Annotated in this window: 46 protein-coding genes (2 of these 46 running past the window's edge); 14 read left to right on the forward strand and 32 right to left on the reverse strand. The window is 63.5% G+C overall.

What is annotated here, in order from left to right; genetic code table 11:
- The 13 genes in view from DM374_RS13955 to DM374_RS14015 are tightly spaced (at most 9 nt apart) and all read right to left on the reverse strand, a layout consistent with a single transcriptional unit that may run on beyond the window.
- Window positions 1-830 carry the 5' portion of a cation:proton antiporter gene (locus tag DM374_RS13955; RefSeq protein WP_110970361.1) on the reverse strand. The gene continues 331 nt to the left of window position 1, outside the view, so 830 of the gene's 1,161 nt are visible here — the first part of the coding sequence; it begins with the start codon at window positions 828-830; its stop codon lies off the left edge, out of view.
- Window positions 827-3,145 (reverse strand): MMPL family transporter, encoded by a 2,319-nt coding sequence (locus DM374_RS13960; protein ID WP_110970362.1) that lies wholly within the window; start codon window positions 3,143-3,145, stop codon window positions 827-829. The genes DM374_RS13955 and DM374_RS13960 overlap by 4 nt, the downstream gene beginning before the upstream one ends.
- The gene (locus tag DM374_RS13965) at window positions 3,135-3,734 is read right to left on the reverse strand and encodes an outer membrane lipoprotein carrier protein LolA (protein WP_110970363.1); all 600 of its coding nucleotides are present in this window, start codon (window positions 3,732-3,734) and stop codon (window positions 3,135-3,137) included. Before DM374_RS13965 ends, DM374_RS13960 begins: the two co-directional genes overlap by 11 nt.
- Complete coding sequence (locus DM374_RS13970) at window positions 3,731-4,156, reverse strand: acyl-CoA thioesterase (RefSeq protein ID WP_110970364.1); 426 nt, start codon at window positions 4,154-4,156, stop codon at window positions 3,731-3,733. Before DM374_RS13970 ends, DM374_RS13965 begins: the two co-directional genes overlap by 4 nt.
- Complete coding sequence (locus DM374_RS13975; protein ID WP_110970365.1) at window positions 4,149-5,693, reverse strand: HAL/PAL/TAL family ammonia-lyase; 1,545 nt, start codon at window positions 5,691-5,693, stop codon at window positions 4,149-4,151. Before DM374_RS13975 ends, DM374_RS13970 begins: the two co-directional genes overlap by 8 nt.
- Window positions 5,674-6,606 (reverse strand): LpxL/LpxP family acyltransferase, encoded by a 933-nt coding sequence (locus tag DM374_RS13980; protein ID WP_110970366.1) that lies wholly within the window; start codon window positions 6,604-6,606, stop codon window positions 5,674-5,676. Before DM374_RS13980 ends, DM374_RS13975 begins: the two co-directional genes overlap by 20 nt.
- Window positions 6,603-7,337, reverse strand: coding sequence for a glycosyltransferase family 2 protein (locus DM374_RS13985; RefSeq protein ID WP_110970367.1), 735 nt, complete (start codon window positions 7,335-7,337; stop codon window positions 6,603-6,605). Before DM374_RS13985 ends, DM374_RS13980 begins: the two co-directional genes overlap by 4 nt.
- Window positions 7,330-9,003 carry an acyl-CoA synthetase family protein gene (locus tag DM374_RS13990; RefSeq protein WP_110970368.1) on the reverse strand — a complete coding sequence of 558 codons (1,674 nt, stop codon included), beginning with the start codon at window positions 9,001-9,003 and terminating at the stop codon, window positions 7,330-7,332. The genes DM374_RS13985 and DM374_RS13990 overlap by 8 nt, the downstream gene beginning before the upstream one ends.
- Window positions 9,000-9,545: a COG4648 family protein gene (locus DM374_RS13995; protein ID WP_110970369.1), complete on the reverse strand. Its 546-nt coding sequence runs from the start codon at window positions 9,543-9,545 to the stop codon at window positions 9,000-9,002. The genes DM374_RS13990 and DM374_RS13995 overlap by 4 nt, the downstream gene beginning before the upstream one ends.
- Window positions 9,542-9,796: an acyl carrier protein gene (locus tag DM374_RS14000; protein ID WP_110970370.1), complete on the reverse strand. Its 255-nt coding sequence runs from the start codon at window positions 9,794-9,796 to the stop codon at window positions 9,542-9,544. Before DM374_RS14000 ends, DM374_RS13995 begins: the two co-directional genes overlap by 4 nt.
- Before the next feature lie 9 nt (window positions 9,797-9,805).
- Window positions 9,806-10,075 carry a phosphopantetheine-binding protein gene (locus DM374_RS14005; protein WP_110970371.1) on the reverse strand — a complete coding sequence of 90 codons (270 nt, stop codon included), beginning with the start codon at window positions 10,073-10,075 and terminating at the stop codon, window positions 9,806-9,808.
- Window positions 10,047-10,862, reverse strand: a complete 816-nt coding sequence (locus tag DM374_RS14010; protein WP_110970372.1) for a lysophospholipid acyltransferase family protein — start codon at window positions 10,860-10,862, stop codon at window positions 10,047-10,049. Before DM374_RS14010 ends, DM374_RS14005 begins: the two co-directional genes overlap by 29 nt.
- Entirely contained in the window at window positions 10,838-11,554 is a 717-nt protein-coding gene (locus tag DM374_RS14015) for a beta-ketoacyl synthase chain length factor (RefSeq protein WP_110970373.1), read from the reverse strand. The genes DM374_RS14010 and DM374_RS14015 overlap by 25 nt, the downstream gene beginning before the upstream one ends.
- 318 nt (window positions 11,555-11,872) lie before the next feature.
- On the opposite strand from DM374_RS14015, the gene DM374_RS14020 reads away from it, so the two are divergent.
- Complete coding sequence (locus DM374_RS14020) at window positions 11,873-12,646, forward strand: ParA family protein (RefSeq protein ID WP_110970374.1); 774 nt, start codon at window positions 11,873-11,875, stop codon at window positions 12,644-12,646.
- Window positions 12,647-12,758: 112 nt separating this feature from the next.
- On the opposite strand, the gene selO is transcribed toward DM374_RS14020, so the two are convergent.
- The 6 genes from selO to betI form a co-directional block, all read right to left on the reverse strand.
- Window positions 12,759-14,219 carry a protein adenylyltransferase SelO gene (gene selO / locus DM374_RS14025; protein WP_110970375.1) on the reverse strand — a complete coding sequence of 487 codons (1,461 nt, stop codon included), beginning with the start codon at window positions 14,217-14,219 and terminating at the stop codon, window positions 12,759-12,761.
- Between the two features lie 58 nt (window positions 14,220-14,277).
- The gene (mscK, locus tag DM374_RS14030) at window positions 14,278-17,616 is read right to left on the reverse strand and encodes a mechanosensitive channel MscK (protein ID WP_110970376.1); all 3,339 of its coding nucleotides are present in this window, start codon (window positions 17,614-17,616) and stop codon (window positions 14,278-14,280) included.
- Window positions 17,617-17,656: 40 nt separating this feature from the next.
- Window positions 17,657-19,399: a potassium/proton antiporter gene (locus tag DM374_RS14035; protein ID WP_110970377.1), complete on the reverse strand. Its 1,743-nt coding sequence runs from the start codon at window positions 19,397-19,399 to the stop codon at window positions 17,657-17,659.
- A gap of 228 nt (window positions 19,400-19,627) precedes the next feature.
- Window positions 19,628-21,325, reverse strand: coding sequence for a choline dehydrogenase (gene betA, locus DM374_RS14040; protein WP_110970378.1), 1,698 nt, complete (start codon window positions 21,323-21,325; stop codon window positions 19,628-19,630).
- A gap of 83 nt (window positions 21,326-21,408) precedes the next feature.
- Window positions 21,409-22,881, reverse strand: coding sequence for a betaine-aldehyde dehydrogenase (gene betB / locus DM374_RS14045; protein WP_110970379.1), 1,473 nt, complete (start codon window positions 22,879-22,881; stop codon window positions 21,409-21,411).
- 29 nt (window positions 22,882-22,910) lie between these two features.
- Complete coding sequence (gene betI, locus DM374_RS14050; protein ID WP_110970380.1) at window positions 22,911-23,576, reverse strand: transcriptional regulator BetI; 666 nt, start codon at window positions 23,574-23,576, stop codon at window positions 22,911-22,913.
- A gap of 480 nt (window positions 23,577-24,056) precedes the next feature.
- On the opposite strand from betI, the gene DM374_RS14055 reads away from it, so the two are divergent.
- Entirely contained in the window at window positions 24,057-26,003 is a 1,947-nt protein-coding gene (locus DM374_RS14055) for a BCCT family transporter (protein ID WP_225422502.1), read from the forward strand.
- Window positions 26,004-26,089: 86 nt separating this feature from the next.
- Here DM374_RS14055 and DM374_RS14060 read toward each other — a convergent pair whose 3' ends face one another.
- From DM374_RS14060 to DM374_RS14075, 4 genes are all read right to left on the reverse strand, one after another.
- Window positions 26,090-27,649, reverse strand: a complete 1,560-nt coding sequence (locus DM374_RS14060; RefSeq protein WP_110970382.1) for a diguanylate cyclase — start codon at window positions 27,647-27,649, stop codon at window positions 26,090-26,092.
- A 153-nt stretch (window positions 27,650-27,802) separates the two neighbouring features.
- Window positions 27,803-28,981, reverse strand: coding sequence for a choline ABC transporter ATP-binding protein (gene choV, locus DM374_RS14065; RefSeq protein ID WP_110970383.1), 1,179 nt, complete (start codon window positions 28,979-28,981; stop codon window positions 27,803-27,805).
- Window positions 28,978-29,826 (reverse strand): choline ABC transporter permease subunit, encoded by an 849-nt coding sequence (gene choW / locus DM374_RS14070; RefSeq protein ID WP_175652826.1) that lies wholly within the window; start codon window positions 29,824-29,826, stop codon window positions 28,978-28,980. Before choW ends, choV begins: the two co-directional genes overlap by 4 nt.
- Before the next feature lie 65 nt (window positions 29,827-29,891).
- Window positions 29,892-30,839: a choline ABC transporter substrate-binding protein gene (locus tag DM374_RS14075; protein WP_110970384.1), complete on the reverse strand. Its 948-nt coding sequence runs from the start codon at window positions 30,837-30,839 to the stop codon at window positions 29,892-29,894.
- 447 nt (window positions 30,840-31,286) lie between these two features.
- Here DM374_RS14075 and DM374_RS14080 point away from each other — a divergent pair, with 447 nt between their 5' ends.
- On the forward strand, window positions 31,287-32,663 hold the full coding sequence (locus DM374_RS14080; protein WP_110970385.1) for an L-serine ammonia-lyase: 1,377 nt from the start codon (window positions 31,287-31,289) through the stop codon (window positions 32,661-32,663).
- A 395-nt stretch (window positions 32,664-33,058) separates the two neighbouring features.
- Window positions 33,059-34,162, forward strand: a complete 1,104-nt coding sequence (gene gbdR, locus DM374_RS14085) for a choline metabolism transcriptional regulator GbdR (RefSeq protein ID WP_110970386.1) — start codon at window positions 33,059-33,061, stop codon at window positions 34,160-34,162.
- 96 nt (window positions 34,163-34,258) lie between these two features.
- On the opposite strand, the gene DM374_RS14090 is transcribed toward gbdR, so the two are convergent.
- The 5 genes from DM374_RS14090 to choX all read right to left on the reverse strand — a co-directional run bounded on the left by DM374_RS14090 (window position 34,259) and on the right by choX (window position 38,316).
- Window positions 34,259-34,519 (reverse strand): hypothetical protein, encoded by a 261-nt coding sequence (locus tag DM374_RS14090; RefSeq protein ID WP_095156276.1) that lies wholly within the window; start codon window positions 34,517-34,519, stop codon window positions 34,259-34,261.
- A gap of 351 nt (window positions 34,520-34,870) precedes the next feature.
- Window positions 34,871-35,341, reverse strand: coding sequence for a thioesterase family protein (locus DM374_RS14095; RefSeq protein WP_110970387.1), 471 nt, complete (start codon window positions 35,339-35,341; stop codon window positions 34,871-34,873).
- A 14-nt stretch (window positions 35,342-35,355) separates the two neighbouring features.
- Complete coding sequence (locus DM374_RS14100; RefSeq protein WP_110970388.1) at window positions 35,356-36,321, reverse strand: L-carnitine dehydrogenase; 966 nt, start codon at window positions 36,319-36,321, stop codon at window positions 35,356-35,358.
- 16 nt (window positions 36,322-36,337) lie between these two features.
- Complete coding sequence (locus DM374_RS14105; RefSeq protein ID WP_110970389.1) at window positions 36,338-37,222, reverse strand: BKACE family enzyme; 885 nt, start codon at window positions 37,220-37,222, stop codon at window positions 36,338-36,340.
- 161 nt (window positions 37,223-37,383) lie between these two features.
- Window positions 37,384-38,316, reverse strand: coding sequence for a choline ABC transporter substrate-binding protein (choX, locus tag DM374_RS14110; RefSeq protein WP_110970390.1), 933 nt, complete (start codon window positions 38,314-38,316; stop codon window positions 37,384-37,386).
- A 171-nt stretch (window positions 38,317-38,487) separates the two neighbouring features.
- On the opposite strand from choX, the gene DM374_RS14115 reads away from it, so the two are divergent.
- A complete protein-coding gene (locus DM374_RS14115) occupies window positions 38,488-39,435 on the forward strand; it encodes a GlxA family transcriptional regulator (RefSeq protein ID WP_110970391.1) in 948 nt (315 codons plus the stop codon).
- A 1-nt stretch (window position 39,436) separates the two neighbouring features.
- On the opposite strand, the gene tssM is transcribed toward DM374_RS14115, so the two are convergent.
- The 4 genes from tssM to tssH all read right to left on the reverse strand — a co-directional run bounded on the left by tssM (window position 39,437) and on the right by tssH (window position 47,884).
- Entirely contained in the window at window positions 39,437-43,114 is a 3,678-nt protein-coding gene (gene tssM, locus DM374_RS14120; RefSeq protein WP_110970392.1) for a type VI secretion system membrane subunit TssM, read from the reverse strand.
- A gap of 14 nt (window positions 43,115-43,128) precedes the next feature.
- Window positions 43,129-44,553, reverse strand: a complete 1,425-nt coding sequence (gene tssA, locus DM374_RS14125) for a type VI secretion system protein TssA (protein WP_110970407.1) — start codon at window positions 44,551-44,553, stop codon at window positions 43,129-43,131.
- Window positions 44,550-45,224 (reverse strand): type VI secretion system-associated protein VasI, encoded by a 675-nt coding sequence (gene vasI / locus DM374_RS14130; RefSeq protein ID WP_110970408.1) that lies wholly within the window; start codon window positions 45,222-45,224, stop codon window positions 44,550-44,552. The genes tssA and vasI overlap by 4 nt, the downstream gene beginning before the upstream one ends.
- A gap of 92 nt (window positions 45,225-45,316) precedes the next feature.
- Window positions 45,317-47,884, reverse strand: a complete 2,568-nt coding sequence (gene tssH / locus DM374_RS14135; RefSeq protein WP_110970393.1) for a type VI secretion system ATPase TssH — start codon at window positions 47,882-47,884, stop codon at window positions 45,317-45,319.
- A gap of 491 nt (window positions 47,885-48,375) precedes the next feature.
- On the opposite strand from tssH, the gene tssB reads away from it, so the two are divergent.
- From tssB to icmH, 9 genes are all read left to right on the forward strand, one after another.
- Window positions 48,376-48,879, forward strand: a complete 504-nt coding sequence (gene tssB / locus DM374_RS14140) for a type VI secretion system contractile sheath small subunit (RefSeq protein WP_110970394.1) — start codon at window positions 48,376-48,378, stop codon at window positions 48,877-48,879.
- A gap of 67 nt (window positions 48,880-48,946) precedes the next feature.
- Window positions 48,947-50,428, forward strand: a complete 1,482-nt coding sequence (tssC, locus tag DM374_RS14145; protein WP_110970395.1) for a type VI secretion system contractile sheath large subunit — start codon at window positions 48,947-48,949, stop codon at window positions 50,426-50,428.
- Window positions 50,425-50,871 (forward strand): type VI secretion system baseplate subunit TssE, encoded by a 447-nt coding sequence (gene tssE, locus DM374_RS14150; RefSeq protein ID WP_110970396.1) that lies wholly within the window; start codon window positions 50,425-50,427, stop codon window positions 50,869-50,871. The genes tssC and tssE overlap by 4 nt, the downstream gene beginning before the upstream one ends.
- Before the next feature lie 22 nt (window positions 50,872-50,893).
- Complete coding sequence (gene tssF / locus DM374_RS14155; protein ID WP_110970397.1) at window positions 50,894-52,660, forward strand: type VI secretion system baseplate subunit TssF; 1,767 nt, start codon at window positions 50,894-50,896, stop codon at window positions 52,658-52,660.
- A complete protein-coding gene (gene tssG / locus DM374_RS14160) occupies window positions 52,624-53,643 on the forward strand; it encodes a type VI secretion system baseplate subunit TssG (protein WP_110970398.1) in 1,020 nt (339 codons plus the stop codon). The genes tssF and tssG overlap by 37 nt, the downstream gene beginning before the upstream one ends.
- Window positions 53,640-54,971 carry a type VI secretion system-associated FHA domain protein TagH gene (tagH, locus tag DM374_RS14165; RefSeq protein WP_110970399.1) on the forward strand — a complete coding sequence of 444 codons (1,332 nt, stop codon included), beginning with the start codon at window positions 53,640-53,642 and terminating at the stop codon, window positions 54,969-54,971. Before tssG ends, tagH begins: the two co-directional genes overlap by 4 nt.
- Window positions 54,971-55,987 carry a type VI secretion system lipoprotein TssJ gene (gene tssJ / locus DM374_RS14170; protein ID WP_157969696.1) on the forward strand — a complete coding sequence of 339 codons (1,017 nt, stop codon included), beginning with the start codon at window positions 54,971-54,973 and terminating at the stop codon, window positions 55,985-55,987. Before tagH ends, tssJ begins: the two co-directional genes overlap by 1 nt.
- Entirely contained in the window at window positions 55,984-57,321 is a 1,338-nt protein-coding gene (gene tssK / locus DM374_RS14175) for a type VI secretion system baseplate subunit TssK (protein ID WP_110970401.1), read from the forward strand. The genes tssJ and tssK overlap by 4 nt, the downstream gene beginning before the upstream one ends.
- A 1-nt stretch (window position 57,322) precedes the next feature.
- Window positions 57,323-57,671, forward strand: the start of a protein-coding gene (gene icmH / locus DM374_RS14180) for a type IVB secretion system protein IcmH/DotU (RefSeq protein WP_110970402.1). Its footprint extends 518 nt past the window's final position; only the first 349 of its 867 coding nucleotides appear in the window; its start codon is at window positions 57,323-57,325; its stop codon lies off the right edge, out of view.

Raw genomic sequence — 57,671 nt, forward strand, 5'->3', positions numbered from 1 at the left:
ACGTGATGGATGTCAATCTGGATGATGCCGAAGGTGAGGATCAGCGGAATCGCCACGCCGTTCTGCAGGCGCTTGATCCACCGCGCCGGCAACGGCATGCGCAGCGGCAGCTTGAGCCAGGCCAGGCAGCACAGATAACCGATGCCGAAAATCAGCGCGTTGAGGCGGTAGTGCTCGGCGATGAACAGCAGCGTCAGGAACAGCAGGCCGTAGATCGCCGGCCGGCGCAGGCCGAGGGCGTACAGCGGCAACGGCAGGCAGGCGCCGAGCAGCGGCAGGATCAGGCTCAGCGGTTGCAGGCTGCCCTTGCCCAGGCCGAACAGCAGCCAGCAGACCACGTCGATCATGATCGCTGCCTGCATCAGCCTGCGCGTGGCGGCGGGCGGGTAATCGATGTTGCTCAGGTACAGGTACAGCACCGGAATGGCGGTGATGGCGAAGACCAGGCCGAGGGCGAGCGAGGTCAGCCAGGGTTGCTCGGGTAGCAGCCACACACCGCAGGCCAGGCCGCAGGCGAAGGGCACGAGAAAACTCGGCAGGGCGATCTTCAGGCTCTGCCGGTCGAATTTCAGCTCCACCACATCCGAGAGGATGTGCCCCAGTAACAGGGCGAAGCTCATGCCGTAGAGGGTTTTCAGCCAGACGGGCGCGACCAGTTCCGCACCACTGAGCTGCCAGTTCGGCTCGACCCAGAACAGCATCAGCAGCGGCAGGCCAAGGGTCGCCAGCAGCAACTGGCTGACGATGCTGATCAGGCCCAGGCGCCGGCCAATCTCGCTGGCGATCAGGAACAGCGACAGGGCCAGGGCCCAGAACAGCAGAATGGTCATGCCGACGCTTCCTTGTGGCGGCTGGCGGCCCAGGGGGCCAGGACGAAGCTGAAGGCCAGGCCGAGGCTGACGGCCAGGCCGAAGTTGCTCACCGCCGGCGTACTGGACACCGCCAGCAGGCCGAACGACAGCCAGGTGGTGGTCGCCGCCAGCAGGGTGCCGAGCAGGCTGACGGCGCTGCCGCCGATGTGCTCGTGCATGAGGATCGAGTAATCGACGCTGATGGCGGTGACCAGCAGCAGGCCGAACAGGCTGAACAACGTCAGCGGCTGACCCAGCCAGCCGAGGCTGGCCAGGCTGCACAGCGCCGCCAGCAGCGGCAGGGCGACGATGCGCAGGGCGCCACCGAAGCCGAACGGCAGGATCAGCAGCAAGGCGATCAGCACGCAGGACAACAGCTTCAATTCGGCGGCGCTGATCTGGGTGGCCGCGAACAGGCGGTTGAGGTCGCCGAGACGGTCCACCAGTTGCACGCCATCGAGGTCCACGACCTGCTGGCGCAGCAGCGCCGGATCGCTCAGGCCCTGGAGGCTGACGACAGCGGCCACACCCTGGTCATCGGCACCGAGCCAGAGCGGCCGCCAGGCTTCGCCTAACGGCCCGGCCAGGACCTGATCGATATCCAGCGTCGGCAGGGCTTGTACCTGCTTCAACTCGTTTTCCAGCGTGGCGGATGGCACGCCGACGTCCAGCAGCGGCTGCCAGTGTTCGGGCAGGCGGGTCAATGCGTCGCGCACCTGTTGTTGATCGGCGGGGCTGGCGATCGCCTGGCTGAGCGCCATGTAGCCTTTCAGCGTGCCGGCCTGAACCTGCTGGTCGAGGCGCGTGCCCAGTGCCTGCAAACGTGAGAGCAACTGGCTCTGGTCGACGCCGCGCACCAGATAGAACTGGCTGGTGGGCTGGTAGCCGGTGATCCGCGCAACGTCCTTGGCTTCCTCCAGCAGGCGCGGCGAGCTGCCGACCCACTGGCGAATGTCGTTGCGGGTCTCCAGGTGCCACAGGCCGCCGAGGCAGAACAGCAGCAACAGGCCGAGCAGCGCCGGGCTCGGCACCCGCCGCAGCAGTGCTTCACGCAGGTTGACCAAGGCGGTTGCGAGGGTCAGCGGCCACTGCGCCGGTTGCAGCGCGACGCCCTTGAGCAGCGCCGGCAGCAGACACACCGCGCTCAGGTAGGCGCCGATCAGGCCGGCGGCGGAAAAGGCGGCAATCTGGGTCAGTGCCGGGAACGGCGTGAACGCCAGCGCCAGGTAGCCGATGCAACTGGTGGCCAGGCTCAGGCTCATGCCCGGCAGGGTCAGGCGCACCGCGGGCCAACTGTGCCAGGGGCGCAGGCTCCAGCTTTTCGACAGGTAGTGCAGCGGGTAATCCACTGCCACGCCGATCAGGCTGGAGCCGAGAACGAGGGTCATCACATGCATCTGGCCGAACAGGGCGACGCAGGCAGTGGCGCCGAACAGCATACCCACCAGCACCGGGACGAAGGCCAGCAGCGCCCGGGGCCGACGGAATGCCAGCAGCAACAGCAGGATGATGCCCAGCGTGGCGCCGCCACCGACCCAGGTCATTTCGCGCTGCGCCTGTTGCTGGCCATCGGCGGCGTAGAGCAGGCCGCTGGCGGCAATCAACCGGGCGCCTTGCTGGTCGGCGAGGTGGCGACTGTCGGCGAGCAGCCCGGCGACCTGCAACGGTAGCTTCATGTCGAAGGCGTTGCCTTGGGTGCGGGCACGCAGCATTACCCAGTGCTGGCCGTCGGCTTCGGCGATCAGGCTGCCGCTGGCGGTATCGAACTGGATGGCCGCCGGACGCGGCTGGCTGTTCTGGATACGTCCGGTCAGGCCCAGCCAGTCATCCTGGCTCGGTACCAGGCTGAAGCCGGAAAAGGGATCGAACAGGCTTTGCACGCGCTGCTGGATAAAGGCTTGGGGGGACTCCACCAGCGTGTGTCGGTCCGCCGCCGAGAGCATCGCCAGACGGCCTTGCAGCAGTTGCGCACGCAGCGCGGCGATGTCGGTCTGCAAGCTCCACTGGACCTTCTCGAACAGACCGCTGGCCTGCCATTGCTCGCCCAGTTGCGCCGCGAGGGCGATGGCTTTGTCACGTTCTGGATGGCCGACCAGCACCAGGATTTCGCGGTTCAGCGGCTCCTGCATGCGTTGCTCGGCGCGCTTGACCAGCGGGTCTTCGGTAGCACCGGGGACCAGGCTCATCAGGTCGGCGGACAGCGGCGCGCCGCGATGCCACTGCCAGCCGGCCAGCAGCAGGACTGTGCAGAGGATCAGCAGGAACAGTCGCGGCAGCAGGCGCTCAGTCGACAAGGTCGTGGCGCTCCGCGTCGGTCAGGCTGGCGCTGGTGCTCGATGGCATGCGCAGGACCGTGCTGTCGCCCTGGGTCTCCTGCAACTGGATGCGTTCAACATAGCGGCCGCCATCAATGTCGATCTGGTTGAAGATCTGCTTGATCAGCAGCGACTTCGGCACCAGCCGCAGTTGCCAGTGCTGTGCATCGCCTTGCAGGCTCAGCTCGAAGTCCCGCTCCAGGCCGCCGCTGTCGCCTTGCAGCACGGCGAAGAACAGCTTGTTCTGCTCGGTCCCGGCGGTGCGCGTCGGCACCATTTGCCAGCCAGACGCATCGCGGCGGGCGATGCCCTTGGCGTTGAGCCGGTAATCCTGTTGCAGCGGTGTTTGCAGCAGCCACAGCAGGCCGTGGTCGCGGGCGAGGACGAAGTGGCCCTTGCTCAGCAGTGGCTGGGGCAGGGCGCGCAGGTGTTTTTCCTGGACGAACTCGCCCTTGATCACTTCCGGCTCGCTCAATTGCTTGCGCAGGTCGTTCAGGTCGAACGCCTGGGCCAGCGCGCTGGCGCCCAGCAGGCCGAGGCAGAGCAGGCTTCGCAGCAGTGGCTTCATGACAGCACCTTGTTCACGGCGTCGAGCATCACCTGGGGCGAGGCCAGTTGCATCTCGCGGCTTTCGATGTGCACCGCGACCTGCACCGAGCTGGCGCGGGTCATGCGCTCGCCGGTGGCGGCGTCGCTGATCAGGTAGTTGATCTTCAGCCGGTTCTCCCATTCCACCAGGCTGGCGCGCACCTTCAGGCGCTGGCCGAACACTGCGCCGCGCACGTAGCGCAGTTGCAGGTCGATCACCGGCCACGCGTAACCCGAGGCGAGCATTTGCTGATAGTTGTGGCCGAGGTGGTCGAGCAGCGCGCAGCGCGCCACTTCCAGGTATTTGACGTAATGCCCGTGCCAGACCACCAGCATGCTGTCGACGTCGAAGAACGGCACCAGCACTTCGGTGTCGACGTGCAGCGCTCCCTGACTACGCATGCAGCCTCCAGTGTTGTGCGGCGATACGTTGCAGGCACAGGCGCAGGTCGCTTTCCAGCGCGCGGTCTTCGATTACCGGGGCGAAGTCGCCGAGCAGTTGGTCGTGCATTGCCGCCAGCGCGGGCGGCAGGTCGCGGGCTTCGGCTTCGCGACCACGCAGCCAGACGCCCTGGTTGGCGGCCAGCAGGGCGGCGGCGGCGACCTGTTCGGTCAGCTCCAGCACCCGCAGCGCGTCACGGGCGGCGATGGTGCCCATGCTCACCTTGTCCTGGTTGTGGCACTCGGTGGAACGTGAGAATACGCTGGCCGGCATGGTGTTTTTCAGGGCCTCGGCGGTCCAGGCGCTGGTGCCGATCTGCACGGCCTTGAAGCCGTGGTTGAGCATGGCGCGCTCGGCGCTGGCGCCGGACAGGTTGCTCGGCAGGCCGTGGTTGTAGCGCACGTCCACCAGCAGAGCGAGCTGGCGGTCGAGCAGGTCGGCGACGTTGGCCACGAGGTTCTTCAGGCTGTCCATGGCGAAGGCGATGTGCCCGCCATAGAAGTGCCCGCCGTGCAGCACGCGCTCGGCTTCGGCGTCGATGATCGGGTTGTCGTTGGCGCTGTTCAGTTCGGTCTCGATAAACCCGCGCAGCCAGCCCAGCGAGTCGGCCAGCACGCCCAGCACATGGGGTGCGCAGCGCAGCGAGTAGCGGTCTTGCAGGCGGTGCAGCGGCGCAGTCGGTGCGTCGATGGCGAGGTCCTGGCGAATCCACGCGGCCACTTGCATCTGGCCCGGGTGCGGCTTGGCGGCGAACAGGCGCTCGTCGAAGTGTTCCGGGTTGCCTTGCAGGGCGACCACGTTGAGCGCGGTGATGCGGGTCGCCAGCTTGAGCAGGTAATCGGCGCGGGCGAAGGCCTGGCAAGCCAGGCCGGTCATCACGGCGGTGCCGTTCATCAGCGCCAGGGCTTCTTTGGGCCGCAGCACCAGCGGTTCCCAGCCCAGCTCGCGGTGCACGTCGGCGGCCAGGCGGCGCTCGCCGCGGAACAGCACTTCGCGCTCGCCGGAGAGGGTCGCGGCGACATAGGACAGCGGTGTCAGGTCACCGCTGGCGCCCACCGAACCTTCTTCCGGGATCAGCGGCAGGATGTCGTGGGCGAGAAACGCCTGCAGGCGCTCCAGCAGTTCGATGCGCACCCCGGACACGCCGTGGCACAGCGACTGCAAACGGGCGGCGAGCACGGCGCGGGTCGCCGGGGCGTCCAGCAGACGGCCCAGGCCGCAGCCATGGAAGGTGTAGAGGTGACGCGGCAGTGCTTCGACGTGTTCCAGCGGCACGGCCACCACGCAGGAGTCGCCGTAGCCGGTGGTGACGCCGTAGATCACGCCTTCCTTGTCCAGCAGGGTGTCGAGGAACTGCGCGCCGCGGGCGATCCGGGCGCGGTAGTCGGCGTCGGCCTGCAGGCGTGATTCGGCCTGGCGCTGGCTCACGGCCTGGATGTCTTCGATTGAAAGCGGCGACTCGCCGAACGTTACAGGCTCATGCGGATGCATCGTCATCAGTCTTCCAGAATGGGTAGAAATTGAACCATTGCTGCGGCGCTTGCAGGCAATAGTGGCCAAGGCGGTCGGCGTAGCGTCCGGCCCAGTCGGCGATCACTTGATCGCGCTGGCCACGGCGCCATTCGATGGCCGGGGCGAAGGGTTCGAGAGTCACCTGGTAACGGCCATCGCGTTTCAGGCAGAAGAACAGGTTCGTCTGGCATTTGAGCAAGCCGGCCAGCAGCCATGGGCCTTGCGGGAAGGGCGCCGGATGGCCGAGGAAATCCACCGTGACCGTGCGCCCGCCGTGCAACGGCACGCGGTCGCCGGCGATCGCCAGCCATTCGCCGCGCTCCAGGCGCTGGCTCAATTGCAGCATGATCGCCGGGTCCAGCTCGCTGACCTGGATCAGCCGCAGGTTGGTCGCCCCGGCCTCGCCCAGCAGACGGTTGAAGCGCTCGGCGTGCTTGGTGTGGACCAGCACGTTCATCGTCACTTGCTCGCCCAGTTCGGCGAGCGCCCGGCACACTTCGAGGTTGCCCAGGTGCGCGCCTACCAGCATCTGCCCGCGTTCGGCGCGCAACTGGCTGCGCAGGTTGGCGGGATCGACGATCTCGATCTGATCCAGGCCGAGCCGGCCGTTCCACACATCCAGCTTGTCCAGCAGGGCATCGGCGAAGGCCATGAACTGGCCGAACACCCGGCGATGGCTCGGCCGCAGTTCTTGTTGGCCGCTCCATTGCGCCAGGCGCTGCTGGTACTGCCAGGCGCTGTGACGGGCACGGCGTCCGAACAGGAAGAAGTACAGGACGATGCCGTAGAGGATCGGGCTGAGCAGGCGCCGGCCCAGCAGCTTGACGCCGAAGGCGGTGAGCTTCATCAGCAGGAAGCTGCCGCGCTCTTCGTGGGCGGCCCAGTGCCGTTCGCTCATGCCCGCCACCGCCGCCAGAGAATGACCGGCGCACGCAGGAGCATGCCGAAGAACAGCTTGGTGTGCATGGTCGAGATCAGCGCGTTGTCGTGGAACAGACGGAAATGCGAGAGGCCGTCCTGCGGGTAATGGACCTTGGTCGGCAGCCAGCGCATCGGCTGGTTGCGCCACGCCAGGCGGACGAGGATTTCCGGGTCGAAGTCCATGCGCCGGCCGAGGTTGACCGAGTTGATCAGGGCCAACACCGGCGGCAGCGGATAGACGCGAAAGCCACACATCGAATCGGGAATGCGCAGCGACAGGCTGTTGATCCACACCCACACGTGGGTCAGGTAGCGCGCGTACAAGCGGCCTTTCGGCACGCTTTCGTCGTACTGCGGAAAGCCGCAGATCAGCGCCTCGGGGTGTTCACGAGACTGTTCGAGAAAGCGGCTGACATCGGCCAGGTCGTGCTGGCCGTCGGCGTCCACCTGCAGGGCGTGGCTGAAGCCCAGCCGCGCCGCTTCACGCAAGCCGGCCATGACCGCGCCGCCCTTGCCCTGATTGACTGCCAGGCTGACCAGAAACACCTGATCCTGCTCGGCGAGTTGTTGCAGCACGTGGGCGCAGGCCGGGCTGCTGGCGTCGTCCACCAGCACGCAGGGCAGGCCGACGGCGCGCAGGTCGGCGACCACTGCGGGCACAGCTCCTTCGTGGTTGAACACCGGGATGACCGCGCAGGGCTTATTCATCGCCGGCCTCCAGCAGAATGCGGCCGCTGGAGCAGGGCGCGCCGTCGTTGCTGTAGGCGAAGTAGAGCTTGCCGCGCTCGGCGTCGAAACGCAGGGTCAGCAGCAGGCGATCGCCGGGGCGCACCAGTTGCTGGAACTTCAGCACTTCCATTCCGGCGAAGCGCCGTGGCCGGTCCAGCAGCGCCTGGCCGAGGGCGATGGCCCAGTCGACCTGGACCACGCCGGGCAGCACCGGGGTCTTCGGGAAATGGCCGTTGAAGTACACGAGGTCGCCGGAGATCGCCAGGTGCAGGTGAGTTTCCTCGCCGTGCTGCTCTTGCGACAGCACGTCTGGCCCGTGTGGCCGCGGCGCCTGCAACAGTGCATCGACCGTAGCCTGGGGCAGCTTGCCCTGGGCGGTGTAGGGCAGTTGTCGCAGCAGCCGCCAGCGCCGCGGCAGGGCCAGGGCTTCGCAGTGCGGGACGAGGTGCGCACGCAGGGTTTCGGTGACGGCGCGTCGGCCCTGGTTGCGCAGGGCGTGCAGGCCGGCGGCGCTGAGTTGCACCAGCGCGCCGAGGAAGGCCCGGCGTTCCTGGATCATCCCCAGGCGGGTGTCGTCGACCCACGGGTGTTCCAGCAGCGCCTGTTCCAGGGTCGGCAGGGCGATGCGTTTTTCTTCCAGCTTGACGATGCGGTCCAGCCGGCCGATCAGGCGGAAGCGCCCGTGCTCGTCGAACGACACCGCGTCGGCACTCTGTTCCACATGGCCTTCGGGCAGGTAGGGCGACTCGATGCGCAGCGCGCCTTCGTCGCTCTGGCTCAGATGGATCCCGGCGAACGGCTGCCACAGGCTGTCGTCCTGGCGCCAGGCGATGCCACCGGTTTCCGAGCTGCCGAGGATTTCCGTCGGCCGTTGTCCGAGGCGCTCTTGCAGGACTTGCGCGGCGTCGGCCGAGAGTTCGCCGCCGCTGGAAAACACCCGGCGCACCGGGCTCAGGGCCGGCCAGTCGAGGTTGTCGCCCATGCGCTTGAGCAGCGCCGGGCTGGCGACCCAGGCGAACGCCGGGTGCTCGCGGCTGGCGCGCTGCAGGTCTTCGGGGAACGGCAGTTGCCGGCGCACGAACGGGCGACCGGCGCACAGCGGCCAGAGCACCCGGAACAGCAAGCCGTAGATGTGCTGAGTGGCGACGCTGCCGATGATGCAGGCCGGACCGAGGTCGGTGCCCCACAGGTCTTCCAGCACCCGCACTTCGGCGGCCAGTTGGCGCAGTTGTTTGTCGATGCGCTTGGGCTCGCCACTGGAACCGGAGGTGCACAGGCTGACGCGGCACTCGCGCAGGTCCAGTTCGGCCGCCGCCAGCGGGGCGTCGAACAGGGCTTCGGGGCTGTGGTCCTGCTCGCTTATCCACAGGTCGACCTGATCGGCCCAGCGCTGGCGGGTCTGCGCTTGCAGGTCCGCCGGCAGCAAGACCTGGACCCCGGCGCGCCAGGCGCCGAGCAATGCCACGGCGAGTTGCGCGGCGTCTTCAAGGTACACGGCGACCCGGCGGATGCCCCGGCGTTGCAGGCCAGCGGCCAGTTGCAGGGCGTGTCCGGTCAGGTCGGCGTGATCCAGCGCCGGGGCGAAGGTGACTGGCCGCACGGCATCGGCCGGCAGCAGCAGTCGCTCAAGGTTTATCCATTTCATGAGCGTCCTCGCACACGTTGTCTTATCAGCCATTCAATGGCGAACATCAGGCCCATCAAGCCGTAGGCGATCAGGCCGTTGTACAGGGTCCACCAGCTCAGCGGCGCCCACAGGGTCAGCGCTGCGGCGACCAGGCCGTTGGCCAGGAAGAAGCCGCTCCAGACCCAGGTCACCCGGCGGGTGTAGCGGATGGCGATGTCTGGAAGCTGCGGGTCGGTCAGGCGCGCCAGGCGCTCGACGATCGGCGGCCCGAATTTCAGGCTCAGGCCGAACAGCGTCAGCATGAATGCACTGACCAGCACCGGGTACCAGCGCAGCAGCGCCGGGTCGTCCACCACCGCCAGCAGCACACAGAAACCGATCGCCACCAGGGCCATCCAGCGTCCGCCCTGGTTGTTCGGCTGGGTCAGCGCTCGCGCCAGCCACAGCCCGCCCAACAGCAGGCCGAACTGCCACGGCGCGAAATGCTCCATGCCGAAATGCACCGCGAACGGATAAAGCAGACCGGCCAGGACCAGCCCGAGGCCGATCAGGCGCTTCATGCTTCCTGGGCGACCAGGCGGTACACGGCCTCGACCACGTCGTTGACGGTACGCACCGCCTTGAACTCGTCGGCGGCGATTTTCTTGCCGGTCTGGCGCTTGATGTGGTCGATCAGGTCGACGGCGTCGATGCTGTCGATTTCCAGGTCCTGGTACAGGTTGGCGTCCAGGGTGATGCGCGCGGCGTCCAGTTCGAACAGTTCGACCAGCGCGTCGCGCAGGATGTTGAAGATGTCTTCGCGAGTTTGCATGGTGCGGTCTCAGGCTGCCTGTTTGGCGGTGACGAAAGCCGCAAGGCTGGCCACGCTGGTGAAATGGTTGCGGGTGTCTTTGGCGTCGGCGTCGATCTTGATGCCATAGCGCTTCTGGATGGCCAGGCCCAGTTCCAGGGCGTCGACCGAATCCAGGCCGAGGCCTTCGCCGAACAGCGTCTGGTCGTCGCCGATGTCGTCGGCGCTGATGTCTTCCAGGCCCAGGGCCTCGATGATCAACAGCTTGATGTCATTGTTCAGTTGCGTTGGTTCGCTCATCTTCGGCGAGCTCCTTGATGAAGTACTGGTGCAGATGGTCGTTGAGTTTGCGCGAGGCCTGGGGTGCCGGGCCTTGGCTGGCGAAATCCTGGATGGTGATGTCGGCGCCGACGTGCAGGCTGAAATGCACCCGGCGCGGCGGTATCCGGTACCAGGGCTCGGCCTTGGTCAGGGTGCTGGGGTTGACCCGGATGGTGACCGGGGTAATGAATTGCGCTCCGCGCAGGGCGATGGCCGCCGCGCCGCGGTGGAAGGCCGGGGCCTGGCCGGGCACGGTGCGGGTGCCTTCGGGGAAGATGATCAGTGTCTGGCCGCTTTGCAGGGCGCCGACCGCGGCGTCGAGCATGTCCATGCTGCCGTCGTTGCTGATGTACTGCGCCGAGGTCACCGGGCCGCGCGTGCACGGGTTGCGGAACAGGCTCTGCTTGACCACGCAGTTGGCCTGGCGCACCAGGCCGATCAGGAACACCACGTCGATCAGCGACGGGTGGTTGGCGATGATCATCTGGCCGGGGCGCCCGAGTTTTTCCGCACCGCTGACTTCATAGGTGAGCACGCCGCAGGCGGCCATGAACCGGATGAACCGCCAGAACAGCCAACTGATGGTGTGGCGGGCGCGTTGCCGGTGGCGGGCGCTGTCACCGGGCAGGCAGGCCAGCAAAGGGAACACCAGCAAGCGCAGGCACAGCCCGCCGAGGCCGAACAGCAGGAAGCTGATGGCCGTGGCGACGAGGCGCCAGAGATAAGCGTCCTTCGGACGGCTCAGGCCTTGCGTTGCCAGTTCCATGTGCGGCCCTTCAGCGAGTGTTGGAAAGCGGACTGGTCATCGAGCCGGCAGCGTAGCCAGCTCAAGGCGTGAGGTTCGGTGACGCCGGCGCTGCCCGATGGTGGGGCCAGGGACAGGCTCCAGTCGTCGCCCGGGGTCAGCAGCAGGCCGACGGCGTAGGCGAACGGCACATCGGTGATCCACGGAAGATAGGCTTCGGGTGGCGTTTCTTCGGCCACGATCAGCAGCACGGCGGGCGCGCCGTCATGCAGCAGACCGGCGGCTTCCAGCACGCCCTGCTCGAAACCGTCGTCGGCCGCGGCGATAGCGCTCATCTCGCTGCGTTCGCCGCGCAGGATCGACCACAGGCCGATCACGGCGTTGTGCACCGACAGGCTGAACTGAGTGGGCGACAGGGGTTCGCCGTTGGCGAGGTCGCTGAGAATTTCGAAGGTGCGGGGTGTCTCGCCATGGCGGGAGACGAAGACCAGCGGCAGGTCGTCCAGGCCTTCGGCCAAGGGCCAGCCCACGGCGAACGCCATGCGTGCCAGGCGGCTGAGGCGGCGACGCTGCATGGCCGGCAGGAACGACACGTCCGGCGTTTGTTCGCCATCATCGGCGATGCTGGCGCCCTGGCTCCATTGCTGCCAGTCGCCCACCGTTTGAAGGCCCGGCGCCCAAGCGCGCCACTGGCTGATATTGAAATTGATCACGGTGTTGATTCTCGCCCTGAGGGACTTCCATGCCGAGGGGTGACTCGGAGCAACGGCCAGCAGGGGCGACACTATCGCCGAGTGCCGCGCATTATCCGGGTGCAGTGGGTTCGTAGCAAACAAACAGTCAAATAAAATTGCTTGACTGGGAGGCTCAGACCCCAGCTTGCCCATTGTATTTTCTGGCGCGGGCCTTTCCCGACAGGCGGTGGTATCGGGTTGTCGGTCGGCTGCCCCGATTCTTGAGCGTCACAACGCTGGTCAAGTCGGTGACGGACTCACATACTCGGACATTCCCTGATACACGGAGGTCTTTCCATGCGGCGCGTGGTGTTCAATCAGAAAGGTGGCGTGGGCAAGTCCAGCATCGCCTGCAATCTCGCGGCGGTGAGTGCCAATGAAGGCTATCGGACCCTGCTGATCGACCTGGATGCCCAGGCCAACTCCACCCAGTACCTTACCGGCCTCACCGGCGAGGACATTCCCATGGGGATTGCCGACTTCTTCAAGCAGACCCTGTCTTCCGGGCCGTTTGCCAAGAAGAACAAGGTCGATATCTACGAAACGCCGTTCGACAACCTGCACGTGGTTACTGCGACCGCTGAGCTGGCCGACTTGCAGCCCAAGCTCGAGGCCAAGCACAAGATCAACAAGCTGCGTAAGTTGCTCGATGAACTGGCCGAGGATTACGACCGGATCTACCTGGACACCCCGCCTGCGTTGAACTTCTATGCGGTGTCCGCGCTGATTGCTGCTGATCGTGTGCTGATTCCTTTCGACTGCGACAGCTTCTCGCGCCAGGCACTGTATGGCCTGTTGGCGGAAATCGAAGAGCTGAAGGAGGACCACAACGAAGACCTGCAGGTCGAGGGGATAGTGGTCAACCAGTTCCAGTCCCGCGCCAGCCTGCCGCAGCAGATGCTTGAAGAACTGCTGGCTGAAGGTTTGCCGGTGCTGCCGGTGTACCTCAACAGCTCGGTGAAGATGCGTGAATCACATCAGGCCAATCTGCCGCTGATTCACCTTGAGCCGCGGCATAAGCTGACTCAGCAGTTTGTTGAGTTGCATTCTCTGCTTGAAGAGAACGCTTGAGAGCTGTTTTGTCCGCAAAATCGATCGCGAGCAAGCTCGCTCCTACAGGATTCTGAAATGGTGTGTGACCTGTAGGAGCGAGCTTGCTCGCGATTTGCGGGCCGCCGAAAGTTCAGGAAGAACAACTGATCTCCAGATGCTTGCCCCACTCCGGCGGCCGCTCCGCATAGGCTTCCATCCCCGGTTGTTCCTCGAACGGCCGGGTCAGCACTTCATGCAGCCGCCGTACTTCCGAGAAATCCCCGCCCTGCGCCGCTTCGATGGCGCGCTGCGCCAGGTAGTTGCGCAGGATGTACAGCGGGTTCACGCCATGCATCCGCTCGCGACGCCCGCTGGCGTTGTCAGGTTCCCGCGCCACGCGGGCCAGGTAATCCACTGACCAGCCATCGAAGCCCGCCAAATCAATGAAATCATCCCGCACCACGTTCAGCGCCTGTTCCACCGGCTGGTCACCCAGCTTGCGGAAGAACAGCGTGTAATCCACCGCGCCAGGCTGCATCAGGCTCAGCAGGCGCTGGATCAGCACCTTGTCGTCATCCTCGGCGGTGGTCAGGCCGAGGCGGCGGCGCATCAGGTCGAGGTAGTGCGCCTCGTACAGCGGCAGGAACAACCCAAGGCTTTCCTGCAACGCCTCGACGCTGATGAACGGCGTCAGCGCCTGGGCCAGCGCGCTGAGGTTCCAGTGGGCGACCGGCACCTGGTTGCTGTAGCTGTAGCGGCCCTGGTCGTCGGAGTGGTTGCAGATGAAGCCGGCGTCGAAATCATCGAGGAAGGCGAACGGGCCGAAGTCGAAGGTGATGCCCAGGATCGACATGTTGTCGGTGTTCATCACGCCATGGCAGAAGCCGTAGGCCTGCCACTTGGCGGTCAGCTCCGCGTTGCGTTCGACGATGGTGCGGAACATTGCCAGGTACGGCTCGTCCGCGTCGCGGCATTCCGGGAAATGCAGGTTCAGCACGTGCTCGGCGAGGATGCGCTGCTGTTCCGGCTGGCGGGTGTAGTAGAAGTATTCGAAGTGGCCGAAGCGGATATGGCTCGGCGCCATGCGCAGCAGCATGGCCGCGCTTTCCTTGGTTTCGCGCCACACCGGGGTGTTCGAACCGATCACGCACAAGGCCCGGCTGCTGGGGATGCCCAGCGCGTACAGCGCTTCGGAGGCGAGAAATTCGCGGATGGACGAGCGCAGCACCGCGCGGCCGTCACCCATGCGCGAATACGGCGTCTGGCCTGCGCCTTTGAGGTGCAGGTCCCACGAGTCGCCGGCGTCGTTGCGCACTTCGCCCAGCAACAGTCCGCGGCCGTCACCCAGGCGCGGGTTGTAGGAGCCGAACTGGTGGCCGGAATAGACCATCGCCCGCGGCTCGGCCTCGGACCACAGTTTGTGGCCGCTGAAGAGTTCGGCGAAGACGGGGGAATGGGCTTCGGTGGGCTCAAGGTCGAGCAGGGCCATGGCGGCCTCGCTGACGACCACCAGTTGCGGGTCGTCGAGCGGCTCGGGCAGCACCGAGGTGGAGAACGCATCACCCAGGCGGGCGAAGCGATTGTCGAAGGTCAGTTCGTCGAGGGCTTTCAACGGCCATCTCCTTGGGAAAACCTGAGCATTCTGCAAGGGTATGGCCGTTGGCGTCCAGTCAGGCGGGCTTGTTGTCCGCCCCTCCGTCGGTGTTTTCCGGCGGCAGGATGGTTTTTTCCTTGGCCTCGGTCGGGACCAGTTTGTACTCCTGGCCCTGGGTGTTTTTCAGGTAGATCTCCATCTGGCGGAACGAGATGTTGATGTGCTGGCGCTTGAACTCTTTGTTGATATAGCGGTTGATCTCGTCCAGCACCGGGTTGCGGTCGCCGAGGTCACGCACGTGCATGCGCAGTTCGTGGTCCAGGGTGCTTTCGCCGAAGTTGAGGAAGTAGACGATCGGCGCCGGCTCCTTGAGCACCCGCGGGTTCTCGTTGGCCGCCTGCAACAGCAGGGTGCGCACCAGGTCCAGGTCCGAACCGTAGTCGACGCCCAGCTTGAGGGTTACCCGGGTGACCGTGTCGGTCAGCGACCAGTTGATCAACTGGCCGGTGATGAAGGTCTTGTTCGGGACGATGATGTCCTTGCGGTCGAAGTCGGTGATGGTGGTGGCGCGGATGCGGATCTTGCTCACCGTGCCCGACAGGTTGCCGATGGTGATGGTGTCGCCGATCCGTACCGGACGCTCGAACAGGATCATGATGCCGGAGATGAAGTTGGCGAAGATCTCCTGCATGCCGAAGCCCAGGCCCACCGACAGCGCGGCCACCAGCCATTGCAACTTGTCCCAGCTCACGCCGAGGGCCGACAGGGTCGAGACGAAGCCGACCCCGGCAATCACGTAGGAGAGCAGGGTGGTGGTGGCGTAGGCGCTGCCTTGCGCCAGGTTCAGGCGTGACAGCACCAGCACTTCCAGCAGCCCCGGCAGGTTGCCGGCCAGGGCGATGGTGATGCCGATGATCACCAGGGCGCCGATCAGGTCGCCGAGGCTGATCGGTACCATGCTCATGCTCGCGCCGGTGCCGCTGGTGTATTCGTACAGGGTGATGTTGTCGAGGTAGGCGAACACGCTGATCAGGTCGGCCCAGACCCAGTACAGCGCGGCGAGGAAGCCGCCGAGCAGGGCCAGGCGGATCAGACGCAGGGACTGCTGGTTGACCTGTTCGATGTCGAGGGTCGGTTCCTCCACCACCACTTCGCCGTCCAGGCCTTCCTTGACCGCCTGGCGTTTGCTCAGCGCGCGCTGGTAGGCCAGGCGCCGCGCCGCCACAGCGAGGCCGCGGACGAAGGCGGCTTCGATCACCAGCCAGAACATCAGCAGGTACAGGGTGTCGATCAGCCGGTCGGTGAGTTTCAGCGCGGTGTAGTAGTAGCCGAAGCACACGGCGATGAACAGCGCGATGGGCAGTGCGGTGAACGCCACGCCCACGGCCTTGCGGAACAGCGAGGTGTTGCGGTGGGTCGGGCTGCTCAGCAGGAGGCGGCTGAGCAGCCAGGCCATCAGGCCGTAGCAGGTCAGCACCACGCCGATGCCCAGCACGTCGTCGGCCAGCGCCGACGGCTGGTGCTCGGCCACCGCCACCACACCCACAAGGGCCAGGACCACGGTGCCGAGGCGGCGGATCCAGCTTCGCAGGAACTCGACCTGCGGTTTTTCCCAGCGGAAATGCAGCTCGGCAACGCCGCCCGGGGCCAGCACGCGGTAGGCGGTGTAGAACACCAGCCAGGCCTGGGCGATCTGCCACAGCGCGGCGCCGAGGTTTGCGTTCTGGCCGCGGGCGTCGATCTGCAGCGCATAGCCGCACAGCGCCAGGAACAGGCTGACCGGCAATGCCAGGAGGATGTTGATCAGGATCGCCTGGGGCGTATGCCACTGGCTGTCACGCTTGAAGTGGCCGACGTCGCCGTGGACCTTGCTCAGTTGGTGGTACAGGTACTTGCGCCGCCAGAGCAGCGCGCCGATCAGCAGCAGCAACGGCAGGAACAGCAGCGGGCGTTGCAGCAGGCCGTCGGCCAGCTCGTTGATCCCGGCGCCCCACGGCAGGCTCATCACCTGTTTTTGCAGGCGCTCGGGGACGGTGCGCAGCCATTCCAGGTCCAGCGGCTTGTTGCTGGGGATCCAGAACATCTGCTCGTCGAGGGTGGCGCGCAGGTTCTGCGCGGTGCTCAGCAGCTGTTTCTGGTTCAGTTGCAGGGTGATGGATTCGTTGAGCAGCGCGCTCAGCTCGCGGTTCAGGCGTTCCAGCAGGTCGGAGCGGGTGATCGCCACTTCCAGCAGGGCCTTGCGCAGGTTCGGCGTGACCTGTTCGGCCGGCTGGTTTTCCAGCAACTTGTCGACGTACTGGCTCGGCGTGCTGATCTGTTCGCGCTGCTGGTTGACCTCGAACTGGTAGAGGCGAATGTCGGCGATCTGGTCGGCCAGGTCGCGGTCGAGCTTGAGGTGCGGCAGCGCCTGCTTCTGTTTGTAGAGGATCTTCGACAGCAGCAGGCTGCCCTTGAGCACGCTGATCTGCTCGTCGAGGGCCTGGTCGGCCTGGGTCAGGCTGTCCAGTTGCTGCTTGGCCTGGAGGTTCTGCTGGGTTAGCTCGTTGAGGCGGTCGGTGCTGCGTAGCAAGTAGTCGGAGAGCTTGAGGTTGGCGGCGCTTTCGGTGGCCAGCAGCGTGCTGCCGCCGGCCTTTTGCGCTTCGATCGATTGCTCGGTGACGGTTTGTTGCGACTGGGCCAGGCGTTTTTCGTTGATTAGCGTCTGCAGGTCCTGGATTTCCTGCTCCATGCGTGCGGCGCGCTCGATCAGCAGGTCGTGCTGGCTGTTGCCGAGGTCTTGCAGGAGGCTGTTGCCGGCCAGTTCCTGGCGGCGCAGCAGGGTCAGGGCGCTGAGCGAGGCCAGTTCGGCGTTGAGTTGGTTGCGCTGGTCGGCGGAGAGGGCCTTGCCGCCGTCCTTGCCGAGCTTGAGGCTGGTGTTGATCTGCTGGCTGCGGGTCTGGTTGTTGCTGATCTCGGCCTGGGCGCGCTCTGGGCGGGTCTGGGAATTGATGATCAGGCTGTTGGCTTCGGACAGCGCCTTTTGCAGTTCACCCTGTTCGGTGGTGCGCTCGGAGAGCACCTGCTCCAGTTGCGGCACGCTCATCGCGGCGTAACGCTGGGCCACCGGGACCGACTTGCTGGCCAGCAGCCTGGCCAGTTCGCGCTGGTTCTCGGCGGTCTGCTTCGGCGCGTCGGCCAGTTGCTGCTTGAGCGCGGTCAGGCGCTTGTCGTAGTCGTCCTTGCTGGCCAGAAGCGACAGGGTCTGTTCGAGCACCTGTTGCAGCGCTTTCTGGTCGGCTTCCGGCAGTTTGCGCTCGGCGATCTTGTCGAGGCTGTGCTGGACGCTGGCGGTGGTGGGTGGCTCCGCCGCGAAGGCGAAGGAGAGAGACAGGCACAGCCCGAGCAGGGCCGCGCAGGACAGTGTGCGCAGTGACATAGGCAGAGAATTCGTGCAACCAGGCTGGAAAGACTGAAGTTTAGAGGAACAACCCGGGGCCGGGTCGGCTACCTTCCGGGAATTTGATCCCCACTTTCTGGATCTTGTTCCCTTCCATCAGAGCAACGGTCCAGGTCGTGTTGTTCCACTCGATCTGGTCACCGACGATCGGCGCACCGCCGACCTTCTGCTGGATGAAGTGTGCCAGCGGCATTTGCGGGTCCTGGCCATCGAGCTTCAGACCGTACAACGCGGCTACAGCCCCCAGTTCTGCGTCACCTTCGAGCACGAAGTCGCCGAAGAAGCGCAGGTCGAGGCCACGTTGCGGCGCCTGGCTGAACAGTTTTCCGAGGGCCGAAAGGTTGTGTTCGTGACCGATCACGCAGAGCAGATCGCCGACTTCGAGCACCGTACTACCCGACGGATGGAGCAGTTGCTGGCCGCGAAACAGGGCCGCGATGCGGGTGCCTTCGGGCATTTTCAGCTCGCGCAGGGCGGCGCCGATGCACCATTTCTCCGCGCCGAGGCGGTAGACGAACAGCTCCCACTCGCTGGTGATGTGCACTTCCAGGGCCGATCGCGAGATCGGCGCCGGGTCCGGCGGTACGGTCACTTTCAGCAGGCGGGCGACCCACGGCAGGCTGGTGCCCTGCACCAGCAGCGAGACCAGCACGATGAAGAACGCCAGGTTGAAGTACAGCTGGGCCTGGGGCAGGCCGGCCATCAGCGGGAACACGGCAAGAATGATCGGCACCGCGCCGCGCAGGCCGACCCAGGAAATAAAGGCTTTTTCGCGGCCATGGAAGGCCTTGAACGGCAGCAGGCCGACCAGCACCGAGAGCGGCCGGGCGAACAGGATCATCCACAGCGCCAGGGCCAGCGCCGGCAGGGCGATGGGCAGCAGGTCGTGGGGCGTGACCAGCAGGCCGAGGACCAGGAACATGCCGATCTGCGACAGCCAGGCCATGCCATCAAGCATGTGCAGGATGCCGTGGCGGCTGCGGATCGGGCGGTTGCCCAGCACCAGGCCGAACAGGTAGACGGCGAGGAAGCCGCTGCCGTGCAGGGCGTTGGTCATGGAGAAGATCACCAGGCCGCCGGCGATCACCAGGATCGGGTAGAGGCCGCCGGCCAGGTTCATCCGGTTGACCAGTTGCAGCATCAGCCAGCCGCCGCCCAGGCCGAGCACGCCGCCGATACCGAATTCGCGCACCAGGTGCAGCAACAGGCTCCAGTGCAGGCCGGTCTGGCCGCTGGCGATCATGTCGATGAGGGTGACGGTAAGGAACACCGCCATCGGGTCGTTGCTGCCGGACTCGATTTCCAGGGTGGCGGTGACCCGTTCGTTCAGGCCTTTGCCGCCCAGCAGCGAGAACACCGCGGCGGCGTCGGTGGAGCCGACGATGGCGCCGATCAGCAGGCCCTGCATGAGGTTCAGGTCGAACAGCCAGGCCGCAGCCATGCCGGTGAGGCCGGTGGTGATAAGCACGCCCACCGTTGCCAGCGACAATGCGGGCCAGAGTGCCACGCGGAAACTTGCCACCCGGGTGCGCAGGCCGCCGTCCAGCAGGATCACGGCCAGGGCCAGGTTGCCCACGAGGTAGGCGACAGGGTAGTTGTTGAAGATGATCCCGCCACCATCGACACCTGCGACCATGCCGACCGCGAGGATGATGACCAGGATAGGGATGCCCAGCCGTGACGACAGCGAGCTGACCAGAATACTTGCACCCACCAGCAAAGCGCCGATCAAGAACAGGCTGTTGATGGTGCTCGCATCCAAAGGCGTTACTCCGGGACATCGCGGGGAAGAGGACCTGTCTGATAAGCAGGTCGCGTGCCAACCGATTCTAACCTGATGAATTGGCGGGCTGTAAAGCGTTTCCGCAGATGTAGAAAAGGCACCTGCGGGAGGTGCCTTTCATGTGTTGGCCTAATCGCGAGCAAGCTCGCTCCTACACTGTAGGAGCGAGCTCGCTCGCGAAGGCCTGCAAAGCAGGCCCAAATACACTCAACCCTGCTTGAACTCGCGAGCAGGCTTGCCCTTCACCGGTGCGCCATTGGCCACATGGTACTTGGCGGTGCTGCGCGGCAATGGCTGACGATTGCGGATCTTGTCGGCGATTTTCTCGGCGATCATGATCGTGGTGGCATTGAGGTTACCGGTGATGATGATCGGCATGATCGACGCATCGACCACCCGCAGACCTTCCATCCCGTGCACACGCCCCTGGCCGTCTACCACTGCCATCTCGTCGTCGCCCATCTTGCAGGAGCAGGACGGGTGGAACGCGGTCTCGGCGTGCTCGCGGATGAACTGGTCCAGTTGCTCGTCGGTCTGCACGTGCTCGCCCGGGCTGATTTCGCGGCCACGGTAAGCGTCCAGTGCCGGCTGGGCCATGATTTCGCGGGTCAGGCGGATGCCGTCGCGGAATTCCTGCCAGTCCTGCTCGGTTGCCATGTAGTTGAACAGGATGCTCGGGTGCTGGCGCGGATCCTTCGACTTCAACTGGATACGGCCACGGCTCGGCGAACGCATCGAGCCCATGTGCGCCTGGAAGCCATGTTCCTTCACGCCATTGGAGCCGTTGTAGTTAATCGCCACCGGCAGGAAGTGGTACTGGATGTTCGGCCATTCGAATTCCGGACGGGTACGAATGAAGCCACCGGCCTCGAACTGGTTGCTGGCGCCGATACCGGTACCTTTGAACAGCCACTCGGCACCGATGGCCGGCTGGTTCCACCACAGCAGCGACGGGTACAGCGAAACTGGCTGGGTGCAGGCGTATTGCAGGTACAACTCCAGGTGGTCCTGAAGGTTTTCGCCGACGCCCGGCAGGTCGTGGACCACCGGAATGTCGAAGCTTTCCAGCAGTGCGCGGGAGCCCACGCCGGAACGTTGCAGCAGTTGCGGCGAGGCGATGGCGCCGGAGCAGACGATGACTTCCTTGCGCGCACGGGCTTCCACACGCTCTTCGCTGGCGCCTACCAGGTAGGTCACGCCAACGGCGCGCTTGCCTTCGAACAGCACGCGGTCGCTCAGGGCGTGGGTGACGATGGTCAGGGTCGAGCGCTTCTTGGCGGTGTCCAGGTAACCGCGGGCGGTGCTGGAGCGGCGGCCGTTCTTGGTCACGCTGCGGTCCATCGGACCGAAGCCTTCTTGCTGGTAGCCGTTGAGGTCTTCGGTGCGCGGGTAACCGGCCTGTACGCCGGCTTCGACCATGGCGTGGAACAGTGGGTTGTTGCCGGCTTTGGGCGTGGCCACGCTGACCGGGCCGTCGCCGCCGTGGTAATCGTTCGGGCCGATGTCGCGGGTTTCCGCTTTGCGGAAGTACGGCAGGCAGTCCAGGTAGGTCCAGTCTTCAAGGCCTGGCAGCTTGGCCCAGCCGTCGAAGTCCAGGGCGTTGCCGCGGATGTAGCACATGCCGTTGATCAGCGAAGAACCACCCAGGCCCTTGCCGCGACCACATTCCATGCGGCGGCCGTCCATGTGCGGCTCGGGATCGGTCTCGTAGGCCCAGTTGTAGCGGCGACCTTGCAGCGGGAAGGCCAGCGCGGCCGGCATCTGGGTGCGGAAGTCGGCGCGGTAGTCCGGGCCGCCGGCTTCCAGCAGCAGGACGGTGACGCCTTCGTCTTCGGTCAGGCGGGTCGCCAGGGTGTTACCGGCCGAGCCGGCACCGACGATGATGTAGTCGAAAATATGGGACATGTTCAGTTCCCTCATTGGGCAGTAGGCGGGGAGAGCGGGAGGCGCCCGGCCAGCAAGGACCGGGCGCGGCTACAAAAGGGCGCTTAGAACACCGAGGTGTAGGAACCCAGCTCGACCTGTACCGACTTGATGCGGGTGTACTGGGCCAGCGAGCTGACGCCGTTTTCGCGACCGACGCCGGACTGCTTGTAGCCACCGACCGGCATTTCCGCCGGCGACTCGCCCCAAGCGTTGATCCAGCAGATGCCGGCTTCGAGCTTGTGGATGATGCGGTGGGCGCGGCTGATGTCGTTGGTGCAGACGCCGGCGGCCAGGCCGTATTCGGTGTCGTTGGCGCGACGGATCACTTCTTCTTCGGTTTCGTAGCTGAGGATGCTCATGACCGGGCCGAAGATCTCTTCCTTGACGATGGTCATGTCGTCACGGCAGTCGGTGAACACGGTCGGCGCGACGAAGGCGCCCTTGGCGAATTCGCCGTCGGTCAGGCGCTCGCCGCCACACAGGACGCGGGCACCTTCTTCCTTGCCCTTGGCGATGTAGCCGAGGACGTTTTCCAGGTGCGCGAAGCTGACCAGCGGACCGAAGTTGGTGTTCTCGTCTTCCGGGTTGCCGACGCGGATGCGGGCGACACGTTCAACGATTTTCGCTTCGAAAGCGGCCTTCAACGATGCCGGAACGAACACGCGGGTGCCGTTGGTGCAGACCTGACCAGAGCTGTAGAAGTTGGCCATCATGGCGATGTCGGCGGCCTTGTCCAGGTCGGCGTCGTCGCAAATGATCAGTGGCGATTTGCCGCCCAGTTCCATGGTCACTTCCTTCAGCGAGGAGCTGGAGGCGCTGGCCATGACTTTCTTGCCGGTGACGGTGCCGCCGGTGAAGGAGACTTTTTCGATGCGCGGGTGCTCGGTCAGCCAGGTGCCGACTTCGCGGCCGCTACCGGTCAGGACGTTGAACACGCCATCCGGCAGGCCGGCTTCGGTGTAGATCTCGGCCAGTTTCAGGGTGGTCAGCGAGGTGACTTCGCTCGGCTTGAAGATCATCGCGTTACCGGCGGCCAGGGCCGGGGCGGATTTCCACAGGGCGATCTGGATCGGGTAGTTCCACGCGCCGATGCCGACGGTGACGCCCAGCGGCTCGCGACGGGTGTAGACGAACGACGATTCGCGCAGCGGGATCTGCTCGCCTTCGATGGCCGGGACCAGGCCTGCGTAGTATTCCAGCACGTCGGCGCCGGTGACGATGTCGACGTAGCGGGTTTCCGAGTAGGACTTGCCGGTGTCCAGGGTTTCCAGGGCGGCCAGTTCGTCGTTGCGCTCGCGAAGGATGTCGACGGCGCGGCGCAGGATGCGCGAACGCTGCATGGCGGTCATCGCAGCCCAGACTTTCTGGCCACGTTCGGCGCTTTCGACGGCGCGCTCGACGTCAGCCTCGGTAGCACGTTGCACATGGGCGAGGACTTCGCCGTTGGCCGGGTTGATGGCTTCGAAGGTGGCATCGCTGCCAGCGTCGACATAACCACCATCAATGTAGAGTTTTTGCGTTTCGAAACGGGCCATAGTGTCCTCGCAAGTGCAATGTGTTTTGGCTATCCGGCGGCAACTCCCGACTTCTTCCGGGTCTTGCTGCGCGGGGTTTCAGAGGCCTGGTTCTGTGCGTCCGGGCTCGTCTGTTTCGCCAGTTGTAGATCCATGTATTCGTAAGCGATTTGTTGCGCCTGGGTGGTGTCGAAGGCGTCTCCGGACAGCGCACCGCGCAGCCACAGACCGTCGATCAACGCTGCCAGACCGCGGGCTGCGCTGCGTGCTTCGGGCAGCGGCAACACTCGGCGGAACTGGCTGCACAGGTTGGAATACAGGCGGTGATCGTTGATCCGCTGCAACCTGTGCAAGGACGGCTGGTGCATGCTGGTGGCCCAGAACGCCAACCAGGTTTTCATTGCCGGGCCATTGACCTGGCTGGCGTCGAAGTTGCCTTCGATGATCACCTGCAGGTGGGCACGCGGGCTGTCGTCCGTGAGTGCCTGGCGGCGGGCGGCGACGCCCTCGCTCAACACCGTCATCAAATATTGCATGGTCGCTGCGATCAGGCCGTTCTTGTCCTGAAAGTAGTGACTGATGATGCCATTCGACACACCGGCCAAACGGGCGATCAGCGCAATGCTGGCATCACCCATGCCGACCTGGTCGATAGCCGTGAGTGTGGCTTCGATCAACTGCTGGCGGCGAATGGGTTGCATACCGACCTTGGGCATCTTGCAAATCTCCTCAGGCCTGCGAGCAGACGACAAGCGGCTGACTCGGCGAAGGCCAGTCTATTTTGTTTTGATTGAACGTTCAATCAACAAAGAATAAGCTCTGCGACAATTTGTGCCATTGACAGGATTTTGAGCCCGTCAGAAGGCGCGAATTGGCACCCCGGAAAGCCGTGGAGCCCCGTAAAACATGGTGTTTCACGCGCATAGACGCACCGTTGAACAGCGTTGCCGTCCGGCCAGTGGCCGCGCGGCGCAACCCTCGAGCCGGGGTTTTCAGCCTGTTTTTCAACGCATTCGATTTGGGACCACGGTTTTTCAAGGTGCTTTTATAACACCTGACGCAATGGGGCTATTGCACCAATTGCGCGGGTGAACGGGTCGTTTCACTTTTTCTCACGCACCGCCTGGAGCATCCGTGCAATGAGTTCTGCCTCCCTGATAAAGACCCCCGTCGAGAGGGTTCGGGTCAACAGCGTGGTGTTTTTCACCTCCACCCTGCTGATCCTGTTGTTGACTGCCTTGCTGATCGCAGTTCCGGAAACCGCAGGCCACGTGCTCGGTCAGGCTCAGGCCTGGCTGTCGCGCAGCTTCGGTTGGTATTACATGCTGGTGATCGGTGGCTACCTGGTGTTTGTCATCGCCATCGCTTTTTCGTCCTACGGCAAGCTCAAGCTCGGCGGCAAGGATGACAAGCCGGACTTCAGTTATGGCGCCTGGGCCGGCATGCTGTTTTCCTCCGGCATCGGCATCTCGCTGTTGTACTTCGGTGCTTCCGAGCCGCTGGATCACTACTACAACCCGCCCGAAGGTGCTTCGGCCAGCCTGCAGTCGGCCCGCGCCGGCCTGCAACTGACCTTCCTGCACTGGGGCCTGCACGGCTGGGCGATCTACGCGCTGGTCGGGTTGGCCGTGGCCTACTTCGCCTACCGTCACAACCAGCCGCTGGCCCTGCGCTCGGCGCTGTACCCGCTGGTCGGTGAACGTTGGGTCAAGGGTGCCGCCGGGCATACCGTGGACATCTTCGGCATGTTCGTGACCCTGCTGGGATTGGTGACCAACCTGGGCATCGGCTCGATGCAGGTGTCGTCGGGCCTGGAATACCTGTTTGGCATGGAACACAGCAACACCAACCTGCTGATCGTCATCCTGGTGATGAGCACGGTGGCGACCATTGCTGCGGTGTCGGGTGTGGAAAACGGCATCCGCCGCTTGTCCAACCTGAACATCATTCTGTTCAGCGGCCTGCTGCTGTTCGTCCTGCTCAACGGCCCGACCCTGCACCTGCTCAACGGCTTCGTGCAGAACATCGGCGACTACCTCAACGGCGTGATTCTCAAGACCTTCGACCTCTACGTCTACGAAGGCGATGCGGCCAAGTCCGAGCGCTGGCTGGGTCTGTGGACCGTGTTCTATTGGGCCTGGTGGATTTCCTGGGGCCCGTTCGTCGGCATGTTCATCGCCCGGATTTCCCGCGGCCGCACCGTGCGTGAGCTGGTGGCCGGCGTGCTGCTGATCCCGCTGGGCTTCACCCTGGCGTGGCTGTCGATCTTCGGTAACACCGCGCTGGACCTGGTGATGAACCACGGCGCGGTGGAACTGGGACGAACGGCGTTGGAGCAGCCGTCAATGTCGATCTACCAACTGCTGGAGCACTTCCCGGCAGCCAAGATCGTCGTGGGCGTCGCCGTGTTCGTCGGCTTCGTGCTGTTCCTGACCCCCGCCGACTCCGGCGCGGTGATGATGGCCAACCTGTCGTGCAAAGGCGGCAACGTCGACGAAGACGCGCCGCACTGGCTGCGTATCCTCTGGTCCGCGATCATCACCATCGTCACCGTCGGCCTGCTCTTCGCCGGTAACTTCGAGGCGATGCAGACCATGGTTGTGCTGGCTGGCCTGCCGTTCTCGGTGGTGCTGGTGGTGTTCATGTTCGGCCTGTACAAGGCCATGAAACAGGACAGCCAGGTCGAGCAGGAACAGGCTGAACTGGCCGCGCGCGGTCGTCGTGGTTTCAGCGAGCGGCTGAGCCAGCTCGACCTGCAACCGACCCAGGCGATGGTCCAGCGTTTCATGGACAAGCAGGTCAGCCCGGCGCTGAAAGACGCCGCCGCGCAATTGCAGGGCATGGGCCTGGCAGTGGAAACCCGCGTTGGTCAGTCGCGTTCGTCGATGGGCCTGCGGGTGACCATGGAAGAGGGTAACCCCTTCGTCTACGAAGTGAGCCTGGATGGTTATCTGGCCGCGCCGAACGAAGCGCCGGCAGAAGGCGAAAGCGAAGTGCGCCAGCGCTTCTACCGTGCCGAGGTCTATTTGCACAACGGCAGTCAGGAATATGACCTGATGGGCTTCACGCCCGACCAGATCACCCGTGACGTGCTGGACCAGTTCGACAGCCACCGCCAGTTGCTGGGGCGCGTGTATAGCTGATCGTCGATCGCTGAAATGAAAGAAGGGCCTTGCCGGTGACGGTGAGGCCCTTTTTCATTCCGGCTTCCAAACCCTGTGCATTACCGCTACCCCACCACCCGATTGCGCCCGCCCTGCTTGGCTCGATACAGATTCTCGTCTGCTTGCTTGAGCACTTCCGCGGCGCTGTTCGCCTGCGGCCCGCGACAGCCGACGCCGATGGACAAGGTGATGTGCCCGACCCCGGTCACGGCCGTCGCCTCGATACTGGCGCGGATCCGCTCGGCGATGGCGCAGGCGGCGGTGACGTTGGTGTCCGGCAGCAGCAGGACGAACTCTTCACCGCCCGCGCGGCAGGCCAGATCGCCGGTGCGCGAGTGCCGGGCGATGATCTCGGCCACCTGCTTGAGCGCCACGTCGCCGGCATCGTGGCCGTAGGTGTCGTTGACCCGTTTGAAGAAATCGATATCCAGCTCCAGCGCCGAATAGGCTTGTTGCGACTGATCGAGCAAGGCCAGGGCGGCGTCCATCGCGCGGCGGTTGGCGAGGCCGGTCATCGGGTCGCTCTGCGCTTGCTCGTTGAGCCGACCGATCTTGCGGTGGATAAGACTGACGCTGTCGATCAGAGCCTGGCGGATGGCGGCCGGCTCCTTGTACCAGGCCTTGATGCGGCCCAACTGATCGATGGTCTGTGGTTGCGACAGTTGCGTCGCGTTGTCCGCCAGCTGTTGTAGCGGGCGGGTGATCCAGCGGGCACCGAACCAGAGTAGCAACAGTCCGATCACGCTGGCCGGGAGCAGGTCCAGAAACATGTCGCGCATCAGCCGGCCGAGGGTGGACAGGGCGATGCCCCGCGGTTGTTGCGCGACCACCGCCCAGTCGGCATTGGCGACCGGGGCATAGCCCGCGAGCATGGGCACGCCTTTGGAGTTGTTCGCCTCAAGCGTGCCGCTCTCCCCGCGCAGGCCCGCATCCACCGTGGCGCTGCTATCGAGGACTTCGCCGATGCGGTTGGCGTCGGGATGATGCAGCAGGCGCTGGTGCTTGTCGGCGACGAAGGCGAACGTGCCGTCGTGGTGGAAATGGTTCGAGACGACCGTGCTTAGTGCGCTGTCTTGCTGGATATACACCGCACCGCCGAGCACGCCGAGAAAGGCGCCGTCTGTGGCGAAAATGGGTTGTGAGATGAACACCATCAGGTTGCCGTTGGCGGAGGGGTAGGCGTGGCTGACCAGTGGGCGGCGCAGCGCCACGGCCCGCTGCATTTCCTCGGAATCCGGCTTGCTGCCCTCGGCCAGCAGGTTATCGGGATGGCTGTGCAGCACCGTGCCCCCGGCGTCGGTGATGACGACCGTGTTGAACGCATTGTCCTGGGCTTGCAAGCGTTTGGTTTCCGCGTGCATGAGGTGAGGGTTGGCGTAGTCCTCGGCCAGTTGTAGCGCACTGTAATGCAGGTGGGCGTGGGCTGATTTGATAAAGGCGCCGATGCTGGACGCCACCTTGGCGGCGTAGGCGTGGTTGGCTTCCAGGGTCGCGTGGATGAGGGCGTCACGCTGGACGCCATAGGCCACCACCAGGCTGTTGGCCAGGGTCGCCAGGGCCGAAAACAGGGCGAAAGCCAGCATCAGACTGCGCAAGTTGAGGAAGTGAAAGGTCCGGCGTTTCATCGCGTGCGGGACGTCCTTGAGGAGGGCACGCGATTGAGGATAGGCGGGATTGGCGAATTGTATTGGGACCGCTTTGCGGTCCTTCCCGAGCAAGCTCGCTCCCACTAGGGGATGAGCTGCGCTCTGCTTGCTCGCGAAGGACCGGATCAAGGCTCAGCCGTGGTTTTTGCCCAGCAGCGCGTGATACAGCTCGCTGTCGCCGAGAATCCCCACCACACGGTTGTCCTCTTGCAGCACCAGCTTGTTGCCGGTCTGGTAGCGGATCTGCAGTGCTTCGCGCATGCCGATATTGACGTTGACCAGGGTCGGTTTGCGGCCAAGGCCTTCCACGGCCTCGCCCGGCGCCCAGTTCTGCAGGTCGAGGCCGTTCACGCCCTGACGGGCACCCTTGATGGTGTTGCCTTCGGCCAGGTCGAGCCAGGAATCACCGCTTGGGTCCAGGCACACCGAGCCGTTGATGCGTTTGCACTGGTCCAGCGTGCGCATCAGGCTGCGACCGCAGAGGACATTGAGCGGATTGGTATGGGCCACAAAGGTGCGCACGTAGTCGTCCGCCGGGTTGAGGACGATCTCTTCCGGCTTGCTGTACTGGATGATCTTGCCGTCTTTCATGATGGCGATACGGGTACCGAGCTTCAGCGCTTCGTCCAGGTCGTGGCTGACGAAAACGATGGTCTTGTTCAGCTTGTGTTGCAGTTCCAGCAGTTCGTCCTGCAAGCCCTGGCGGATCAGCGGGTCAAGGGCGGAGAACGGTTCGTCCATCAGCAGGATGTCGGCATCCATGGCCAATGCGCGGGCGAGGCCGACGCGCTGCTGCATGCCGCCGGAGAGTTCGTCGGGCTTCTTGTTGCGCCACTGGGTCAGGCCCACCAGCTCCAGCTTCTCGTCCACCAGCTTGCGCCGCTCTTTCTCCGGGCGGCCCTGCATTTCGAGGCCGAAGCTGATGTTCTCGCGCACCGTCAGCCAGGGCATCAGGGCGAACTTCTGGAACACCATGGCGATGCGCTGGGTGCGCATCATCTTCAGTTCCGCCGGGGTGCAGTGGGCGATGTCGATGTGTGAGCCTTCATGCTCGACATACAGCTTGCCGCGGCTGACGGTGTTGAGGCCGTTGATGCAGCGCAGCAGGCTGGATTTGCCCGAGCCGGACAGGCCCATCAGCACGCAGATCTCGCCTTTGTTGATGTCCAGGTTGGCTTTTTCCACGCCCACCACCAGCCCGGTCTTCTTGAGGATTTGCTCCCGCGTAAGGCCTTGGTCGAGCAGGCTGAGTGCCTCACGCGGTCGATTGGAGAAGATGACGTCTACGTCTTCGAAGCGAATGATGCTCATGCCTCACCCCTTACCTGTACATCGGGTTGTTTGCAGATACGGTCGAGCATGATTGCCAGCAGTACGATCGCCAGGCCCGCTTCGAAGCCCAGGGCGATATCGGCAGTGTTCAGTGCGTTGACCACGGGTTTGCCCAGGCCATCGGCCCCCACCAGCGCGGCAATCACCACCATCGACAGCGACAGCATGATGCACTGGGTGATACCGGCCGCGATGCTTGGCATCGCATGGGGCAGTTCAATACGGGACAGCAGTTGTCGGCGCGAGCAGCCAAAGGCCTTGCCGGCGTCGAGCAGTTCCTGGGGCACGTCGCGGATACCCAAGTAGGTCAGGCGGATCGGCGCGGCGATGGCGAACACCACCGTCGAAATCAGCCCGGGAACCACACCCAGACCGAACAGGGTCAGGGTCGGGATCAGGTAAACGAAGGTGGGGACCGTCTGCATCAGGTCGAGAACCGGGCGCATGGCGGTGTAGAACATCGGCTTGTGCGCGGCGACGATACCCAGCGGCACGCCGATGGCCACGCAGACCAGGGTGGCGAACAGGACCTGGGCCAGGGTCTCCATGGTTTCCTGCCAGTAACCCAGGTTGAGGATCAACAGGAACGACGCCACGCAAAAGGCGGTCAGCGCCCACTTTCGCTGGATCAGGTGTGCGCCCAGTGCGATCAGCCCGATGAGGACGAACGGGTTGAACCAGGTCAGTGCCCCGGTCACCCCGTGAATCATCCATTCCAGCGCCGCGGCGAAGGCATCGAAGTAATTGGCGCCGTGTTGGGTCAGCCATTCAACGAAGGCCGCGATGTGCTGGCCCAAGGGTATTTTTTGATCGATCAGCATGATAGCGAGCGTCCACCTGCAAGGATTCGAAAACTCCCCGCGGCGGTCTCGCCGCCGCGGGGGCGTGCTTACTGCGTGAGTTTGGCCTTGGCCGCTTCCAGGCCGGGTTTGCCGTCTACGGTGGTTACGCCGGCCAGCCAGGTGTCGAGCACCTGTGGATTGTTTTTCAGCCAGGCCTTGGCGGCGGCGTCGGGTTTGGTCTTGTCGTCGAGGACGTTACCCATCAGCGTGCTTTCCATGTCCAGGGTGAAGGACAGGTTTTTCAGCAGTTGACCGACGTTGGCGCATTCCTGGGTGTAACCCTTGCGGGTGTTGGTCAGCACGGTGGCCTTGCCGAAGTCAGGGCCGAAGAAGTCATCGCCGCCGCTCAGGTACTGCATCTTGAAGCGCTTGTTCATCGGGTGCGGTTCCCAACCGAGGAACACCACGTCGGTGCCGCGTCGCGCCGCACGATCGACTTGCGACAGCATGCCGGCCTCGCTCGATTCGACCACCTTGAAACCGGCGTCTTTCAGGCCGAAGGCGTTCTTGTCGATCATGCTCTGGATGGTGCGGTTGCCGTCGTTGCCGGGCTCGATGCCGTAGATCTTGCCGTCAAGCTCCTTCTTGAATTTGGCGATATCGGCGAAGTCCTTCAGGCCTTTGTCATACAGCGCCTGGGGGACGGCGAGGGTGTATTTGGCGTTTTCCAGGTTGGCGCGGACAGTTTCCACGGTGCCGGCATCACGGTACTGCTTGATGTCGTTTTCCATGGTCGGCATCCAGTTGCCGAGGAACACGTCCATGTTCTTGCCGTCGGCCAGCGACTTGTAGGTCACCGGAACGGAGATCATGGTGGTGCGGGTCTTGTAGCCCAGCGCTTCGAGAATGGCGCTGGTCACAGCGGTGGTCACGGTGATGTCAGTCCAGCCGACATCGGAGAAGTTGACGGTGTGACACGCTTCAGGCTCGGCGGCCTGGGCCAGCGCCGGGAGGCTCAGTAGCGCGGCCAGTAACAGCGAAGGTGAACCTTTCATGAGTGGACTCCTTAGTGTTTTTTTTCGGACGTCCCACGGGACCGCCGTGCTTTATGTCTGCATTCGGTCGGGTGGCTGCCGGGCGACAGCGGGACGAGTGCCGTGCAATCGAGTCGATACCGATCATCTACCAGCGAAAAACAAACGCCTACAGGGTGCGTCGTAACCAGTACAGGCAGGGTCGCATCCAGTGCCAATGAGGTCGCATATGGATTCATCGGCCCCGATAAACGCTCTTTCGTCCAATCTGCGCCGCAAAAAACGGCGCTTTCAGGCTGCTCGCAAGGGGCGGCGTTGCTGGACAAGAGTGAGTCGGTTGCAGACGTCAGGGGCAGTGCCAAAAGCCTGATGATGCGCGGAATCGGCGGATTGCCGCCCAGTCAGCGTAGCAGCTGTGGCCTCCGTGCCCGGGCTGCGTACGCCTGCCCAATCAGGAGGTTCGTGGCCATGGCCATCAGTGTGTTCGACCTGTTCAAGATCGGCGTCGGCCCGTCCAGTTCCCATACCGTCGGGCCCATGCGCGCCGCGGCTCTGTTCGTCCAGGGCCTGCGCGAGCGGGGCGAACTGGAGCAGGTGCGCCGCGTCGAAGTGCGCCTCTACGGTTCGCTCTCGGCCACCGGTGTCGGCCACGGCAGCGACAACGCCGTGATCATGGGCCTGATGGGCGAATGGCCGGACGCGATCGACCCGTCGCAGATCGGCATCCGCATCGCCACGCTTCGCGAAACCGACACCCTGCTGCTCGACGGCCGTCTGCCCGTACCCTTTATCTGGCAGCGCGACATGCGCCTGCTGGACGAGAACCTGCCCTACCATCCCAACGCCATGACCCTGGTGGCCGAAGGCGCTGACGGCGAGCTGCACAGCGACACCTATTACTCGGTGGGTGGCGGCTTTGTGGTCGATGCGGCGCAGGCCGCCAGCGGTGTGCTGGATAGCGACAACACCGTGCTGCCCTACGATTTCAACAGCGCCGAGGAACTGCTCGAACGCTGCAAGCAAAACGACATGCGCGTGTCGCAATTGATGCTGGAAAACGAGAAGGTCTGGCGCAGTGAAGCGGAGATTCGCGCCGGCCTGATGAAGCTCTGGCAGGCCATGCAGGATTGCGTGGAAAGTGGCCTGAAATACGAAGGCATCCTGCCCGGCGGCCTCAATGTGAAACGCCGCGCGGCCAAGTTGCACCGCAGCCTTCAGGAGCTGGGCAAGCCCAATGTGATCGGCTCGACCTTGAGTGCGATGGAGTGGGTCAACCTCTACGCCCTGGCGGTCAACGAAGAAAACGCCGCAGGTGGGCGCATGGTTACCGCGCCCACCAACGGCGCGGCCGGGATCATTCCTGCGGTGCTGCATTACTACATGCGCTTCAGCGATGAGGTCAGCGAAGCCTGCGTGGTGGACTTCTTCCTCGCTGCCGCAGCGGTGGGCATCCTGTGCAAGAAGAACGCGTCGATTTCCGGTGCCGAAGTCGGTTGCCAGGGCGAGGTCGGCTCGGCCTGCGCGATGGCTGCGGCGGGGCTTGCCGAAGTGCTCGGCGCGACTCCGGCGCAACTGGAAAACGCCGCCGAAATTGGCCTGGAACACAACCTGGGTCTGACCTGCGACCCGGTCGGCGGGCTGGTCCAGGTGCCGTGCATCGAGCGCAACGCCATCGCCGCGGTCAAGGCGATCAACGCCGCGCAGATGGCTCTGCGGGGGGATGGTGAACACTTCATTTCCCTCGACCGGGTGATCCGCACCATGCGCGATACCGGCGCCGACATGCACGACAAGTACAAAGAAACCTCCCGCGGCGGTCTGGCGGTCAGCGCGATCGAGTGCTGAGGTCGCTGCGCCGTTTTCGCTCAGTTGCCTACGCCCGCGCCGCCTTTTGGCGCGTGGGCGAAAGGCCAGTTTTTCCTACGCTGAAAATCCCTCCGTACTACCTCAGGTGACACTCTTTCGTGTCGCTTCTGGGCAACTTTCCCACCAGTGCTACCGAACTGCTCACCACGCCTGCCGATAAGCCCTGGACCGGCCCTTTCCGTTCACTGGAGCGGCTGGTCGAGGGCGCTTTTTAGACGTGTCGCGACGTCGCTTTCAGGATTTATTGAATAGCTGTTCAATTTCAGGCATGGCATTTGCGTTGTGATTGGCAAAGCCCCTGCATTCGAACCGGGGCGAAAACAAAAAAGCCCCATGCCTGAGGCGCAACCTGCATTGTGTGAGGAGAGATCGCGATGACGTCGTACAACTCCGGGGCCCAACCCCAAAACCGCACGCCCCAATCCATCGGTTTCCTGCTGTTGGACAACTTCACGCTGATTTCCCTGGCATCCGCCGTTGAACCGCTGCGCATGGCCAACCAGTTGTCCGGTCGCGAGCTGTATCGCTGGCATACCCTGAGCGTGGATGGCGGCCAGGTCTGGGCCAGCGACGGTCTGCAGATCACTCCCGATGCAGCGATGCACAAGGCGCCGCCGATGGACACCGTGATCGTCTGCGGCGGCATCGGCATCCAGCGCACCGTGACCCGTGAACACGTCACCTGGCTGCAGAGCCAGGCCCGTCAGTCGCGCCGCCTTGGTGCGGTGTGCACCGGCAGTTGGGCGCTGGCCTGTGCCGGCCTGCTCGATGGTTTCGATTGCAGCGTGCACTGGGAATGTCTGGCGGCGATGCAGGAAGCCTTCCCGCGGGTGAGCATGAGCACCCGCCTGTTCACCCTCGACCGTAACCGCTTCACCAGCTCCGGCGGCACCGCGCCGCTGGACATGATGCTGCACCTGATCAGCCGCGATCACGGCCGCGAACTGTCGGCGGCAATTTCGGAAATGTTTGTCTACGAGCGCATCCGCAACGAACAGGATCACCAGCGTGTGCCGCTCAAGCACATGCTCGGCACTAACCAGCCGAAGCTGCAGGAAATCGTCGCGCTGATGGAAGCCAACCTTGAAGAGCCGATCGACCTGGATGAACTGGCGGTGTACGTCTCGGTATCGCGGCGCCAGCTCGAACGGCTGTTCCAAAAATACCTGCATTGCTCGCCGTCGCGCTACTACCTCAAGCTGCGCCTGATCCGCGCGCGGCAGTTGCTCAAGCAGACGCCGATGTCGATCATCGAAGTGGCGTCGGTGTGCGGGTTCGTCTCCACGCCGCACTTCTCCAAGTGCTACCGCGAGTACTTCGGCATTCCGCCGCGGGATGAGCGTGTGGGTTCCAATACGGCCCAGCAGGTGGCGATGATGCCGATCCCGCAGGCGCTGGTGTTGTCGCCGCTGGCGGGGCCGATGGCGGCGTTGAGCCAGGCGCGGAACGAGTCGACGTTTGCGAGTGTGAGATTGTAAGAGCGAGCTTGCTCGCGATTCTCTCTGAGGGCCGCTGGCCCCATCGCGAGCAAGCTCGCTCCTACAGGTCTGGAGCGGCTTGTAGAGCGACTTCGATTACCGGTGAGCTGCCTTGAACTCCGCCAGCGCCGGCAACAACTGCTTTTCAATCGCCTGACGCACCGCCGGCAAGATCGTCGCGCTGCCGGTGTACATCTGCTCGACCATTCCTTTCAGCGCCTTGGCCTGTGGCTCGCTCAGCCCGCGCACCGCGTGCTCGCACGCCTGTTCGGCGCTGACCCCGGAAGGTGTTTCGAAACCGAGGGCGCGCAGGTGCCCAACCAAGTCGTCCTGATCAATCAAATCCGCGTGCATCATGGCGTTAGTCCTTGTGGCAGGTGAGATCGTGGACCGATTCTGGAAGCGCTCGGCGAGCGCGGCAAGGGCAGATTGTCGCGATGGCCGCATTACCTATGAACAGGTCGTTTTCGGCAATATTGCGCGACGCGGGAGTGTGCACACTGAGGCCATGCACAGGTTGAGGGCGGTTTGGTCACCGGTCTTCTGGCAGCAGGTAATTTGCTCACTCTTCGCCCCGGACGCGTCACGGCTATCCGGGGCTGTTTTTTGGGCGGGTGAAAATCAGAGGGCCTAATCGCTGGCAAGCCAGCTCCCACAGAGACCGCATGCACAGGCTCCTGTGGGAGCTGGCTTGCCAGCGATTAGGTCTCAGCCCGACAGGCCGATCACCCGCCCGATAAACTCCGCCGCCGGCAAATCCGCCTGCTCCGCGACGATCCCCCGCAACCGCTCCACCACCTCCTCGGCAAAGGGCGCCGACTTCGGCCCCGCCAGGTCCACATGCAGCAGCATCTGTTCATTGGCCGCCAGCGCCGGCTCGAAGCCTTCACGGTGCAGGCTGTGATAAAGGTGCAGGCGCTTGCGATCGAAGCCGATCACTTGCGTATTCACCCACACCGGCGTCCCGAGCTTCACCTCATGCAGGTAGTTCAGATGGCATTCCAGGGTGAACAACGAATGCCCTGTGGCATCGCGGTTGTCACCGTCCAGGCCGATGCGCTCCATGAACGCATCGGTGGCGTAGCTGAAGATCAGCAGATAGAAGGCATCGCGCAGATGCCCGTTGTAATCCACCCAGTCTTCCAGCACCGGGGTCTGGTAGGTCAGCAAGGCAGGCATCGCGTTTCTCCGGGTCAGTCGCTGAACGTCATGCCGTGGCGGGCCTTGGTGGTTTTCACCGCGTCCAGCACCGCCAGCAGGCAGTCATCACGATAGCGCTCCAGCGAGGCAATGCTGCGCTCGCCGCGCTGGTCGGTGGTGCCATCCACCACGGCGTCGATCAGTTCGTCGGTCAGCGCCGGGGCGGGCAGGTAGGTCCACGGCAGTTGCAGCGCCGGGCCGAACTGCGCCATGAAGTGGCGCATGCCAGCATCACCACCGGCCAGGGTGTAGGTCAGGAAGGTGCCCATGAACGACCAGCGCAGACCGGCGCCGAAGCGGATCGCATCGTCGATTTCGCCGGTGGTGGCCACGCCGTCGTTGACCAGGTGCAGCGCCTCGCGCCACAGCGCTTCCAGCAGGCGGTCGGCGATGAACCCGGGGACTTCCTTGCGCACATGCAGCGGTTGCATGCCGAGGGCGCTGTAGACCTGTTTCGCCGCCTCGATAGCCTCGGGCGCGGTGTTCCGGCCGCCGACGATTTCCACCAGCGGCAGCAGGTACACCGGGTTGAACGGATGGCCGACCACGCAGCGCTCGGGATGGATGGACGACTCGTAGAACTCGCTGGGCAACAGCCCCGAGGTGCTGGAGGCGATCAGTGCATCGGGCTTGGCTGCCGCGCTGATCTTGCCGTGCAGGTCGAGCTTGAGTTCCAGCCGCTCTGGCGCGCTTTCCTGGATGAAATCGGCGTCGCGCACGCATTCTTCGATGGTCGCCACGAAGCGCAGCCGTTCCTGCGACGCGCCGGTCGCCAGGCCTTGTTTCTCCAGCGCAGGCCAGGCGTTGGCGATGCGTTTGCGCAGGGCCTGCTCGGCGCCGGGCGCCGGGTCCCAGGCCACCACGTCGAGGCCGTGGGCCAGGGCGCGGGCGACCCAGCCGCTGCCGATCACGCCACTGCCCAGGGCGGCGAAAGTTTTGATATCAGTGATAAAGCGCATGTATGGCTCCTATGGCTCAGCGACGGGTCAGGTTCATTTTGGCGCGGCCTTCGGCGGGGGTCAGAACCCGCGCGCCCAGGCGGTGAAGGATCTCGGCAGCGCGCTCCACCAGTTGGCCGTTGCTGGCCAGCACGCCTTTTTCCAACCACAGGTTGTCTTCCAGGCCGACCCGTACGTTACCCCCCAGCAGTACCGCCTGCGCGGCCATCGGCATCTGCATGCGACCGATACCGAACCCGGCCCAGGTCGCGCCTGGCGGCAGGTTGTCGACCATGGCTTTCATGGTGGTGGTGTCCGCCGGCGCGCCCCACGGGATGCCCAGGCAGAGCTGGAACAACGGGTCGTCCAGCAGGCCTTCCTTGATCATCTGCTTGGCGAACCACAGGTGGCCGGTGTCGAAAATTTCCAGCTCGGCTTTCACGCCCAACTCGGTGATGCGCTTGGCGCCGGCGCGCAGTTGGCTCGGGGTCGAAACATAGATGCTGTTGCCGTCGCCGAAGTTGAGGGTGCCGCAATCCAGGGTGCAGATTTCCGGCAGCAGGGCTTCGACGTGTGCCAGGCGCTCCAGCGGGCCGATGAGATCGGTGCCGGGACCGAATTCCATGGGCATTTCGCCGGGGCCGATCTCCAGGTCGCCGCCCATACCGGCGGTGAGGTTGACGATGATGTCCACGTCCGCCTCGCGGATGCGTTCCATTACTTCGCGGTAGAGCGCCACGTCGCGGCTGAAGCGGCCGGTCTCGGGATCGCGGACGTGGCAGTGGACCACGGTGGCGCCGGCCTTGGCCGCTTCCACTGCGGCGGCGGCGATCTGCTTCGGCGTGACTGGGACCAGGTGGCTTTTGCTGGCGGTGTCGCCGGCGCCGGTGAGGGCGCAGGTGATGATGACGTCGTGGTTCATTGCGAGGTTCCTTGGGGCGTGTCTGTCTGTCTGGCTCGTGGCCTTTGTGGGCGCGTAGCATTTCTGTAGGAGCGAGCTTGCTCGCGATGGCCGTGTCGCGGGCTCTGTGAGGGCCTTATCGCGAGCAAGCTCGCTCCTACAGGGAAGGGAGGGCGGTGGGGTCAGTTGGCGGTGAGTTTCAGGTTCTCAGCGGCGGGTTGCCCGTCCAGCGTGGTCACGCCTTCCAGCCAGCGGGCCTTGTCCTCGGGATGGTCCTTGAGCCACTGCCGTGCCGATTCCAGTGCGTCCTTGTGGTCCAGCAGCGGTTGCATCATCCGGCTCTCGGCTTCGGCGCTGAAGGTCAGGTTGCTCAGCAGGCGGCTGACGTTCGGGCAGCGGCTGGCGTAATCCGGCGCGGTGACGGTCCACACCGTGGCGCGGCCTTCGTCCGGGCCCAGAGCGTCTTCGCTGCCGCTCAGGTAGGCCATGTCGACATTCACGTTCATCGGATGCGGCGCCCAGCCGAAGAACACCACGGCTTCCTTGCGCCGCACGGCGCGATCGACCGCGGCGAGCATGCCGGCCTCGCTGGACTCCACCAGCTGGAATTTGCCCAGGCCGAACTGGTTCTTGGCGATCATCGCCTTGATCTGGGTATTGGCCCCGGAACCCGGCTCGATGCCGTAGATCTTGCCGCCCAGTTCTTTCTGGAATTTTTGAATGTCGGCGAAAGTTTTCAGGCCCTTGTCTGCCAGGTATTTCGGCACGGCAAGGGTGGCGCGGGCGTCGTTCAGGCTGGGAGTGTCGAGTACCTTGACCTGCCCGGCGTCGATGAACGGGGTGATGGTCTGGGTCATGATCGGGTTCCAGTAGCCCAGGAACAGGTCCAGTCGCTGGTCACGGATACCGGCGAAGATGATCTGTTGCGAGGCGCTGGTCTGTTTGGTCTGGTAGCCGAGGCCGTCCAGCAGCACCTGGGTCATGGCGCTGGTGGCCATCACGTCGGTCCAGTTGACGACGCCCAGGCGGACGTTCTTGCAGACGGCCGGCTCGGCGGCCAGTGCGTTGGTGCTGAGGATTGCGGTACCGACGAGCATCAGCAGCGATCTGTACATGGTGGCTCCTCCAACGGCAGTTCTAATTGTTATAGGGATGCGGCTTCTGCGAGCCGTGGTGCTCAAATTACGCGGGGTTCAGCGTAGAAAATCGCACTGTGGCGACCGACGCTTGCACAGCGGCGACCTGCGCGGTATTAACCGCACTTCCCTGGCTGTCGAGTCGCCACCATGTCCCAGGATTTCCACTTTCTGCTGCTGCCCGGATTCTCCGCGCTGGGCTTCATTTCGGCGCTGGAGCCGCTGCGGGTGGCCAACCGTTTCCGCTCTGGGCTGTATCGCTGGCGGGTGCTGAGCCTGGATGGCGGGGCGGTGTTGGCGAGCAACGGCATGTCGGTCAACGCCGACGGTCCGTTGGAGACATTGGGCAAGGGCGCGACGCTGCTGGTAGTGGCCGGTTTCGAGCCGTTGCAGAGCTATGGCCCGGCGCTGGCGCACTGGTTGCGCAAGCTTGATCACGACGGCGTGGTGCTCGGTGGCATCGACACCGGCACGCTGGTACTGGCCGAGGCCGGGCTGCTCGACGGCCACCGTGTGACCTTGCACTGGGAGGCGCTGGAAGCGTTCAAGGAGCGGTACCCGCGTTTGGAGGCGACGCAGGAGCTGTTCGAAGTGGACCGCCGCCGCATCACCTCGGCGGGCGGCACCGCGTCCATCGACCTGATGCTCGACCTGATCGCCCAGGCCCATGGCGCCGAGCTGGCGATTCAGGTGTCCGAACAGTTCGTGCTCGGGCGCATCCGGCCGCGCCAGGATCACCAGCGCATGCAGATCGCCTCGCGTTACGGCATCAGCAACAGCAAGCTGGTGCAGGTGATCTGCGCGATGGAGCGCAATACCGAGGTGCCGCTGAACACCCTCGACCTGGCCGGGTCGGTGCAGGTCAGCCGGCGCCAACTGGAGCGGCTGTTCCGCCTGTACCTGAACGACACGCCCAGCGGCTTTTACCTGCGTCTGCGCCTGGACAAGGCGCGGCAACTGCTGCGCCAGACCGAGATGAGCGTGCTGGAGGTGAGCATCGCCTGCGGCTTCGACTCACCGTCGTATTTCACCCGCAGTTATCGGGCGCGGTTTCAGCGGTGCCCGCGGGAGGATCGGCGGGGTGTCAGTGGTGGGTGATCTACAGCCCGTCCTGCAACAACTTCAGCGGCAATACAAAGCCCTTGAACAGCGGCTGGGTGAACGGGTTGTTGGCTTTCTCGGTACTGATGCGGTAACGCATGCTGCCGTCCGGGGCGGAGAAACTGAGGTCCACGCTGGTGCTGGTGGTGCCGTTCAGTCGCGCCTGGCTCAGCAGTCGATAAAGCGACCAGGGCCCGCGATAGACCAGGCCGCTGCTGCTGCCACCCGCATTGACGAGGCTCATGCGGCTTTCGTTGTTGGGGGCCAGGGTGTTGGGCCAGATCAGCGCCGTGCTGGTCGTCGGGCCATGGTTGTAGGTCACCAGTTGTCCTTCGACGCTGAGCGAGCTGCTGCGTTTGTTGGGCGCCAGGCCCAAGGGCTCGATATAGAACTGCACGCCGAGTAAGCCGCGACTGTTGAAGAAGGCATCGCGGATGCGATCGGCCGACTCCAGCCGGGTCTGTACGTCAGCCCGCACCAGGTAGCCGCCGAGGCGTTCGGAGTAGAGGGCCTCCAGGTTTTCTTCGAGAAACAGGTTGAGGTACTCCTCGCGGAATTGCTGTAGCCGACCCTGTGGGCCGAAGAACGCGGTGAAGTCTTCCAGCGAAACTTCCTCCCGGCTGCCGGGGCTGAATGGATAGCGATCAGCCAGCCGCTCGCGGTAGAAGCGATGAATGTCGTTATCCCAGCGCCGCTCCAGCTCGCGCAGCGCTTCCACCAGAATCACCCGCGAGGACTCATTGGCCAGTTTGGCCACCTGGCGGTTCATCGGCTCGGGCAGCCCAGCGGCAACCCGCTGCAGGTTGGCGATGGGGTCGGGGCCTTTCAGCGAGAAGCGCTCCACAACCATGGCGAGCGCTGCTTTACCGCGGTCGGGGCTGTCGTGCACCAGGCGGACCTTTTCCTGCACGCTGCCAATTGCCAGCATCGTTTCTTCCAGGTAGGACGCTCGTTCTCCCCGGGCTTCAAGCAGTTGGGTCAATGGCGTGAAGGCACGCACGATTTCCAGGGTCATCGGTGTCTGAGTGGCATCAGCACTGACCTCGGCCACCTGATCGGTCAGTGTCGCCGCCTTATCGATCAGATTCGCCGTGCTGCTGACGGAAGCGGGTCTGACGCCGAGTTCACTGTTATCACGCACTGTTTCGACCAGTCGGCGCAGCGGATCGGCCGGGCCTGTGATACTGCCCAGGATGCTGACGGCGTCGGTGATGTCGTGGAAGTCCCGGACCTCAAGCTGGCTGAGGTTGCGCCGCCAGGTGTCGACGTAGGCGCGGCTGTAGATCGCGCGGATTCGCTCGGCCAGGATTGCTTTATCAGCCTGCGAATAATCAATTCCGGCGCGTTCGCCCAAGGCCCATTGGTCGACCATCGCCAGCTCGGTGAGGCCATCGTTGTGTTGGGCGAAGTAGCTGCGATAGCCGCTGGCGGTCAGCAGGGCATCGATGCGTCCGTCGGAAGAAAGAGACTCCCCTTCAGGCCCCTCCGCCGTTTCGGGTTCGGTCTGGTAGACGATGTCGAAGGCCGGGCCGATTTCATTGCGCAGATCCAGGGGCGAGCGCAGGGATGCGCCGGCCTCCTGGCGCATGGTCATGTACACCCGCTCTGGCAAGGGAATCTGCTGCAGATGCCGCTGAACCACGGCAACCCGATCGTGATAGTTCGGAAGCTGTGTGTCGGCGTACTTCATGGCGTATTCCAGATGCCGCATCAATGCACGCTGGGTGCCGTCGTTGCCCGGGAACGCCCGTTGCCAATAGGCAGCCATCCAGCCTTCCACTACCGGCGTGCGGCGATTTGGGCGATCTTCGATCATTCGGTAAACACGCAGGGCCGCCAGTTGGGCGTCACCCTCGATGTCGGCGCCGTCCAGCGCTTCCATGACGCCGCTGGCCAATGCCGGCAGAAAACGCTGTGAGAGTAACGCCAGGTAGGCTTCGTCCACCTTGGGGCCTATCGCCCGGCCCTGATACAGGCCCATGTTGGCCAGCAGTGGCCAGGCATCGCGGTAGTCGCCATAGACGGCGACGGCGTTGCTGATCTGGTCCAGTGGCTGCAACAGGTTGTATCCGGTTGGGTCCAGCGTGCCGTCGATGGCGCTGGCGCTGAAGTCGCGGCTGCGCTCCATGACACTCGAGGCCTTGTCGCGGTTGACGGTGTAATAGTGGTGCCAGCCGCCAATGATCATCAGGCTGCCCAGCGACGCAATGCCGAAATGCAGGGCGAGGGCGTGTTTCTTCTGTCTCAGGACACGAGGGTTGTCGCCGGCCAGGCCCGACTCGGGATAGATGATGCGCTGGAAAAGTTGCTGGGCAAAATAGACCATTGCCCGTCCGCTGGGGTGCATATTGTTGGCCGACTCGCGCAGGCCGTAAGTTTTTGCCGCCGATGCCACAAAGGCATTGTTGAGCACGCCTTGTTGATACACCGAAGAGAAGAACACGCCGCGTGGCAAGGATGGCGTGGCGAAGCGGTCACTGCCCATCACGTCCGCGAGGAAGTCCAGCAGCACCGAGCGCAAACCGGACATCTGCCGCACCAGCGAATACAGGGACTCGCGTTGGGACGTTTCGCCGACATCCGCCATGGCGTCGAAGACTTGCTCGTTCAGGCGGTCGAGTAAGGCGTCGTAGCGCACACCCAGCTCCTCGAGCCACGCGTCGTAGTCTCGTACCGAATCCAGGGTAAACGTGAAGCCGAAAATATCCTCGCGAGCCGACTTGGGCAGGCGGGCGAACAACGGCTCGAAGCCTTCGAGCAAATCGAACTTGCTCAGCACGACATACAACGGCGGGCGCGTGCCGAGTTCGCGGCTGAGTTCGATCAGCCTTGCCCGCAGCAACATGGCCAGGGCTTTGCGGTCGCTGGGTTTCTGGTTCAGCAAGGTCACCAGGCTGACCATCAGGACGACGCCATTCAGCGGCCGGCGGCTGCGATTGCGCCCCAGCCAGCTGACGAAGCTGTTCCACAGGCGCGAATGAAGGTCTTCCGGTAACCCGGCCGTGGCGCGTCGCAGCGAGGAGTCCTGGTCGACAGTGGCCGAGGCCGGCATTTCGTTTTCTTGCGGGTTGGCTGCAACCCGCGGCTGGCTGATGATCTCGCCCGGAGGGTCGATGAGCACCGCCTGGTCGCCGATGCACCAGTCAATCGGGTAGATCCTGTCCGGGTCGTCCTGCACGCGCCAGCTACCGGCTTTCATTTCTCCTGTCAGGGAGAAGCTCGGGTTGGAGCGGTTCACGAAGCTGGTCTTGCCCGAGTTTTCCTGCCCGAGAATCAGATACCAGGGCATCTGGTACAAGGCATTGCGGCCTTTGAGGTTGGATTGGAGCAGTGCCAGGCTGCGGTCGAGATCGCGTTCCTGTGCTTCGATGTAGCGCAGGCAGCTATCGGTCTGCACTTCCTGATCATGTTTGCGTTCCGCCTCCAATAGCCGAGTGTGCCGACGCAGGTGAAGCGCCCAACCCAGCAACGGAATCACCAGCAACATGATCGTGGCCAGGAACCTCGCGGTCAGGTTGCCGAGGGGCTGCCGCTCGGCAACGGTCCACAGCGGGCCGAGCCACCAGATGGCAATCACGGCCATTGCCAGGGCCAGCAGCATGAGCGGCATGCCGGGTTTGACCCAGCGCAGAACGGGCCGGCCGTATTGTTGCAAGTTGGACCAGATGTTCCTCAAAGCAATGCTCCTGTTCAATTCTTGTGTTCTTCGCCAGCCGGCGCGTGCCGCACCAGCAACTCGTAGAGTTCCGGTTCCCACGCCCGGATGGAGGCGCTGTCCATGACGCTACGCGCCCGGGCATATAAACCTTCGGCGAGCCAGATCAGCCCTCGGGAGGCGAGCAGCTCGGCTGCGATGGCCATGACATGACAGCCGTGTCTCACATCGGTCTTTTGCTGCTGGAGTGTTTCCAGGCGTCGAAGCATCGACTCCACGCCTGTGGAGTCCAGCAGCGCACTCAGTTCGTCTCGCAGTGCCGGGTATTCCAGGCCTGAGCCGGTTTCGGTGTTCTGCGCGGCACCGCTCAGCCAGGCCTGAGTGTCGTCATCGATGAAGGGGCGACCATCGGAAAATTCCAGCGTGGTCAAGGCCGGCAGGCGGGTCACGAAGCGTTCGCTGGCTTGTCGTATGGCCTCGGCTACCCGTGGCATTTCCAGCTTGCGAGCGGTGTCAGCCGACAGATAGCTGCCGCGGAGCCAGTACGGCGACGACGCAACGCTGCGTTCGATCTGTTGCAAGAGGGTCGGGCCGACACTGTTGGTTGTCAGGGCTTCGGCGTAGCCGTCTGCGACATCCCGTGGGACAGCCATCAACTCTGTGCGGTTGTCCTTGGCCGCCGAGGGCACCTGTGTCAGGTGTGACCACAGGGCGAACCGGCGCAGCAGATAGCCGGTCGGGTCATAGGCATCCTGCCGATTGATGATCTCGGCGGCCGAGAGCAGTGAGCGGCGATTCTCCCGTCCATTGCCCGGATTGGACTGCAGGGGAGCGAGGAGCGTATCGGCCAGCGCCTCGCTTCTGGAGGGCTGATAGACGGGGTGTTCGGACAGCTCCGGCGCCCGGGTGGCTTCGGTGTGCTGTCGTAGCTTGCCTTCCAGCTTGCTTAGCTCCGAAACATCCAGCCCGGTCAGCGGTGCATTTGCCTGGAGGTTGTCGAGCGCCTGCTGGCCCGCCTTGTAGAAATCTTCGGCGTAGCCTTTGCGGTCCAGCCTGGGCAGGGCCTCGCTCAGTCGCTCCAGATGCTGCTCAACCAGGCGGCGCTTGCTCGAATAACCCGTGGCACCCGGCTTGGGGTGCCCTGTTTCCCAGTACTTTTCCACCATGCCGGCCAGTACGCCTGCGGCTTCGGCCCAGCTCCGCCAACTGTTCGTTCGCAGGTGCACCGTCATCAGGTGGCCAGCGATGCGGAAGTGCTTGCAGTGGTTGCTCAGGTACTGTCGAGCACTCTGGTCGACGAGGTTCCAATCGATGGCCTGCTCCTGCAGGCCACCGAGCTTGATCATTTCATGATCAATGTCCTGGAACAGCGGGTTCTCTTCATCGAACGTACCCGCAGGCTGGCGCTCATCCAGCGGAGTCAGCAGCGCCTTGATGTCGAGCGGGGGGAGCTGCCTCACCACTGACAGGCCTCCCGTTGTCTCGACATCTGGTCCGCCAGTGCGGTGGCATCGAAACGCATGCCATCGAACGGATCGTGATTGCTCTCGACTTGCAGCAGTTGTGCTGGACGCGTCAGATGGCGCAACTGCTCGATGGCCACCAGCCCACGGCCGGCGTCGCTAATCGTGCCGTCTTCCAGCACTTGCCAGGGACGGGCAGCAGTAATCGGCCTGCCATCCAGCAGCAGCCTGATAGTGATGTGGTTCACCGGCAGTGGGTCGGCGCTCAGCAACTGCAGCCGGGATATGTTCGACAGGCAACTGATCGCCAGGTAGGTTTCGGCGGCAGTACCGCTAAGCGCGGGTGCGGAAATCACCACTTTGTCCTGCCCGGGCAGGGCATCCGCGCTGCGACTGATCCTCGATGCGGTCTCCTCCGGGCGCCTTCCCGCCTCATTGGCATTGACCAGGCGCGTGATGTGGGGCGCCTTCACTGCCTGCTCGGCAACGACCGCATCGGCTGGAGGTTGTTGTGAGGGATAAGTGGGTGGCGTTTCGGCTACGGCATCGAAGCAGGCGAGGCGCTCCAGCGCGGAAGTGATCCGGGTGCAGTCAGGGCCTGCCGCCGTGGCGGGTTCACCACTATCGCAGCCAGCCAGAATCACCGCCGCCAGCACTGTCAGTCTCATCAAACCCTTCCGCTCGGAAGTCAGGCCACCGGCCTGGAGCTGTTTGCACAGAAGTGGCGCAACATCCATGGAATTCATTTCGTCCTCCGGCCTCAGATCAACGTTGCCGCGAACGCGCCATCGGTCCAGCTCAGTTCCGCATGCTGGATTTTTTCCCCGCGAGACAGTCGTTGCAGTACGGCCAGTGACAGGGGTGGGAGCAACTCGCCATCGATGATCGCATCGAGCATGCGCGCTCCATTTCGATGCCGCGCACAACGTGCCCGTAGCTCATTGCGCGCGGCATCGGTGATTGCCAGCGTGGCTTCGTGGCGTTGCTGAAGCTGCTGTACCAGCCGTTGCAGACGTCCATCGATAATCTCGGCGAGTACGTCCTCATTCAGGTAGCAATACGGAACGACCTGCATACGGGCCAGCAATGCCGGTTTGAAAAAGCCCATTAGCCGCTGGCGCAGCACATCGCCTTCCAGGTCTTGCAGCGACTCATCGTCCTGATCGAAGCCCAGGTTGGAGGTCAGGAAGAACAGCACGTTCTGACAGTCGATGCGCCGGCCTTCGCCATCGTTCAGCTCGCCCTTGTCGAAGGCCTGGTAGAACAGGTCGAGCACTTCCGGATGGGCTTTTTCCACCTCATCGAGCAGCACCACCGAATAGGGCTGCTTGCGAATGGCTTCGGTGAGAACGCCCCCCTCGCCATAGCCGACATAGCCAGGCGGAGCACCCAGCAGGCGAGATACGGTGAACTTCTCCTGGTACTCGGACATGTTGATGGTGGTCAGGAACTGTTCACCACCGAAGAGCGCGTTCGCCACCGCCAAGGCGGTTTCCGTCTTGCCGACGCCACTGGGGCCGACCAGCAGGAAGGCGCCGATCGGCGTGCCTGGGCGGCGCAGGTCTGCCAGCGCGGTCAGCAGGCGCCGGTGCAGAATTCCAAGAGCAGTATCCTGGCCTTTGATGCGGCTTTTCAGGTTCGACGGCAAGCTTTCCAGACGCGCCATCTGGTCGCTGCTGATCGTGGTGGCCGGAATGCCCGTCCAGTCGGCAATCACCTGGGCTATCTGTTCAGCGCCGACATCGGCGTGCACCAAGGCGCCTGCACGCTGGAGCTCGCTCAACTGTGTGACCTTTTCGGCCAGTACCCGCGTAACCGTCTCATCGTCGTTGCCAGCTCGCAGGGCAACGATTTCGTCCACCAGTGCTTTTTGTTGTTCCCATGACTGACGCAGTTGCAAGGTGTTACCCAACATGCCCTCGCGGGCCGTGGCCAGCGCTTCCAACCGACCCGGGGCGGTCGCCCGGCCAGCCTTGCCGTCACGTATCAGTTGGGCGGATTCGGCGTCGATCTGTCGGAGTTCGTTCTCCAGTGCGTTGAGTCGCCTTGGCGGCTCGGCCAGTGCAGACGCGACTCGGGCACAGGCGGTATCGAGCACGTCGATGGCCTTGTCCGGCAACTGCCGTCCAGAGAGGTAGCGGCTCGACAGGGCGGCGGCGGCTTGCAGCGCGTCATCGCCGATGAACACCTGATGCGATGCTTCGTAGACGGGGCGCAAGCCACGCAGAATGTGCACGGCCTGTTCGGTGGTGGGTGACTCCAGTTTGACCAACTGGAAGCGGCGGGTCAGGGCGGGGTCCTTCTCGAAGTATTTCTTGTACTCCGACCAGGTCGTAGCGGCGATGGTGCGCAGCTCGCCCCGCGCGAGCGCCGGCTTCAGCAGGTTTGCCGCGTCGCTGCCGCCGGCGAGGTTGCCGGCGCCGATCAGGGTGTGGGCCTCGTCGATGAACAGGATGATCGGCCGGGCGGCGCCCTTGACCTCGTCGATTACCGCCTTCAGGCGTTTTTCGAACTCACCCTTCACGGCAGCACCTGCCTGCAGGGCACCCAGGTCCAACCCCCACAGTTCGACCCTGCGCAGCGGCTCGGGCACGCGGCCCTGCACGATCCGCAGGGCGAGGCCTTCTACCACTGCGCTCTTGCCGACGCCCGCATCGCCCACCACGATGGGGTTGTTCTTGCGCCTGCGCGAAAGGATATCGATCATCAGATCCATCTCGGCATCGCGACACAGCACCGGGTCCATGCGTCCTTCGCGTGCCTGGGCGGTGAAGTTGTGGCCGAACCTGGCCAGCGCACTGTCCTCGCCTGGCTTTGCTGCCGATGCCTGCGGTTCAGCTGTAACCTGCAACGTTTCCGCAGAGGCCGCCAACTGCGTCGCAAAGCGTTTACGCAGTGATTCGCGGTTGACCCCGTCGAGCAAGCGGATGGCCGCCAGAGGCAGGTAGCGTGCCGGACTGAGCAGTGCCGCCAGGAAGACCGCGCCGCTGCGTATGTGCGGTTGTCCCAGTTCTACCGAACTGAGCAGCCAGGCATCTTGTAAAACCTCAACAAGAAGCGGGGAAAAGGACGGGTACTGGCTGCGACCTGAATCACGGTCCTCGAAGCCGCTGGACAGGGCATGCCGCACGGCATCGACGGCCAGGCCTGCGCTGGCGATCGTGATGCGGACGTCGCAGGCAGGCTGGCCGAGGAATGCCGTCAGCAAATGCATAACGGTCACCTCCGCGCCGCCTTGGTCGATGCACAGGTTTCCTGCTTCTTCCAGCGCCTGCCGGCAGCAGGGACTGAGACGTTCTAATAGCGCAGCCGGATCAACCGTGATCATTTTTTGTAATTCACCTTTAGATAAGCAGGAAGTACTTCCTTGTTGCGCGGTCGCCCACTGTATGGGGCGTGTCGATTGTTCCGCGTGACACTTGGGTTCTATTGAAAAAGTGCAACGAAACTGGAGGTGCGCAACGACCTGAAAAGAAAGCATTAAAGTTGATTACTTGTATATAGGAATATTCCGGTAGGGCTTCGAAAGGTTTCTTATAGTTTGTTACTTAAAGTTTGAGGGTATTTCCTATTGGTAATTAGGAAATTTCCTATTTTTTTGCTGCTTGTCCTTGCTCTAGCCTTGGCGCTGTTTTGAGTTGAGGCGAGTTCGCTGGCGTTGCTCCGGTATTGGTATGGGGCGAAATGGCTGATCTATTCGTGGGCTGGATAATTTCTATGTGACTCGATGAGCTCATCGGGGCGCCGCGTTTCATCGCAATCGTGTAGTGGTATTTCGATGAGCGCCAATTAATAAGCGAACTTCCGGAGAAGTGGTTCATGGCAAATAAAAGAGGCTCGGTCGCCCCCAAGGAGCGAATCAATATCACCTATGTTCCCGCCACCAACGGTGAGCAGGAAGAGGTGGAGCTCCCTTTGCGATTGTTGGTGGCGGGGGACTTTATGGGGCGAGAGGAGGACAGTGCGCTCGAAGATCGAATTCCGGTTCGTATCGACAAGGACACCTTCAACAGTGTCATGGCGGAGCAGTGCATCAGCCTCAAGGAAAGTGTTTCCAGTGCACTTTCAGAAAGTGCGGAAGACACGCTGGACATAGATCTCAAATTCCGCGCCATCGATGACTTTGGCCCTGATGCGGTCGCCCGCCAGATTCCTGAGTTGAACAAGTTGCTCGAATTGCGCGAGGCGTTGGTCGCCCTCAAGGGGCCTCTTGGCAATGTTCCGGAGTTCCGCAAGCAACTGCAGGCCATGTTGGGTGACGAAGCTGCGCGCGGCCAGCTTGCCAAGGAGCTGGAGGCAGTGCTGGGCGAAAGCCTGAACTGATCCGGTTCTGTCCGGCCCGAATGGGCTGACGAGCAATTCATCCATTCATTTTTCAAGGGATATGAGCATGACCGAAGCGCAATCCGCCCCTGTCGAGCAACAACGTTCAAATCATGAAGGTGGCCTGCTGGCCCAGATCCTTGCTCAGACGCGAATCGAGCCAAGCCAGGAAGGGTATGCCGTTGCCGAGCGCGGTGTAGCTGCTTTCATTGCCGAAATGCTCAAGTCGTCTGATCAACAGCGACCGATCAACAAGCAGTTGGTCGACCAGATGCTGGCGCAGATCGACGCCAGGATCGGCAAGCAAATGGACCTGGTACTTCATCACCCGAGGTTCCAGGCGCTGGAGTCGAGCTGGCGTGGTCTCAAGTTCCTCATTGACCGTACGGACTTCCGCGAAAACACGATCATCGATCTGCTGCACGTGACCAAGCCGGAGTTGCTTGAGGACTTCGAAAGCGCCAGCGATATTACTCGCAGTGGCCTTTATCGACACGTCTACACCTCCGGCTACGGCCAGTTTGGCGGTCTGCCGGTGGGATGCATGGTCAGTAACTACACCTTCGGACCGTCGGCTCCGGATATCAAGCTGCTCGGCTACGTCGCCTCTGTCGGAGCGATGGCCCATGCACCATTCCTCGGTGCTGTCGGTCCGGAAATGTTCAATCTTGAGTCGTTCCAGGAGCTGTCGAACCTCAAGGAAGTGAAGGACATTTTCGACGGGCCACGCTTCACCAAGTGGCGCGGCCTGCGCGATTCCGAGGACGCTCGTTATCTGGGGCTGACCATGCCGCGCTTCCTGCTGCGCCAGCCTTACGACCCACTCGAGAACCCTGCTCGCAGTTTTGACTATCGCGAGACCATCGACGGCGATCACCACAACTACCTCTGGGGTAACACCTCATTTGCGCTAGCCGGTCGCATCGTCGACAGCTTTGCCAAGTATCGTTGGTGTCCGAACATCATCGGTCCGCAGTCGGGCGGTACCGTAGATGACCTGCCGGTTCATCTTTACGAATCCCTTGGCCAGCTTCAGGCCAAGATCCCTACCGAAGTGCTGGTCTCTGACCGTCGCGAGTTCGAGCTGTCCAGCGAAGGCTTCATTCCGCTGACCATGCGCAAAGGCAGCGACAACGCGGCCTTCTTCTCGGCCAACTCGGTGCAGCGTCCCAAAGTGTTCGCGAAGACGCCCGAAGGCCAGGCGGCGCAGACGAACTACATGCTCGGCACGCAGTTGCCCTACATGATGATCATCAACCGGCTGGCCCACTACCTCAAGGTGCTCCAGCGCGAGCAGATTGGTAGCTGGAAAGAGCGTCCGGACCTGGAGCGGGAGCTCAACAATTGGATCCGGCAGTACGTCGCCGACCAGGAAAGCCCGTCTTCCGATGTGCGCAGCCGTCGACCTCTGCGCGCGGCGAAAATCGCGGTGCAGGACGTCGAGGGTAATCCTGGCTGGTATCAGGTATCGCTGTCGGTCCGCCCGCACTTCAAGTACATGGGCGCCAACTTCGAACTCTCGCTTGTCGGTCGGCTCGACAAGGAATGACGGTGAATCCGACCGTATCGCCCTCGTCAGGTCTGGGGAGCCTGTTTCAGCGGCTCGACCCGGATCTGCCGCCTCGGCGCTTGCGCACCCGGCAGGGATTGGCTTCAGAGCGGATTCTAGCCATCAAGAACAATCTGGAGCAGTTGCTCAATTCTCGTCAGGGTGGCTCGCAGAGCTGCCCTGGCTTGGGGTTGCCTGACATGAATGATGCCGCTGCTGGGCAGTTGGAGCTGAGAAATCAGATCTGTCAGAACATCCGCGAAATGATCGCTCTCTATGAGCCTCGAGTCCGGGTACTGGACGTTCGCATGCTTGCCGCGGCTGAGCAGCCGCTGGGTCTGTGCTTTCGCCTGCACTGTCAGATCCCGCTTGTGGAGGCGTCCGAGCAGGTCGAAATAGACCTGCTGGTTCATCAGCGACAGCAACGGATTCAGGTGCTGTGAATACACTGGCCGAGGAGGCGGGATGCCACTGAAGAGCAAGTTCCGGGAGGAGCTGGATTATCTGCGTCGGCTCGGTCGAGTGTTCTCGCGCAACAATCCGCAACTGGCTCGGTTTCTGGGCGACGAGGCTACCGACCCGGATGTCGAGCGGCTGCTGGAGGGCTTCGCGTTCCTGACGGCCAGGCTGCGGCTGAAGATCGACGATGACTTTCCGGAACTGACGCATCCTCTGTTGCAACTGCTGTGGCCGAACTATCTGCGGTCGCTTCCCAGTGCCACCATCATGCAGTTTCCACCCGTGGACCGGTCGATCACCGTCCGCCAGCGTATCGCCAAGGGCGCGCGTATCCGCTCGCGCAGCGTCGACGGTGTGGAGTGTGAGTTTCGCACCTGCGCGAATGTCGATGTCTATCCGTTGCAGATCAGCGGAATCAGCGATGTGCATTCGCTGGAGAAATCGACGGTCCGCGTGGACCTCATCACCCTGAGTGGAAATCCGCCAAGTACCTACGATTGCGACCGCCTGGATTTCTACCTGAGTGGCGGCGACTACACCGCCATGACCTTGTATCTGTGGCTGTCCAGATACCTGGCCGATGTGCGTCTGGAGTGTGACGGCGTGGTCAGGCACATACCTGCCAGCCAGATCGTTTTCCCGGGGTTCAGCCCGGACGAAGCATTGCTGCCTTACCCCAAAAACGCCCTGGACGGATACCGCATCCTGCAGGAGTACTTCCTTTTTCCTCGCCGCTATTTCTTCTTCGGCCTCGTTGGGCTGCGTGCCCTTTGGCCCACCACCAGCACCGAGCGTATCCGCCTGGAGTTCCGTTTTACCCGGCCCATGCCGGACGATGTGCGCGTACAGACCGGTGACATGGCGCTGTACTGCGCGCCTGCGGTTAATCTCTTCGAGCACGACGCCGAACCGGTGAGGCTGACCGGGAAGACCCTCGACCATCGTGTGCACCCGGCGGGCAAGCGGCCCGATGCCTATGAGGTGTTCAGCATCGATCGCGTCGACGGCTGGAAGAGCGAAGCTTCCGATCAGCCTGGCGCCTGGCTGCGAACCTACCAACCGTTCGAGTCCCTTCGTCATCAGATCGATTTCGAGCAGGGGCGGACCGTCCTCTACTACCGCACCCGAATCGCCCCTTCGCTGATGAGTGCCGGTGTCGAGCACCGGGTATCGTTCGTGCGCAGCGATGAACAACGCTACATCGGGCGGGAGGAAACCGTTTCTTTCGCCCTGACCTGCAGCAATCGTGACTTGCCACAGGCATTGGCGGTGGGCGATATCTGCATACGCACGCCGGGCATGCCCACCTTCGTAGCTTGCCGCAACCTGACCCCGCCCACCCCTTCGTACCGACCGGTGCTGGAAGGTGATTTGCTGTGGACGCTTATCTCCAACCTGTCGCCGACCTACCTGTCGCTACTGTCGGCCGAGCCCTTGAAGGCCGTTATCCGCGCCTATGATTTTGCCGCCCACCATGACGTCCAGCGTGCACGCTCCACACAGATGCGCCTGGGCGCCTTGCTGGAGGTGCAGACGGCTCCAATCGATCGCATGTTCAAGGCACTTCCCATCCGCGGATTGCGCACCGTGGTCAAGCTCGATCAGGACGGGTTCTCCTGCGAGGGCGATCTGTACCTCTTTGGCACGGTGCTGAGCCACTTCCTCTCCGTGTACGCCAGCATTTCCTCCTTCCATGTGCTGGAGGCCATCAACGTCAAGAATCAGGAGCACTACGCATGGCCGATGCGCAGCGGAACCCAGCCCCTGATTTGAATGACGTTTTGCTTGGCGAGGCCAGGAGTCATGACTTCTTCTGCCTGCTCGAGCGCCTGCACGGGTTGCATGGTGATGATCTGGAGTCTGCCGAGGCCTACGCGGCCGATCAGCAGCGCATTCGCCTGAGCAATTTTGCCGGCGTCGGTTTCCCGGCCTCTGATGTCTTCCTGGCGCAGCGTCTGGAGGGGAATCTGCCGCATCAGTACCTTGTGCAGGCGACCTTCTTCGGTATGCACGGTCCCGACTCCCCGCTGCCGTCGTACTACCTCGAACGCCTGGCTTACGAGGCGGGGCAGGGCGAGGGTATCCGTCCTGCCTTTTTCGACTTTTTCAACCACCGCCTGCTGACCCTGCTTCACCAGGCCTGGCGCAAATACCGCCACTACATCCGCTTTCGCCCGGGCGCGAGTGACCGGCTTTCGCAGCGTCTCTTCGCCCTGGTAGGGCTCAAGGATGATGCCATTCGCGGCGCCACGCCGATCGCCTGGAGCCGGCTGCTCAGCTTCGCCGGTGCCGTGGTTCATCGCAGTCGCTCGCCTGCCATGGTAACGGGGCTCATTGCTCACTGCTTCGACCTGCCGGACGTCAGCATCCGCGACTTCGAGCTGCGCTATTCCGATATCGACCCGGACGACCGCACGCAGCTTGGGCTGCGCAACGGGCAACTGGACGAAAGCTTTCGCATCGGCGACAGCGTCCGAACGCGCCACTGCAAATTCACCATCGTTATCCACAGCCTGTCGGAGGCACGTTTTCGCGAGTTCCTGCCCAACGGCGAGAACTTCGAGCGGTTACGCATGCTGGTCGCCTATCTGCTGCGCGACCAGACCCCTTGCGACCTTGAACTGGGGCTGTGCGAGAACGAAATCCCCGCCTTCAACCTGGGGCATGACACCGGCTGCCAGCTTGGCTGGACCAGCTTTCTCGAGCAGCCGCACCTGCGCACGCCTCCCCCTGTTCGACTCACGGTACGCACATGACTGTAGATAACGCCGTTCGGCGCCTGTCCCTGGTGGTGGACAACCCCCAGGCGCTCCAGCAAGGCAGCAAACCTGGCCATGTCTTCGTTGCCGAAGGCGGCACCATTGGATCGCAGAACGCCAGCTGGACACTGCGCGACCGCAACGGTGGGGTCAGCCCCCGGCATTGCGAGATCCTTCTTGAGGATGGTGCTTTCCTGGTTATCGACCGCTGTGGCAACACCACCGTCAATGACCAGACACAACCGCTCGGTACCAACGCCTGCGCCAGGTTGAGCAATGGCGACAGGCTGCACATCGGTCCGTACCTGATCTCCGTTCACCTGGGCGATGAACTTCACCCTTCGGGCGATTCCGGGCTTCATTCCAGCGAACCGGGACATCTGCCCATGGATTTTCTGGAGGCATTGCCCAACGCCGAAGCGCATGACGTCGATAGCGACTATCGACAGCAATCAGGCTGGAACGAGTTCCAGGCGCTCGGTGCCCCGCAAGGGCCTCAAGGCCTGCTCGATCCTCTCGAAGCGCTCGACGTCGCCCACGACGGCTCAATTGCCCATCTCGATCCGAATCACTACGGACAAACGCCGCTGGCCGCCCAGGCCGACGTCGGCAGCACCCGATCCGAAGCCATCTACGGCGCACCCATGCATGCCCCAGGAGAACCCAACATGTCGGAACAGGACACACAGCCCGCGGCCGCCCGAGAGTGGGTTCAACGCCAGTTTTCCAGCAACGCAGAGCCGGTCGGCCTGGTCGAACCCCTGGTGGAGGGTATTGGCGCAGCGGTTGGAGCGATCGATGAGCAGGAGGCCTATGCGCTGCTGAACGAGTCGGGACGTGCACTCGGCGCGTTGATTCGCGGCCTGTGCGCCCTGAATGCTCCCCAGGCTGACGATCAGCAAAGAATTTCCCTGGCCGGGCGCACGCTGCAGCCCATCGAAGACAACCCTTTGCGTCTGGGACAAAACTACCCGGACACCGTGCGAGCGCTTTTTTCCGCCGAGCGCAGCGTTGTTCACCTGTCACCCTCGGCGGCAGTGGAAGAGTCGCTTGAGCAGATTCGCCGACAGCAGGTGGCGACACATAAGGCCATCACCGCCGGGCTCGCCGCGCTCTTGCAGGCGTTCTCACCCGGACAACTGGAGCGGAGATTCCAACGCTATTGCCCTGCACGCAGCGGACAGCCGCAGGCTGCCGACTGGGCGTGGCAAATGTACGGGCACTATTACGACGAACTGACCTCCGGCCGGCAGCAAGGCTTCGACAAGCTGTTCTGGGAAGTTTTCGAGCAAGCCTTCGATCAGGCGCTGCGCGCGGAGGCATGATGAGGCACGCCATTGCGCTCCTGCTGGCCTCGGCCGCGCTTGTCGGCTGCAGCACCGTGGGCAACGTGCTCACAAAGACGGGTCAGGTGCTGATGACTCCGTCTATCCAGGTCGGTGCTGCGCAGGACCAACCTTCCCAGGTCGCTCTGAGCTTGTACGCCAGCCCGGACGTCAACCCTAACTCGCTCAGCTACCCGGCGGCGCCCTTCGATGAAGCGGAGCCATCGTCATGGGACCAGGAGGAGCAGGGGCCTTTCGCGGTCAATTTTCGCAGTGCTAGCAAAGACGAACTGATCGAGCATCTGCGTGCACTGCTCGGTCATTTCGAGAACGAGCGAATGAGCGCCTTCACCACCCTCGCTGTGCGTCAGCGCCTGGCGATTCCCGGTTTGGTCGTAGACGAGCACGCGCCACCCCTGACCCTTGGCAAATCACAGCCAGAAACCCTGTTCGACGGCACCACGACCGAGCGATGGCCACTTCCCTCGAACTGGATGCTGCGCCAAGGGGTGTTGCTATCTACCCGTGAAAGTGGCGTCGGGGCCTCCGCCATGGATAGCCCGGACCTGGGCCAATACGGCCGTGGTCCGGTCCTGGCTCAGGCGGCTGAAGTGCGTGCTCCACCGAGCAATGCCACGCCCATTGGCTTTCGCGTATTGCAGTTGAAGGACGACTCCATGCTCGAAAACGCCGACCCCGAGTCGCTCCGCAACACGCCCGAGAAAGCATTGGGCAGCACCCTCCTGGCCTCTGACGACTACATCCTCACGCCTGGCCAGTTCAAGTTCATCGAGTTCGCCGACGTCGACGAAAAGGCGCGCTACATCGCGGTGGTGGCGGATTTCCACGACCCCAATGCGGAGCGCTGGCACGACGTTTTTCGCATCGAGCCTCGCGGTCGCAAATACCCGCTCATGGTGATGCTGCAAGGCAGCCGTGTTGCGCTCACCGATGAAAGCTACCGCTCCGCGCCAGTCCCTGGCGACGCCTCCTCCCCTGCGAGAACTTACCGATGACCACCCGCAATCCCGTCGTCTGGGGCGAAGGACTCTTCGTCAAACCCCAGCATTTCCAGCAGACCACCCGATATCTGGAGCACTGCATCAATGCCCGCAGTGGTAGCCGGTACTGGTATGGCTTCACCGAACTGGAGCTGAACCAGGAGTTTCTCGCCTTCGGCAAGATCGCCATCATTCGCGCCCGGGGTGTCATGCCGGACGGCACGTTGTTCGACATCCCGCATGATCAGCCGCCGCCGGATCCGCTGACTATCCCGGACGCCAGCGCGGCCAACCAGACGGTCTATCTCACGCTGCCGTTGCGTTCGGACGGCACCGGCCAGGTACGCTGGCCTGACAGCTATGGCAATACCCGCTATCTACTGAACTCGGAAGATGTCCGTGACATTCACAGTCACCAGGGCAATCACGCCCCGCTGGACCTGGCCGTGCCCAACTTGCAGCTGGCACTGGAGCGCGACGATCGCAGTGCCTTCACCAATCTGGCCCTGAGCCGCATTCTGGACCTGCGGCCCGACGGCAGCCTGCTGATGGACGCAGGGTTCTACATCACCGGTCTGCATCTCAATGCCATTCGTCCGCTGGCGCATTTCATGGAGGAAATCTCTTCGCTGATGCACGAGCGGGCCAAGAGCATCGCCCAACGCATCGGTTCGCCCGCTCAGTCCGGGGTGGCGGACTTCACAGATTTCAGCCTTCTGCAGGCCCTCAATCGCTGGCAGCACCAATTTCGCCATTTGGCGCGGGATCCCGACGTACGCCCTGTCGATGCCTATCTGGCCTGCGGGCAAGCCAGCGGCGAGCTAGCCACCTGCATCGACGGCTCGCGCCTTGCGCCCGAGTTCCCCGCCTATCAGCACGACAACCCGAAAAACACCTTCCTGATGCTGGAGCAAACCCTGCGCCGCCTGCTCGGCACCGTGCTGCAGCCGCGCGCCGTATCGCTTCCGCTGGTCAAGCAGGCGCACGGCATTCTCACTGCGCAGATCAACGATGGCAGCCTGATGGAAAGTGCCGATTTCATCCTCGCTGTGCATGCCCGAATGCCGCTGGAGAAGATGCGCCACTTGTTCCTGCAGCAGGCCAAGGTCGCCTCCCAGCAAACACTGCTCGACCTCATCCGCCTGCAACTGCCAGGCATCCCGCTCAGTCCGCTGCCCGTGGCGCCCAGACACCTGCCGTTCCACGCCGGCTTTACCTACTTCCAGCTCGATCGCACCGCCGGCAACTGGCAGAAGATGATGCCGAAGGGCGCTGACAGCTTCGGTTTCCACATCAGCGGTGATTTCCCGGAACTGCAACTGCAGTTCTGGGCGATCCGGAGTCAATGACATGAGCACTTCAACCCAGACCGGCAACGACCTGTCCGAGGTTATCGGATCACCGGCGCCTGGCCGGGCGCGGGACAATTTGCAGCGTTCCGCGGCATCCGAGGGCATTCAGGACAAGAACAGGGTGCTCTTCGAATCTTCGGGCAATACCGACCAGGACACCGACCTGCAATTCCAGTTGCGCGGTCACAGCCTCAATCCGCTGATAGATGCCGCCCAGCAAATGCTTGGCCTGGTGATACGACTGCGCCGGCTAGACCGGTGCGATGACATACCTGCGCTCTATTCCACGGTACGCGACCAGATCACTGCGCTCTCCGAGGAAGTTCGTCAGCGGGGTTACGACGGTG

This window comes from Pseudomonas huaxiensis, from assembly GCF_003231275.1.
GTDB classification, from domain to species: domain Bacteria; phylum Pseudomonadota; class Gammaproteobacteria; order Pseudomonadales; family Pseudomonadaceae; genus Aquipseudomonas; species Aquipseudomonas huaxiensis.

Excerpts from the sequence above, each read along its gene's own strand:
- betI (WP_110970380.1), bottom strand. The coding sequence starts at position 23,576 with ATGCCCAAGGTCGGTATGCAACCCATTCGCCGCCAGCAGTTGATCGAA.
- gbdR (WP_110970386.1), top strand. The coding sequence starts at position 33,059 with ATGACGTCGTACAACTCCGGGGCCCAACCCCAAAACCGCACGCCCCAA.
- tssB (WP_110970394.1), top strand. The coding sequence starts at position 48,376 with ATGGCAAATAAAAGAGGCTCGGTCGCCCCCAAGGAGCGAATCAATATC.
- DM374_RS14095 (WP_110970387.1), bottom strand. The coding sequence starts at position 35,341 with ATGCCTGCCTTGCTGACCTACCAGACCCCGGTGCTGGAAGACTGGGTG.
- choV (WP_110970383.1), bottom strand. The coding sequence starts at position 28,981 with ATGAGCATCATTCGCTTCGAAGACGTAGACGTCATCTTCTCCAATCGA.
- DM374_RS13970 (WP_110970364.1), bottom strand. The coding sequence starts at position 4,156 with ATGCGTAGTCAGGGAGCGCTGCACGTCGACACCGAAGTGCTGGTGCCG.
- choX (WP_110970390.1), bottom strand. The coding sequence starts at position 38,316 with ATGTACAGATCGCTGCTGATGCTCGTCGGTACCGCAATCCTCAGCACC.
- DM374_RS13965 (WP_110970363.1), bottom strand. The coding sequence starts at position 3,734 with ATGAAGCCACTGCTGCGAAGCCTGCTCTGCCTCGGCCTGCTGGGCGCC.
- DM374_RS13980 (WP_110970366.1), bottom strand. The coding sequence starts at position 6,606 with ATGAGCGAACGGCACTGGGCCGCCCACGAAGAGCGCGGCAGCTTCCTG.
- tssJ (WP_157969696.1), top strand. The coding sequence starts at position 54,971 with ATGAGGCACGCCATTGCGCTCCTGCTGGCCTCGGCCGCGCTTGTCGGC.
- DM374_RS13985 (WP_110970367.1), bottom strand. The coding sequence starts at position 7,337 with ATGAATAAGCCCTGCGCGGTCATCCCGGTGTTCAACCACGAAGGAGCT.
- DM374_RS14080 (WP_110970385.1), top strand. The coding sequence starts at position 31,287 with ATGGCCATCAGTGTGTTCGACCTGTTCAAGATCGGCGTCGGCCCGTCC.
- tssG (WP_110970398.1), top strand. The coding sequence starts at position 52,624 with ATGGCCGATGCGCAGCGGAACCCAGCCCCTGATTTGAATGACGTTTTG.
- tssE (WP_110970396.1), top strand. The coding sequence starts at position 50,425 with ATGACGGTGAATCCGACCGTATCGCCCTCGTCAGGTCTGGGGAGCCTG.
- DM374_RS13990 (WP_110970368.1), bottom strand. The coding sequence starts at position 9,003 with ATGAAATGGATAAACCTTGAGCGACTGCTGCTGCCGGCCGATGCCGTG.
- tagH (WP_110970399.1), top strand. The coding sequence starts at position 53,640 with ATGACTGTAGATAACGCCGTTCGGCGCCTGTCCCTGGTGGTGGACAAC.
- DM374_RS14000 (WP_110970370.1), bottom strand. The coding sequence starts at position 9,796 with ATGCAAACTCGCGAAGACATCTTCAACATCCTGCGCGACGCGCTGGTC.
- DM374_RS14075 (WP_110970384.1), bottom strand. The coding sequence starts at position 30,839 with ATGAAAGGTTCACCTTCGCTGTTACTGGCCGCGCTACTGAGCCTCCCG.
- vasI (WP_110970408.1), bottom strand. The coding sequence starts at position 45,224 with ATGAGACTGACAGTGCTGGCGGCGGTGATTCTGGCTGGCTGCGATAGT.
- DM374_RS14060 (WP_110970382.1), bottom strand. The coding sequence starts at position 27,649 with ATGAAACGCCGGACCTTTCACTTCCTCAACTTGCGCAGTCTGATGCTG.
- DM374_RS14100 (WP_110970388.1), bottom strand. The coding sequence starts at position 36,321 with ATGCGCTTTATCACTGATATCAAAACTTTCGCCGCCCTGGGCAGTGGC.
- tssF (WP_110970397.1), top strand. The coding sequence starts at position 50,894 with ATGCCACTGAAGAGCAAGTTCCGGGAGGAGCTGGATTATCTGCGTCGG.
- DM374_RS13995 (WP_110970369.1), bottom strand. The coding sequence starts at position 9,545 with ATGAAGCGCCTGATCGGCCTCGGGCTGGTCCTGGCCGGTCTGCTTTAT.
- tssC (WP_110970395.1), top strand. The coding sequence starts at position 48,947 with ATGACCGAAGCGCAATCCGCCCCTGTCGAGCAACAACGTTCAAATCAT.
- DM374_RS14010 (WP_110970372.1), bottom strand. The coding sequence starts at position 10,862 with ATGGAACTGGCAACGCAAGGCCTGAGCCGTCCGAAGGACGCTTATCTC.
- betB (WP_110970379.1), bottom strand. The coding sequence starts at position 22,881 with ATGGCCCGTTTCGAAACGCAAAAACTCTACATTGATGGTGGTTATGTC.
- DM374_RS14020 (WP_110970374.1), top strand. The coding sequence starts at position 11,873 with ATGCGGCGCGTGGTGTTCAATCAGAAAGGTGGCGTGGGCAAGTCCAGC.
- tssH (WP_110970393.1), bottom strand. The coding sequence starts at position 47,884 with ATGATCACGGTTGATCCGGCTGCGCTATTAGAACGTCTCAGTCCCTGC.
- mscK (WP_110970376.1), bottom strand. The coding sequence starts at position 17,616 with ATGTCACTGCGCACACTGTCCTGCGCGGCCCTGCTCGGGCTGTGCCTG.
- DM374_RS14115 (WP_110970391.1), top strand. The coding sequence starts at position 38,488 with ATGTCCCAGGATTTCCACTTTCTGCTGCTGCCCGGATTCTCCGCGCTG.
- DM374_RS14105 (WP_110970389.1), bottom strand. The coding sequence starts at position 37,222 with ATGAACCACGACGTCATCATCACCTGCGCCCTCACCGGCGCCGGCGAC.
- betA (WP_110970378.1), bottom strand. The coding sequence starts at position 21,325 with ATGTCCCATATTTTCGACTACATCATCGTCGGTGCCGGCTCGGCCGGT.
- DM374_RS14090 (WP_095156276.1), bottom strand. The coding sequence starts at position 34,519 with ATGATGCACGCGGATTTGATTGATCAGGACGACTTGGTTGGGCACCTG.
- DM374_RS14005 (WP_110970371.1), bottom strand. The coding sequence starts at position 10,075 with ATGAGCGAACCAACGCAACTGAACAATGACATCAAGCTGTTGATCATC.
- DM374_RS13975 (WP_110970365.1), bottom strand. The coding sequence starts at position 5,693 with ATGACGATGCATCCGCATGAGCCTGTAACGTTCGGCGAGTCGCCGCTT.
- tssK (WP_110970401.1), top strand. The coding sequence starts at position 55,984 with ATGACCACCCGCAATCCCGTCGTCTGGGGCGAAGGACTCTTCGTCAAA.